General features: G+C 69.1%; 52 protein-coding genes and 2 pseudogenes (2 of these 54 running past the window's edge). 26 read left to right on the top strand and 28 right to left on the bottom strand.

Annotation, left to right across the window (positions count from 1 at the left end; translation table 11 throughout):
* The 6 genes from yidC to BLT97_RS26225 form a co-directional block, all read left to right on the top strand.
* Window positions 1-900, top strand: the 3' portion of a protein-coding gene (yidC, locus tag BLT97_RS26250; RefSeq protein WP_093614402.1) for a membrane protein insertase YidC. 393 nt of this gene lie to the left of the window's left edge; only the last 900 of its 1,293 coding nucleotides appear in the window; its start codon lies beyond the left edge, outside the window; its stop codon occupies window positions 898-900.
* 14 nt (window positions 901-914) lie between these two features.
* On the top strand, window positions 915-1,430 hold the full coding sequence (locus BLT97_RS26245) for a Jag family protein (protein WP_093614400.1): 516 nt from the start codon (window positions 915-917) through the stop codon (window positions 1,428-1,430).
* 126 nt (window positions 1,431-1,556) lie between these two features.
* Window positions 1,557-2,294 carry a 16S rRNA (guanine(527)-N(7))-methyltransferase RsmG gene (rsmG, locus tag BLT97_RS26240; RefSeq protein WP_093614398.1) on the top strand — a complete coding sequence of 246 codons (738 nt, stop codon included), beginning with the start codon at window positions 1,557-1,559 and terminating at the stop codon, window positions 2,292-2,294.
* Between the two features lie 319 nt (window positions 2,295-2,613).
* On the top strand, window positions 2,614-3,702 hold the full coding sequence (locus BLT97_RS26235) for an AAA family ATPase (protein WP_093614484.1): 1,089 nt from the start codon (window positions 2,614-2,616) through the stop codon (window positions 3,700-3,702).
* Complete coding sequence (locus tag BLT97_RS26230) at window positions 3,699-4,787, top strand: ParB/RepB/Spo0J family partition protein (protein WP_093614396.1); 1,089 nt, start codon at window positions 3,699-3,701, stop codon at window positions 4,785-4,787. The genes BLT97_RS26235 and BLT97_RS26230 overlap by 4 nt, the downstream gene beginning before the upstream one ends.
* Window positions 4,788-5,170: 383 nt before the next feature.
* Complete coding sequence (locus BLT97_RS26225) at window positions 5,171-5,788, top strand: GNAT family N-acetyltransferase (RefSeq protein ID WP_093614394.1); 618 nt, start codon at window positions 5,171-5,173, stop codon at window positions 5,786-5,788.
* 98 nt (window positions 5,789-5,886) lie between these two features.
* On the opposite strand, the gene trxA is transcribed toward BLT97_RS26225, so the two are convergent.
* The 8 genes and pseudogenes from trxA to BLT97_RS26190 form a co-directional block, all read right to left on the bottom strand.
* Window positions 5,887-6,219: a thioredoxin gene (trxA, locus tag BLT97_RS26220; protein WP_093614392.1), complete on the bottom strand. Its 333-nt coding sequence runs from the start codon at window positions 6,217-6,219 to the stop codon at window positions 5,887-5,889.
* A gap of 45 nt (window positions 6,220-6,264) precedes the next feature.
* Window positions 6,265-7,224 carry a thioredoxin-disulfide reductase gene (gene trxB / locus BLT97_RS26215; protein WP_093614390.1) on the bottom strand — a complete coding sequence of 320 codons (960 nt, stop codon included), beginning with the start codon at window positions 7,222-7,224 and terminating at the stop codon, window positions 6,265-6,267.
* A 220-nt stretch (window positions 7,225-7,444) separates the two neighbouring features.
* Window positions 7,445-7,921 (bottom strand): hypothetical protein, encoded by a 477-nt coding sequence (locus tag BLT97_RS38650; protein WP_245769558.1) that lies wholly within the window; start codon window positions 7,919-7,921, stop codon window positions 7,445-7,447.
* Window positions 7,922-8,251: 330 nt separating this feature from the next.
* A pseudogene (locus BLT97_RS38645) lies at window positions 8,252-8,368 on the bottom strand (zf-HC2 domain-containing protein); the annotation flags it as partial.
* Complete coding sequence (gene sigM, locus BLT97_RS26205; RefSeq protein WP_093614482.1) at window positions 8,365-9,111, bottom strand: RNA polymerase sigma factor SigM; 747 nt, start codon at window positions 9,109-9,111, stop codon at window positions 8,365-8,367. The pseudogene BLT97_RS38645 and the gene sigM, both read right to left, overlap by 4 nt.
* A 50-nt stretch (window positions 9,112-9,161) precedes the next feature.
* Window positions 9,162-10,871: a protein kinase family protein gene (locus tag BLT97_RS26200; RefSeq protein ID WP_093614386.1), complete on the bottom strand. Its 1,710-nt coding sequence runs from the start codon at window positions 10,869-10,871 to the stop codon at window positions 9,162-9,164.
* A gap of 130 nt (window positions 10,872-11,001) precedes the next feature.
* The gene (gene murJ, locus BLT97_RS26195; RefSeq protein ID WP_093614384.1) at window positions 11,002-13,299 is read right to left on the bottom strand and encodes a murein biosynthesis integral membrane protein MurJ; all 2,298 of its coding nucleotides are present in this window, start codon (window positions 13,297-13,299) and stop codon (window positions 11,002-11,004) included.
* A 47-nt stretch (window positions 13,300-13,346) separates the two neighbouring features.
* Entirely contained in the window at window positions 13,347-15,716 is a 2,370-nt protein-coding gene (locus BLT97_RS26190) for a DUF6049 family protein (RefSeq protein ID WP_093614382.1), read from the bottom strand.
* A gap of 252 nt (window positions 15,717-15,968) precedes the next feature.
* On the opposite strand from BLT97_RS26190, the gene BLT97_RS26185 reads away from it, so the two are divergent.
* Window positions 15,969-17,438 carry a CCA tRNA nucleotidyltransferase gene (locus BLT97_RS26185; protein ID WP_093614380.1) on the top strand — a complete coding sequence of 490 codons (1,470 nt, stop codon included), beginning with the start codon at window positions 15,969-15,971 and terminating at the stop codon, window positions 17,436-17,438.
* Window positions 17,439-17,554: 116 nt separating this feature from the next.
* Here BLT97_RS26185 and BLT97_RS26180 read toward each other — a convergent pair whose 3' ends face one another.
* The 4 genes from BLT97_RS26180 to BLT97_RS26165 all read right to left on the bottom strand — a co-directional run bounded on the left by BLT97_RS26180 (window position 17,555) and on the right by BLT97_RS26165 (window position 21,328).
* A complete protein-coding gene (locus tag BLT97_RS26180) occupies window positions 17,555-18,007 on the bottom strand; it encodes an LppU/SCO3897 family protein (RefSeq protein WP_093614378.1) in 453 nt (150 codons plus the stop codon).
* 114 nt (window positions 18,008-18,121) lie between these two features.
* Entirely contained in the window at window positions 18,122-19,384 is a 1,263-nt protein-coding gene (locus tag BLT97_RS26175; protein WP_093614376.1) for an MFS transporter, read from the bottom strand.
* 138 nt (window positions 19,385-19,522) lie between these two features.
* Window positions 19,523-20,605 carry an inositol-3-phosphate synthase gene (locus BLT97_RS26170; protein ID WP_093614374.1) on the bottom strand — a complete coding sequence of 361 codons (1,083 nt, stop codon included), beginning with the start codon at window positions 20,603-20,605 and terminating at the stop codon, window positions 19,523-19,525.
* 45 nt (window positions 20,606-20,650) lie between these two features.
* Window positions 20,651-21,328: a PadR family transcriptional regulator gene (locus BLT97_RS26165; RefSeq protein ID WP_093614372.1), complete on the bottom strand. Its 678-nt coding sequence runs from the start codon at window positions 21,326-21,328 to the stop codon at window positions 20,651-20,653.
* A gap of 393 nt (window positions 21,329-21,721) precedes the next feature.
* Between BLT97_RS26165 and BLT97_RS26160 the strand changes: the two genes are divergently transcribed.
* Window positions 21,722-24,391 (top strand): transglycosylase domain-containing protein, encoded by a 2,670-nt coding sequence (locus tag BLT97_RS26160; RefSeq protein ID WP_093614370.1) that lies wholly within the window; start codon window positions 21,722-21,724, stop codon window positions 24,389-24,391.
* A 122-nt stretch (window positions 24,392-24,513) separates the two neighbouring features.
* On the top strand, window positions 24,514-26,073 hold the full coding sequence (locus BLT97_RS26155; RefSeq protein WP_093614368.1) for a glycosyltransferase family 87 protein: 1,560 nt from the start codon (window positions 24,514-24,516) through the stop codon (window positions 26,071-26,073).
* 97 nt (window positions 26,074-26,170) lie between these two features.
* Here BLT97_RS26155 and BLT97_RS26150 read toward each other — a convergent pair whose 3' ends face one another.
* From BLT97_RS26150 to BLT97_RS26140, 3 genes are all read right to left on the bottom strand, one after another.
* On the bottom strand, window positions 26,171-27,202 hold the full coding sequence (locus BLT97_RS26150) for an alanine racemase (protein WP_093614366.1): 1,032 nt from the start codon (window positions 27,200-27,202) through the stop codon (window positions 26,171-26,173).
* A 132-nt stretch (window positions 27,203-27,334) separates the two neighbouring features.
* Window positions 27,335-28,456 carry a lipid II:glycine glycyltransferase FemX gene (locus tag BLT97_RS26145; RefSeq protein ID WP_093614364.1) on the bottom strand — a complete coding sequence of 374 codons (1,122 nt, stop codon included), beginning with the start codon at window positions 28,454-28,456 and terminating at the stop codon, window positions 27,335-27,337.
* 184 nt (window positions 28,457-28,640) lie between these two features.
* A complete protein-coding gene (locus BLT97_RS26140) occupies window positions 28,641-28,958 on the bottom strand; it encodes a hypothetical protein (RefSeq protein WP_093614362.1) in 318 nt (105 codons plus the stop codon).
* A gap of 280 nt (window positions 28,959-29,238) precedes the next feature.
* Between BLT97_RS26140 and rpsF the strand changes: the two genes are divergently transcribed.
* The 4 genes from rpsF to rplI all read left to right on the top strand — a co-directional run bounded on the left by rpsF (window position 29,239) and on the right by rplI (window position 30,955).
* Window positions 29,239-29,529: a 30S ribosomal protein S6 gene (gene rpsF / locus BLT97_RS26135; protein WP_004950685.1), complete on the top strand. Its 291-nt coding sequence runs from the start codon at window positions 29,239-29,241 to the stop codon at window positions 29,527-29,529.
* Window positions 29,530-29,602: 73 nt separating this feature from the next.
* Window positions 29,603-30,196 carry a single-stranded DNA-binding protein gene (locus BLT97_RS26130; RefSeq protein ID WP_093614360.1) on the top strand — a complete coding sequence of 198 codons (594 nt, stop codon included), beginning with the start codon at window positions 29,603-29,605 and terminating at the stop codon, window positions 30,194-30,196.
* A 57-nt stretch (window positions 30,197-30,253) separates the two neighbouring features.
* Window positions 30,254-30,490, top strand: coding sequence for a 30S ribosomal protein S18 (gene rpsR / locus BLT97_RS26125; RefSeq protein ID WP_006381652.1), 237 nt, complete (start codon window positions 30,254-30,256; stop codon window positions 30,488-30,490).
* An 18-nt stretch (window positions 30,491-30,508) separates the two neighbouring features.
* Window positions 30,509-30,955 carry a 50S ribosomal protein L9 gene (gene rplI / locus BLT97_RS26120; RefSeq protein WP_093614358.1) on the top strand — a complete coding sequence of 149 codons (447 nt, stop codon included), beginning with the start codon at window positions 30,509-30,511 and terminating at the stop codon, window positions 30,953-30,955.
* 192 nt (window positions 30,956-31,147) lie between these two features.
* Here the strand turns inward: rplI and BLT97_RS26115 are convergent, their stop codons facing one another.
* The gene (locus tag BLT97_RS26115) at window positions 31,148-32,485 is read right to left on the bottom strand and encodes an MATE family efflux transporter (protein WP_093614356.1); all 1,338 of its coding nucleotides are present in this window, start codon (window positions 32,483-32,485) and stop codon (window positions 31,148-31,150) included.
* Between the two features lie 480 nt (window positions 32,486-32,965).
* Here BLT97_RS26115 and dnaB point away from each other — a divergent pair, with 480 nt between their 5' ends.
* Window positions 32,966-34,441, top strand: a complete 1,476-nt coding sequence (gene dnaB, locus BLT97_RS26110) for a replicative DNA helicase (RefSeq protein WP_093614354.1) — start codon at window positions 32,966-32,968, stop codon at window positions 34,439-34,441.
* A 93-nt stretch (window positions 34,442-34,534) separates the two neighbouring features.
* A complete protein-coding gene (locus BLT97_RS26105) occupies window positions 34,535-35,950 on the top strand; it encodes a serine hydrolase domain-containing protein (protein WP_093614352.1) in 1,416 nt (471 codons plus the stop codon).
* A 71-nt stretch (window positions 35,951-36,021) separates the two neighbouring features.
* Here the strand turns inward: BLT97_RS26105 and BLT97_RS26100 are convergent, their stop codons facing one another.
* Both BLT97_RS26100 and BLT97_RS26095 read right to left on the bottom strand, forming a co-directional pair.
* The gene (locus tag BLT97_RS26100) at window positions 36,022-36,474 is read right to left on the bottom strand and encodes a GNAT family N-acetyltransferase (protein ID WP_093614350.1); all 453 of its coding nucleotides are present in this window, start codon (window positions 36,472-36,474) and stop codon (window positions 36,022-36,024) included.
* A 30-nt stretch (window positions 36,475-36,504) separates the two neighbouring features.
* Window positions 36,505-36,963: a MarR family winged helix-turn-helix transcriptional regulator gene (locus tag BLT97_RS26095; RefSeq protein ID WP_093614348.1), complete on the bottom strand. Its 459-nt coding sequence runs from the start codon at window positions 36,961-36,963 to the stop codon at window positions 36,505-36,507.
* Window positions 36,964-37,124: 161 nt separating this feature from the next.
* On the opposite strand from BLT97_RS26095, the gene BLT97_RS26090 reads away from it, so the two are divergent.
* The 3 genes from BLT97_RS26090 (at window position 37,125) to BLT97_RS26080 (ending at window position 39,535) form a co-directional block, all read left to right on the top strand.
* Window positions 37,125-38,339 carry an MFS transporter gene (locus BLT97_RS26090; protein WP_093614346.1) on the top strand — a complete coding sequence of 405 codons (1,215 nt, stop codon included), beginning with the start codon at window positions 37,125-37,127 and terminating at the stop codon, window positions 38,337-38,339.
* Between the two features lie 83 nt (window positions 38,340-38,422).
* A complete protein-coding gene (locus BLT97_RS26085; RefSeq protein WP_093614344.1) occupies window positions 38,423-38,845 on the top strand; it encodes a GlcG/HbpS family heme-binding protein in 423 nt (140 codons plus the stop codon).
* 78 nt (window positions 38,846-38,923) lie between these two features.
* On the top strand, window positions 38,924-39,535 hold the full coding sequence (locus BLT97_RS26080; RefSeq protein WP_093614342.1) for a hypothetical protein: 612 nt from the start codon (window positions 38,924-38,926) through the stop codon (window positions 39,533-39,535).
* Between the two features lie 22 nt (window positions 39,536-39,557).
* Here the strand turns inward: BLT97_RS26080 and BLT97_RS26075 are convergent, their stop codons facing one another.
* Both BLT97_RS26075 and BLT97_RS26070 read right to left on the bottom strand, forming a co-directional pair.
* Complete coding sequence (locus tag BLT97_RS26075) at window positions 39,558-40,439, bottom strand: GNAT family N-acetyltransferase (RefSeq protein ID WP_093614340.1); 882 nt, start codon at window positions 40,437-40,439, stop codon at window positions 39,558-39,560.
* Between the two features lie 131 nt (window positions 40,440-40,570).
* A pseudogene (locus BLT97_RS26070) lies at window positions 40,571-41,077 on the bottom strand (DUF2269 domain-containing protein); the annotation flags it as partial.
* A 77-nt stretch (window positions 41,078-41,154) separates the two neighbouring features.
* Between BLT97_RS26070 and BLT97_RS26065 the strand changes: the two are divergent.
* Window positions 41,155-41,787, top strand: coding sequence for an HAD family hydrolase (locus BLT97_RS26065; RefSeq protein ID WP_093614336.1), 633 nt, complete (start codon window positions 41,155-41,157; stop codon window positions 41,785-41,787).
* Window positions 41,788-42,174: 387 nt separating this feature from the next.
* Complete coding sequence (locus tag BLT97_RS26060; RefSeq protein WP_245769551.1) at window positions 42,175-43,614, top strand: globin domain-containing protein; 1,440 nt, start codon at window positions 42,175-42,177, stop codon at window positions 43,612-43,614.
* Window positions 43,615-43,650: 36 nt separating this feature from the next.
* Here the strand turns inward: BLT97_RS26060 and BLT97_RS26055 are convergent, their stop codons facing one another.
* The 5 genes from BLT97_RS26055 to BLT97_RS26035 form a co-directional block, all read right to left on the bottom strand.
* Window positions 43,651-44,133 (bottom strand): NUDIX domain-containing protein, encoded by a 483-nt coding sequence (locus BLT97_RS26055; RefSeq protein ID WP_093614332.1) that lies wholly within the window; start codon window positions 44,131-44,133, stop codon window positions 43,651-43,653.
* A 59-nt stretch (window positions 44,134-44,192) separates the two neighbouring features.
* A complete protein-coding gene (locus BLT97_RS26050; RefSeq protein ID WP_093614330.1) occupies window positions 44,193-45,098 on the bottom strand; it encodes a LysR family transcriptional regulator in 906 nt (301 codons plus the stop codon).
* Window positions 45,099-45,338: 240 nt separating this feature from the next.
* On the bottom strand, window positions 45,339-46,592 hold the full coding sequence (locus BLT97_RS26045) for a cystathionine gamma-lyase (RefSeq protein WP_245769550.1): 1,254 nt from the start codon (window positions 46,590-46,592) through the stop codon (window positions 45,339-45,341).
* 17 nt (window positions 46,593-46,609) lie between these two features.
* Window positions 46,610-47,116: a low molecular weight protein-tyrosine-phosphatase gene (locus tag BLT97_RS26040; protein WP_281251156.1), complete on the bottom strand. Its 507-nt coding sequence runs from the start codon at window positions 47,114-47,116 to the stop codon at window positions 46,610-46,612.
* Window positions 47,117-47,119: 3 nt separating this feature from the next.
* Complete coding sequence (locus BLT97_RS26035; RefSeq protein WP_093614328.1) at window positions 47,120-47,497, bottom strand: phage holin family protein; 378 nt, start codon at window positions 47,495-47,497, stop codon at window positions 47,120-47,122.
* Between the two features lie 71 nt (window positions 47,498-47,568).
* Here BLT97_RS26035 and BLT97_RS26030 point away from each other — a divergent pair, with 71 nt between their 5' ends.
* From BLT97_RS26030 to BLT97_RS26015, 4 genes are all read left to right on the top strand, one after another.
* Entirely contained in the window at window positions 47,569-47,886 is a 318-nt protein-coding gene (locus BLT97_RS26030; protein ID WP_093614326.1) for a cupin domain-containing protein, read from the top strand.
* Between the two features lie 204 nt (window positions 47,887-48,090).
* The gene (locus tag BLT97_RS26025; RefSeq protein WP_093614323.1) at window positions 48,091-48,306 is read left to right on the top strand and encodes a DUF5326 family protein; all 216 of its coding nucleotides are present in this window, start codon (window positions 48,091-48,093) and stop codon (window positions 48,304-48,306) included.
* A gap of 409 nt (window positions 48,307-48,715) precedes the next feature.
* Window positions 48,716-49,429 carry a helix-turn-helix domain-containing protein gene (locus tag BLT97_RS26020; RefSeq protein ID WP_176953901.1) on the top strand — a complete coding sequence of 238 codons (714 nt, stop codon included), beginning with the start codon at window positions 48,716-48,718 and terminating at the stop codon, window positions 49,427-49,429.
* Between the two features lie 256 nt (window positions 49,430-49,685).
* The gene (locus tag BLT97_RS26015; protein WP_093614321.1) at window positions 49,686-50,117 is read left to right on the top strand and encodes an SsgA family sporulation/cell division regulator; all 432 of its coding nucleotides are present in this window, start codon (window positions 49,686-49,688) and stop codon (window positions 50,115-50,117) included.
* Window positions 50,118-50,188: 71 nt separating this feature from the next.
* On the opposite strand, the gene BLT97_RS26010 is transcribed toward BLT97_RS26015, so the two are convergent.
* On the bottom strand, window positions 50,189-51,625 hold the full coding sequence (locus BLT97_RS26010; RefSeq protein WP_093614319.1) for a YibE/F family protein: 1,437 nt from the start codon (window positions 51,623-51,625) through the stop codon (window positions 50,189-50,191).
* 220 nt (window positions 51,626-51,845) lie between these two features.
* Between BLT97_RS26010 and thiC the strand changes: the two genes are divergently transcribed.
* Window positions 51,846-53,639: a phosphomethylpyrimidine synthase ThiC gene (gene thiC, locus BLT97_RS26005; RefSeq protein WP_093614317.1), complete on the top strand. Its 1,794-nt coding sequence runs from the start codon at window positions 51,846-51,848 to the stop codon at window positions 53,637-53,639.
* Between the two features lie 128 nt (window positions 53,640-53,767).
* Window positions 53,768-54,316: a hypothetical protein gene (locus BLT97_RS26000; RefSeq protein ID WP_245769548.1), complete on the top strand. Its 549-nt coding sequence runs from the start codon at window positions 53,768-53,770 to the stop codon at window positions 54,314-54,316.
* Window positions 54,317-54,349: 33 nt separating this feature from the next.
* On the opposite strand, the gene BLT97_RS25995 is transcribed toward BLT97_RS26000, so the two are convergent.
* Complete coding sequence (locus BLT97_RS25995; protein ID WP_093614315.1) at window positions 54,350-55,210, bottom strand: hypothetical protein; 861 nt, start codon at window positions 55,208-55,210, stop codon at window positions 54,350-54,352.
* A 184-nt stretch (window positions 55,211-55,394) separates the two neighbouring features.
* On the bottom strand, window positions 55,395-56,191 hold the 3' portion of the coding sequence (locus BLT97_RS25990) for a metallophosphoesterase family protein (RefSeq protein WP_245769547.1). The gene runs 343 nt beyond the window's last position; the window shows 797 of its 1,140 coding nt (coding positions 344-1,140); its start codon lies off the right edge, out of view; its stop codon occupies window positions 55,395-55,397.

Here is a 56,191-nt window from a genome sequence, read left to right as displayed (position 1 = left end):
AAGGTCGGCGTCATCGACCAGACGCTGCTCGACAGCGCGCGTGAGGCGCACATCTTCGGTGCCCCGCTGGCCGCCAAGTTCACGGACAGCGCGTCGAAGCTCGCCACCCTGGACGCGACGGTCATGGACGTCAAGATCGTGACCGCGGTCATGATCATCCTGATGTCGGCCTCGCAGTTCTTCACGCAGCGCCAGCTGATGACGAAGAACGTCGACATGAGCGTGAAGACGCCGTTCATGCAGCAGCAGAAGATGCTGATGTACGTCTTCCCCGTCATCTTCGCCGTCTTCGGTATCAACTTCCCCGTCGGTGTCCTCGTCTACTGGCTGACCACCAACGTGTGGACCATGGGCCAGCAGATGTACGTCATCCGCCAGAACCCGACCCCGGGCTCGAAGGCCCAGGCCGCGTTCCTGGAGCGCCTGCAGGCCAAGCTGGTCAAGAGCGACGGCGGCAAGCTCCGCCGCGGCGAGCGCAACATCATCAAGGCGATCGTCGCCAAGGGCCGCGACCGCAACGACAACGAGCGCAAGTTCATCAACGGTCTGGGCAAGGCCGGCCTGGTGGCCAACGCCGAGGGTGTCGTGTCGAAGAGCGACAGCGCCGTGGCGGTGCTCGACGGTGACGAGTCGGCCGGTGCGGCCGGCACGCCCAAGCGTCAGCAGCCCAAGCGGCAGTCCAAGTCGCAGCGCCAGTCCGGCGGTGCCCAGTCGGTGTCGAAGAGCGAGGAGACCAAGACCTCGCTGACGAAGTCCGACGAGCCCGAGGACGCCAAGCCCAAGACCCCGGCCAAGCCGGCCGCCGCCAAGCAGCAGCAGCCCGGCACGGGTGCCCGCAGCAAAGCCAAGTCCGGACAGCGCAAGGGCCAGCAGCGGCCCAAGCACCCGTCCAAGAAGTAAGAAGGAGTCCCTCCGTGACGGACGGCACCACCACCGCGCCCGCTGCCGAGGCCGGCGACACCCTCACCCGCCTCGAGCAGGAAGGTGAGATCGCGGCGGACTACCTCGAGGGCCTGCTCGACATCGCCGACCTCGACGGCGACATCGACATGGACGTCGAGGCCGACCGCGCCGCCGTGTCGATCATCAGCGACTCGGGCTCGCGCGACCTGCAGAAGCTGGTCGGCCGGGACGGCGAGGTCCTGGAGGCGCTCCAGGAGCTGACGCGCCTGGCCGTGCACCGTGAGACCGGCGACCGCAGCCGGCTCATGCTGGACATCGCCGGCTACCGGGCGCAGAAGCGCGCCGAGCTCTCCGAGATCGGCGCCAAGGCCGCGGCCGAGGCGAAGAGCTCCGGTGAGCCGGTGAAGCTGAAGCCGATGACGCCCTTCGAGCGCAAGGTCGTGCACGACGCGGTCAAGAGCGCCGGGCTGCGGAGCGAGTCCGAGGGCGAGGAGCCGCAGCGCTTCGTCGTCGTGCTGCCTGCCTGATCCTCCTGTGCTTTCCCCGGCCCCGTCTGTTCGCAGACGGGGCCGGTCTTTGTCAGCCTTGATAGTGAGCCCCTGAGCGCGGTCAGCGCGTCAGCACGGTATTGCGGTACGGAAGGACGGTTCCCCGTGACGGAGACGTCAGAGGTCCCCTCGTCGGAGCTCCCCCCGGCGCCCGAGCAGGCCCGCGCGGTTTTCGGTGAGCGCTTCGACGACGCCGTCCGGTACGCGGAGCTGCTCGCCGATGCCGGCGTGAAGCGCGGCCTGATCGGTCCGCGCGAGGTGCCCCGTCTGTGGGAGCGCCACATTCTCAACTGCGCCGTGCTCTCCGAGGTGGTGCCGGAAGGCGTCACCGTCTGCGATGTCGGCTCCGGTGCCGGCCTGCCCGGCATCCCTCTCGCTCTCGTACGCGAGGATCTCAAGATCACGCTCCTCGAACCGCTGCTGCGGCGTACGACGTTTCTCACCGAAGTCGTCGAGCTGCTCGGCCTCGACCACGTGACCGTCGTGCGCGGCCGTGCAGAGGAGGTCATGGGCAAGCTGCCCTCCGTCCATGTGGTCACGGCGCGTGCGGTGGCTCCGCTCGACCGTCTTGCGACCTGGGGCATTCCGCTGCTGCGTCCCTACGGAGAGATGCTGGCGCTCAAGGGCGACACCGCGGAGGAGGAGCTCCAGGGCGCGAAGACCGCGCTGGCCAAGCTCGGTGCCGAAGCGACCTCCGTCCTTCAGGTCGGTGAGGGCGTGGTGGATCCGCTCTCCACGGTCGTACGGGTCGAGGTGGGCGAGAGCCCGGGCGGTGTGCGCTTCGCGGCGAAGCGGGCCAAGGCTGCGCGTGTGGGGCGGTCGCGTCGGCGGCGCCGCGACTGATCCGGTTCTGCACAAAGGATCGTGGGGGACGGGAAGCGGTGCGAGGTTGACGTTTTGGCGCGCTGATCCGTCCTGATGACGAGTTATAGGCCACACAAGCTTCCAAACGTACGCACGTCGGAGTGTCGTGCGCTGACGTTCGCGGCGCCTCGGCATCGTGTTTCACGTGAAACGTCGCTCGCTCCTGCACGGGATCATCAGCCGCAGCCGTAGTGCCGCGCCTCGTGATCGCAAACCCCCCGTGAGGGGGACGGAGTTCTCCACAACGGAGGATTCATCCACAGAAGACCGGGCCTCGCTGGTTCACGACCCCGATGGCATGGGAGGCTCTGTTCATTGCGAGCCTGAAGTCGAGGAGAGTGAATCCTTGCGGTCCGACGCCAACATCGCGGGACCGATGACCGATCCGGTCCCCGGTCCCCGTACCGAGTCAGCGGGGGAGGACGTTTCACGTGATGTTTCACGTGAAACACCGCCCCCGATGGACGACACCCCGATTGGTCGTGCTGCCCAACTGGCGGTCGAGGCCCTGGGCCGAGCCGGCGAAGGGCTGCCACGCCCTGACCAGACACGTGTCATGGTCGTCGCCAACCAGAAGGGCGGCGTAGGCAAGACCACCACCACGGTCAACCTTGCTGCCTCGCTGGCCCTGCACGGCTCCCGTGTCCTGGTGATCGACCTGGACCCGCAGGGCAATGCCTCCACGGCGCTCGGGATCGACCACCACGCCGAAGTCCCCTCCATCTACGACGTGTTGGTGGAGAGCAAGCCGCTCTCCGAAGTCGTCCAGCCCGTCCCCGATGTCGAAGGCCTCTTCTGCGCCCCCGCCACGATCGATCTCGCCGGTGCGGAGATCGAGCTGGTGTCCCTTGTGGCGCGGGAGAGCCGGCTGCAGCGGGCCATCCAGGCCTACGAGCAGCCGCTGGACTATGTCCTCATCGACTGCCCGCCTTCGCTTGGTCTGCTCACGGTCAACGCGCTCGTGGCGGGCAACGAGGTGCTCATCCCGATCCAGTGCGAGTACTACGCCCTGGAAGGCCTCGGTCAGCTTCTGCGGAACGTGGACCTCGTGCGTGGGCACCTCAACCCCACGCTCCACGTCTCGACCATCCTCCTCACCATGTACGACGGCCGGACCCGCCTTGCCTCCCAGGTGGCGGAAGAGGTGCGGAACCACTTCGGTGACGAGGTGCTGCGGACGAGCATCCCGCGTTCGGTGCGTATCTCGGAGGCCCCGAGCTACGGGCAGACGGTCCTGACTTACGATCCGGGTTCGAGTGGTGCGCTCTCGTATCTCGAAGCTGCCAGGGAAATGGCCCTGCGCGGTGTGAGTGTCCAGCTGGACGGCCGGCACGGCCATGTGGGCGCACAGAACGGTCGGCAGAACATGGCGGAGGGGATCCAGTGAGCGAGCGACGTAGAGGACTGGGGCGCGGACTTGGCGCGCTGATTCCTGCTGCTCCTTCGCCGGAGAGCTCTCCGGCTGCGGGTGGCGCATCGACCTCCCCCTCTGGGGTGCCGGTGCTCACCGCGGAGCGCGGCGTGGCCGCGGCGAAGGTGGCGACGCTGCCGCAGGGCAATGTTTCACGTGAAACGGAGCCCCCGGTCGAGGCCGAGCCGGTCGTCCCCGAGGCACGTCCCGCCGGGGCGCACTTCGCCGAGGTGCCGCTGGACTCGATCACGCCCAACCCGCGCCAGCCGCGTGAGATCTTCGACGAGGACGCACTGGCCGAGCTGGTCACCTCCATCAAGGAGGTCGGTCTTCTCCAGCCGGTCGTCGTACGGCAGTTGGGGGCCGAGCGCTACGAGCTCATCATGGGTGAGCGCCGCTGGCGGGCCTCCCGTGAAGCCGGCCTGGACAAGATCCCCGCGATCGTGCGGGAGACGGAGGACGAGAAGCTCCTTCTCGACGCTCTGCTCGAGAACCTCCACCGGGCGCAGCTGAACCCGATCGAAGAGGCCAACGCCTACGAGCAGTTGCTGAAGGACTTCAACTGCACGCACGACCAGCTGGCCGACCGGATCGGTCGCTCGCGTCCCCAGGTCTCCAACACCCTGCGTCTGCTGAGGCTCTCGCCGGCCGTGCAGAAGCGGGTGGCGGCCGGGGTGCTCTCCGCCGGACACGCGCGTGCGCTGCTGTCCGTGGAGGACACCGAGGAGCAGGAGCGGCTCGCCTACCGGATCGTGGCCGAGGGTCTCTCGGTGCGTTCGGTCGAGGAGATCGTGCAGCTGATGAGCACGGATCCGAAGAAGGCGCCCAAGGCCAAGGGCCCGCGCGCCGGGGCCCGGGTCTCGCCGGCGCTCACGGCACTGGGGTCGCGTCTGTCGGACCGCTTCGAGACCCGGGTGAAGGTCGACCTGGGCCAGAAGAAGGGCAAGATCGTCGTCGAGTTCGCCTCGATGGATGATCTGCAGCGCATCCTCAGCACGATGGCGCCCGAGGAGGGCCCGGTGCTGGAGGGCGCCCTGCCCGAGGCTGACGACGAGAGCTGAGCGCGCTTACGCAGGAGCTGAGCCCGCACCACGCGGTACAGAGCGAGCCGTGTCCGGAGTGTCCGGAACACGGCTCGCTCTGCACCACGCGGTACAGAGCGAGCCGTGTCCGGAGTGTCCGGAACACGGCTCGCTCTTTGCTTTGTTGACGTTTCGCGGCAATCGCTGGGTGGATACGATGCGTTCGGGTATGGCGCATCCACCTGACAGCACCTCTGGGAGAGGGAGGCGGGGGCCATGCGTACGGTGAGCCGCACCGGGTTGGTGACTGCGGGCCTCGGTCTGGGCGCCGTCGGCGGATTCGTCGGCAGTCTGCTCAGGGAACGGAGCGCGCTGACAGCTGCGCGGGTGGCGGCAGGCGAAGGAAGTGAGGAACTGCCTTCATGGGGCGTCGGCTCGTACCGCTCACGCTGGACAACCTCCCGGACCTTCCCAAGCGCTGCCGAGCGTGCGTCTTCTGGGAACTGGATCCGGTCAGTGGCCAGGCCGCGGTAAGGGCGGGAACTCCGGAGCTGGAGAAAGAGGCCTGGATCTCGGCCGTGCTCCTGGAGTGGGGCTCCTGCGGCCGCGTGGTCTACGTCGACGAGGTCCCCGTGGGCTTCGTCCTCTACGCGCCGCCCGCCTACGTGCCGCGTTCCACAGCCTTCCCCACCAGTCCGGTGGCGCCCGACGCCGTCCAGCTGATGACGGGGTGGATCACGCCGGGCTATCAGGGGCAGGGCCTGGGCCGGGTCATGGTGCAGACCGTCGCCAAGGATCTGCTGAGACGAGGCTTCAAGGCGATCGAGGCCTTCGGCGACGCCCGCTGGAAGGAACCGGCGTGTGTGCTCCCGGCCGACCATCTGCTGGCGGTGGGCTTCAAGACTGTGCGCCCGCACCCGGTGCATCCGCGGCTGCGCCTGGAGCTGCGGACCACGCTCTCGTGGAAGGAAGACGTGGAGATGGCGCTCGACCGTCTCCTGGGCGCCGTGCAGAAGGAGCCAGCCCTGCGGCCGCTGTGACGGTGCCGCGCTTGTGACGGTGCCATGTTTCACGTGAAACGCCGAGGGGCGGGAGACCTGACCGGTCTCCCGCCCCTCGACGTTGTCCGCTCTGGGACTTACTCGACGATGAAGTCCGCGAGGTCGCGCTCGATCGCGGCCTTCGGCTTGGCACCGACGATGGTCTTCACGACCTCGCCGCCCTGGTACACGTTCAGGGTCGGGATCGACATCACGCCGTACTTCGCGGCTGTGCCGGGGTTCTCGTCGATGTTGAGCTTCACGATCTCGATCTTCTCGCCGTGCTCGGCGGCGATGGCCTCCAGCGACGGGGCGATCTGGCGGCAGGGACCGCACCAGGCGGCCCAGAAGTCCACCAGTACAGGCTTGTCGCTCTTGAGGACGTCCTCCTCGAAGGAAGCATCCGTCACGTTCTTGAGGGTGCCGGCCACGCTGGGCTCCTTAACTCGGTACTGCTGTGGGGAGAGAGGTGAGAATCAGACGGCAGCCGCGGCGGTCTCGTTGTCCGCGAGGGCAGCGAGGAAGCGCTCGGCGTCCAGGGCGGCGGAGCAGCCGGTGCCGGCTGCCGTGATCGCCTGACGGTAGGTGTGGTCGACGACATCGCCGGCGGCGAAGACGCCGGTGAGGTTCGTCCGCGTGGAGGGCGCGTCCACCTTCAGGTAGCCCTCCTCGTCCAGGTCGAGCTGGCCCTTGAAGAGCTCGGTGCGCGGGTCGTGGCCGACCGCGATGAACAGACCCGTGACGGGCAGTTCGGAGGTCTCGCCCGTCTTGGTGTTGCGCAGGGTCAGACCGGAGAGCTTCTGCTCGCCGTGGATCTCGGCGACCTCGCTGTCCCAGGCGAACTTCACCTTGGGGTCGGCGAAGGCGCGCTCCTGCATCGCCTTCGAGGCGCGCAGGCTGTCGCGGCGGTGCACGATCGTCACGGACTTGGCGAAGCGCGAGAGGAAGGTCGCCTCCTCCATCGCGGTGTCGCCGCCGCCGACCACGGCGATGTCCTGGTCCTTGAAGAAGAACCCGTCGCAGGTGGCGCACCACGAGACCCCGCGGCCGGACAGCGCGTCCTCGTTCGGTAGACCGAGCTTGCGGTGCTGGGAGCCGGTCGTGACGATCACGGCCTTCGCCTGGTGCACGGTCCCGGCGGTGTCCGTGACGGTCTTGATGTCACCCGTGAGGTCGACGGCCACGACGTCGTCCGGCACCAGCTCGGCGCCGAAGCGCTCGGCCTGGGCGCGCATGTTGTCCATGAGCTCCGGACCCATGATCCCGTCCTGGAAGCCCGGGAAGTTCTCCACCTCGGTGGTGTTCATCAGCGCACCACCGGCGGTGACGGCGCCCTCGAACACGAGCGGCTTCAGCGACGCGCGCGCGGTGTAGAGCGCCGCCGTGTAACCGGCGGGCCCGGAGCCGATGATGATCACGTTACGGACGTCGCTCACGGGTTGATTCCTCGTCTCTGCGGACTGACTGCCTACTGCCTCAGGGGAGCCCTACCGGGACTCTCACCCCACCCAACGGATCCTACGGGGCATGCATTCCCGCCAGGACCGCGTACCGGGTGTGTTCCCCAGGCGTCAGCTCCGCCGACCCGTCAGTCCCGCCGTGCGCTCAGACGGCGTGCATCGGTTCCGGGACCTGCATCAGATGCGAGGGGGTGCGTCAGTTCCTGGGAAAGGACGTCTCCAGCAGGACCTTCCCCGTCGCCGTGGACTGGTCCTCCTTCAGGCACCCGGCGTCCACCACATACGCCGAGACCCGAGTCGTCTCCGAGGCATGGGGCAGCACCACCAGATACGCCCGCACTCCCTTGTACGTCCCGTCCTCGGCCGCCAGGGGTTCCTCGTCCCGGGCGATCCCCCGCGCGATGCACTCCGGGATCCCCGGAAGGTCCTTGGTCCGCGGGCCGGTGCCCGATGTGGAGTTCGGTCCGACTGATGTGGACTCCGGGGCGCCGGTGGATTCGGTGGACGTCCGAGCGGCCACGAGGCTTTCCACCCGGGTCTTGAGGTCACCGCCCGAGAACTTCTCCGTCGCCTGGACCGTGCTCTGGTTCCCGTCGTCCTCCGGCATGAGGACCATCGTGCCGATCCCCACGGCCGCCACGACGACGAAGGCGCCGAGAGCACCGGCGGTCACACGGCGTCGACGCCTTGAGCTGCCACCGCGGCCAGGTCCGGTGGCCCCCCGGGGGTGTCCTGCGGGACGCTGGGTGGGCGATGTTTCACGTGAAACATCGCTCGTCCTGCCCTCCGCCGTCGGGGGCGCCTGTCCGCTCTCCGTTTCACGTGAAACATCGAGCGCCGCGTCCACTGGGGACGGCAACGCAGCCGCTGCCGTCAGCGTCTCCGCTGTCAGCGCCGCGCTGATACGGGCGGCGACATCGTCCGGCATCCGCATCTCTTCGGGCAGCGCGCCCAGTAGACCCTGGATCTCCTCCAGAGAGGCCTGGACTTCAGCGCAGTCCGCACACGTATCGAGATGCCGCCGTACGACAGCGGTCCGCGAGGGAGACAGCAGGCCTTCGGCGAGATCGGAGAGCTCCGAGACCTCCGGGTGCTCGGCCGTGCCGGTCGTCGATGTCACGCTCGCCCACCTCCGCCCTTCACGGCTGCTGAATCGTCGGTGCCCGTATCCCGTACTTCTGCTGCCGGTGGGACGGATGTCCCCTCGGTCCGGTTCCGTGCGGACCCCGGCTTCGCGGTGATTCTTTCGCCGCTGTCGATTGGAAGGCTTCCGTCCCGGTCGCTGCCGGAGGCGTTCCGGTCGCTGTCGGCGCCGTTGTTACGGAGGTGTCCGAGGAGCGGCAGGAGACGCGCTCTGCCCCGCGCACAGCGGCTCTTCACCGTGCCCGTGGGGACGTCGAGGATGCGCGCGGCCTCGGCGACGGGGTAGCCCTGCATGTCCACGAGGACGAGAGCGGCGCGCTGATCGGCGGGGAGGGTGCCCAGGGCCTCGATCAGCTCACGGTGGAGGTCCTGACGCTCGGCGGGCGCGGCAGCCGACTCATGCGGTTCGAGCAGCTGCTCCAGGCGCTCCGTGTCGTCGACCGGTGAGGTCTTGCGGGAGGCGGCCTTGCGCGCGCGGTCCAGACAAGCGTTGACCGTGATGCGGTGCAGCCAGGTGGTGACCGCGGACTGCCCGCGGAAGGTGTGCGCGGCACGGTAGGCGGAGACGAGCGCGTCCTGGACGGCGTCCGCAGCCTCCTCGCGGTCTCCCAGCGTCCGCAGCGCCACCGCCCACAGCCGGTCCCGATGCCGTACGACGATCTCGCCGAACGCCTCGTGGTCTCCGGCGACATGGCAGGCCAGGAGCTCCTGATCGCTCATGTCGCCGTACACGGCACCGTGCACGTGGAACCCCCTCCCCCCGGAGACGCTCAGCCGCTGAACTTCACGTCCGTGATGCCTTGCTTGTAGCCGGCGTTGCTGTACCCGTCCTGTGCGGCGTGCGGCAGCGCGGTCAGCCAGACGACCACGTACCGCGTCTTCACCGGCTTCTTGGCCGCCACCTTCACGGCGGTGTCCTGGGTCCTGGTCTCGGACCCGATGCGCTGCAGACCGTCGACCGAACCCGGAGACAGGGAGTCGGCGGCGTAGAGGGACAGGGTGGTGTGGTCCCCGCCGTAGCGGAGCTTTATCGAGGCGGCCGAGACGTCCTGCTCGGAGCCGAGGTCGTACACGATCCCGACACCGGGCTTTATCTTCATCTCCGGGCCGTCGAGGAAGGACTTGGTCCGCCAGTACGAGGAGCCGTCGGCGTCGTACGTCTTGCCGACCTCGCCAGGAGCCTGCGGATCGCCCGCGACGGAGAGCTCGGCGGCGTCCTTGATGCTCAGCGGCTTCGGCGCCCCCTGCTTGCCGTCCTCACCGTTCTGCTCGGACTGCTGGCTCGTGCCCGGGTCACTGGACCCACCGCGCTCCATCAGGGCGTCCGCCAGCTGCCAGCTGCCGAGCCCCAGAGCGGCGATCAGCAGGGCCGAGACGCCCCACTTCAGCGCCTTGCCCGTACGGCTCTGCAGCGGCGCCGGCGGGGTCGGGACCGGCTGCGTGACACCGGGCGGCGTCGGACGGCCGTAGTTGCCCTGCTGGTACGTCGTGCGCTGGTATTCGGGCGCTGCGGTGAAGGCGGGCTCCGGCGGCTTGATACGCGGCAGCTCGGACACCGCTTTGGCGAGCTCCTCCGGGGTGGTGCAGGGCTGCTCCAGGCGCGAGGCCGTGGCCCCGTCGTTCACCAGGGCGCGCATGGCGAGCTCCGAGAGACCCCGGTGGACGCCGGCCCGCACCTGGTCCGGGGCGATCTGCCCTGCGTCCTTCGGAAGCCCGCTCAGGCCGTACGCATCGACCTCGTAGGGCCAGCGCTGGGTGAGCGCCGCGTACAGCAGCGCACCGATCGCCTCGGTGTCGTCGCGCTGGGGGGTCTCGGAGGTGATGCCGCGCAGCGCGGCGTTCACGGCGAGGCCCCGGATGCGGTACTGGCCGGTGGAGCTGCGCAGCACGGCGCTCGGCGTCAGCCGCAGATGGGCGAGGCCTTCGCGGTGGGCGGCGGCCATGGCCTGGGACAGCTGGCTGACGAGCTGGTACGCGTCATGCGGCTCCAGCGGTCCGGCAGCGAGCAGGGCGGTCAGCTCGGTGGCGTCGGGCAGCCACTCGTGGACCACGTACACCAGGTCGTTCTCCTCGACGGCGTCGAGGACCTGGACGAAGCGCGGGTCGCCCAGCAGGGCTGCGGAACGCGCGGCCGAGAGCACGGAGCGGGCCCGCGGGTGGTCGGCGGGCAGAAGATGGACGCCGACGGCGCGGCGAAGTTTCTCGTCGACGGCACGCCAGCTGCTGAATCCGTCCAGACGAGTGACACATTCTTCGAGCCGATAGCGTCTGGCGAGCTTGTGGCCGCTGTGCAGTTCGGGGGTGCGGACCTGGGGCCCGGTCTGCTCGGCCGTCTGATCCGCCTGCATGCCACCCTCGTCGGCAGCCGTCTGCTGGTGCTGCTCCGTCTCGTCGGCCGTGGCCTGGCCCGCCTGTGTGGTCAGCGGTTGGTCCCCGCCGCCTGCTGCCACGTCGACGGCAGCCGTGCTCCGTTCCGCCACCGTCGTTCCTGCCTCCCCATCCGTTGCACGCTGTCCGACGTCAAGCCCAATTGTGCCCACACTCCGACGCTATGCACGACACACGGGCCCCACCGAGGGTTGCCCCTCAGTGGTCCGGTTCATCGAATGTTCAGCGGCCGAGACGTCCCCGGACCATTCCGACCATCGCGTTCATCTCCTCGATCCGCATCCGGCGTGCGGCCACGAAGAACACCCCGAGCAGTACGGCGAAGCCGACGATCAGCGCGGTGAGCGAGCCGAGGGCACCGTTGCCCAAGGCCTTCATGATCGCGTACCCAGCAGCGCCGCCGAGAATCGCAGCGGGCACGGATGCGATGGCGAGACGCGCGTACGTCCGCAGCACATGCGAGCCGTCGAGGTCCCCGCCGAGCTTCGCGCGCAGCCGCTTCCAGGCGACCCCGACGCCGATCGCGTAGGCCAGGCCGTACGAGGCAGCCATGCCGGTCACGGCCCAGCGGTCGGGCAGCAGGAAGTAGCAGGCGGTCGACGCCGCCGCGTTGACGGCGGCCACGATCACGGTGTTGTAGAAGGGCGTCCGCGTGTCCTCGTACGCATAGAAAGCACGCAGAACGACGTACTGCACGGAGTACGGAATCAGGCCGAGGCCGAAGGCCATCAGCATGTAGCCCATGGACGTGGCCGCGTTGCCGCCGGCCGAGCCGAACATCAGGGTGCACATCGGCACGCCCAGCGCGACGAAGGCGAAGGAGATCGGCACGATCGCGACCGCCGTGGTGCGCAGGCCCTGCGAGATGTCGTCGCGGACCGCGCCCGTGTCGTTCTCGTGCGCCGAACGGGAGATGCGCGGCAGGAGTGCGGCCATCAGCGAGACCGTGATGATCGCCTGCGGCAGGCCCCAGATCAGCTGGGCGTTGGCGTAGGCGGCGAAACCCGTGCCGTCCTTGTCGCTGCCCGCGGCGGTGGAGAGCTGCGTGACGACGATCGCGCCGGCCTGGTTGGCGAGGACGAAGAGGAAGGTCCACTTGGCGAGCTTGGCGGCCTTGCCGAGCCCGTGGCCCTTCCAGTCGAAGCGCGGGCGCAGCTTGAAGCCGGCCTCGCGCAGATACGGGACCATCGCCAGCGCCTGGACGACCAGGCCCAGCAGCACACCTACGCCGAGCAGCCGGACGGCCTCCGGCGGGATGGTGTTGACCGTCATCTTGCTGAACTCGGCCGTTCCGTAGACCCACAGGAACATGCCGAGCGTGGCGATGATGATCACGTTGTTGAGGACCGGGGTCCACATCATCGCGCCGAACCTGCCGCGCGCGTTGAGGATCTGGCCCATCACGACGTGCACGCCCATGAAGAAGATCGAGGGCAGGAAGAAGCGGAGCAGCGTGACGGCGACGTCGTTGGCCGCGGGGTTGTTCGCCACCTCGACGGACAGCGCGCGGATCAGCAGCGGCGCGGCGAACATTCCGGCCGCGGTGAGGACGCCGAGCGCCACCATCACGAGCGTGAGGAGGCGGTTGGCGTACGCCTGCCCGCCGTCCTCGTCGTCCTTCATGGCGCGCACGAGCTGCGGCACGAAGACCGAGTTCAGACCGCCGCCGATGGTGAGGATGTAGATCATCGTCGGCAGCTGGTACGCGACCTGGAAGGTGTCGGCGAGCAGGCCGAGGCCGAGCGCCGAGGCGATCAGGATCGAGCGGACGAAGCCCGTCAGACGCGAGACGAGGGTGCCCGCGGCCATCACCGCGCTGGACTTGAGGAGCCCCGAGGCCCGGCCGCCCTTGCGCGCCGCGGGAGCGGCCGGCGGAGGGGTCGGCGGCGTGGCGGGAGCCGGAATCATGGGATCGGGGCCCGGGCGGCCGGGGACGCCGCTCTGCGGTGCACCGTACTGGTGCTGCTGAGGGTGCTGCTGATGCTGCTCGCCGCCGTGGTAGCCGTACTGGTCCCCGCCTGCGGCCTGCTGGTCGCGGTAGAGCCCGCCGGTCCCCTGCTGGTCCCGGTACAGGTGCGCGAAGGCGTCCGGAGCGGACCGCTCCTCGCCCGCCTGCGTCACCAGGTCGTCGACGCCCACGAACTGCGTCGTCCGGGCATCGTCGCCGTACGGCAGCTGCCGGGACAGGCCGTCCGGTTCCGGCGCAGGGGTCTGGGCCCACAGGCGCGGGTCGGGGGCGTGCTGTGCGGCCGGCGGCTGGGCGTAGAGCTGCTGCGGGTCGGGATAGGTGCCCGGAGGCGGCGGAGGGTGGGAGGCCCGGTCGTAGAGCGCCTCGGCCACCGGATCCTGCGCGGCGAGGTCCTGCGCGCGGTACGGATCCTGGTCGTAGGCGTCCTGCACGTACAGGTCCGGTGGCGGCTGCTGCATGTCCGGGGTGGGCTGCTGCGGCGGGTACGGCCCGCCGGTCGGATCGCCGCCGCCCGCGCCCTGGCCGCGGTCACCGTCGTACGGCGCGTTCATGCTTACCCCACCTCATCGGTCCCACGGCCCACCGGCCACATCATCGCTCAACGGTCCACTCTCTCACCCGTGCCGGACGGGTCGGTGCTTTCCGTGGCGGTGTCCGGTGTCGGGTCACTCGGCTGCTCCGGTTCGGGGCCCCCGGAATCCGGGCCGCTGCCGCCCTCGGGCCCGTCCGTGGTGCCGCCGCCCTGCTCCTCGGCCCGGAGCGCGGCGATGCGCTTGCGCCGCTGGTACATCCGGAATCCGGCGAGGACCAGAAGCAGGAAACCGCCGGCGATCACCGCGAGGACCGTGGGCGGCACCTCGGTGACCTTCACGCTGAACGTGATCTTCTTGCCGTACGGCTGGCCATCCGGCGTCACGAGCTGGGCGACCACATCGACCGGGCCGCTGGCGTTGGCCGAGGTGGAGAACTTGAACGACTGGGAGTGGCCGCCGGCGACCTCCACCTGCTGCTCGGCATAGCGCTCGCCGTCGATCTTCAGACGGTTGGGCTTGGTCGAGGTCAGACGGAGCCGGAGGTTCTCCACGCCCTGGGCGAGGTTGTTCTGGACTGTGACGGGGATCGTCGCGCTGCGGCCGGAGAGCTTGGCGTCGGACTTCTCGATGAGCATGATCTGCTCGGTGAGTTTCTGGAGATAGTCCTCGACGCTCTTCCGGTAGGCGAGGGCCTCCCTCGGCTGTCCGCGCCACGACGTCGACAGCGCCCGGTCGATGGCCCTGCCGAACGGGACGACGACCCGCTGCGGGTTCGTCAGGACGACCTTGAACTCGTCGAGCCCCTTCTGGATGCGCTCAATGTCCTCGAAGCCTGACTGGGGCATCTCCTGCTTGCGCAGGGCCGCCGGATACGCCCCGGCCGACGGCACGTCCGTCGTGGCGCCCGGATCCGGCTTCTCCTTCGCCGCCGCGGTCAGGTTCTGCGCCTGGGACCAGGAATCGGACTGCTGGGCCCGGATGGCCGTGGCCATCGTCATGACCTGGGCGGTGGTGGGCATTCGCTGCGGCGCCACCACGATGCTGCGCTGCTTCTCCGGGTCCTGGAGGTTGATCATGAGGCTCTGGGCCAGGAACTGCTGCACGGCGAGCGTGGAGCGCTCGGCGCTCGTCATATCGCCCTGGAAGGCCTTGGACAGGCGGGCGTCCGCCACGACGGCCGTGGTGCCGTCGCCGATCGGCCGCGCCGCAGTCGGCGTGTAGGGCAGGGTGCCCGTCTCGCGGAAGCTGTCATTGCGCGCGATCACGTTGTTCGCGCCCGCGGAGGTGGCTACGTCGACGATCGAAGGATCCAGTGCCCCCTCGGCCGGCCACGCGAAGTCGGTGTTTGAGGAGATATGGAGAACGGTCCGCAGCGTCGACTCGGCCGCGTCGGTGGCGTCCTTCAGGTGGCTGAGCGTCCCCTGCACGGCTTTGCCTCCATGCGCCATGGACGCGAGGTCGGGATCACCGAACGGGAGGGCGACGACCTTCTCGCCCTTCACTGCCTGGATCAGTGCATTCAGCCAGTCCTGGGCGATCTCCTGGTTGTCCTCGTCGCCGGGGACAGGCTTACCGTCCGGCCCTTCCACGTTGTACGGGCGTGCCATCAGATCCACCGAGGCGACGAGATCCGGGTCGATCACCCAGGTGACGGGGAGCGTGCTGCCCTCCGTGACCATCCGCTCGAGCCGTCCGCCCGGCGAGATCTCCTTGATCAGGTCCTCGTCCTTGAAGACGGGAGTCTGGTTCTCGTCGGAGTCCGACTGCGCGGTCAGATGTGTGCGGGAGATCAGCGGCCACATGTAGCTGATCTCCGTGCGCTGCTCTGCCGCCTCGGGCTGCCAGGGCAGGAAGGTCCGTTCGATGCCGAGGATCTGGTCGAACTGCTGGGACTGGGTGCGCCCTGTCAGGGTGACCGCGACTTGGTAGACGCCCTCGGATCCGAGGTCGAGGTCTTTCACGGGGATGTTGAGCGCGAAGTCCTGGGTGGCCCCGGGAGCGATGTTCTTGAACTTCTGCGCGTAGTCCTCGCCGCCGGCCTGCTCGCCCTCGGTGCCCGTCACCGTGCTGCCGGCCTCGGCAGCAGAGTCGATCTGGCTACGGCTGCCCAGTGACTGACCGACGCGCAGCGCCATGGCGCCTTCGGTGATCGTCCGGGAGCTCTCGTTGGTGACCTTGCCGCGGATCGTCAGGGTGGAGCTCTCGGACGGGATCTGGGGCGTGAAGGAGTTGATCGAGACCGACGCGGTGCGCGGACCGGTGGGCTCGGCCTTCACCGCCGCCGACGGTCCGGGCGCCGCGTGCGCGACCGTGCTGCCCGGCTGCACCAGCAGCCCGGCCAGCACGGGCAGACCCACCACGGAGGCCACAGTGCGCCGCAGCCACCGGCGGGCAGGTGAGGGACTCATCCCCTGGAAGTCTGCCGCCTCGGCCACGCGCTCGCCCGTCCCTCGTCGTCGTCAGTGGTCGTCCTTTGCGTCCCCGCATGGTAACGATGCGGGCTGTGGCCGAGTGCCGGGGACTGCTCCACCTGATCGGGACGCAGGTCACGGGGGATCGGTTCTCCTCCCGGGACACCCGCCCCGGCGCCTCCTCGATACCGATGTTCCACGTGAAACAACGAGGAGGCCTGCGGGCCCCGGAAACCGGGAAGCTCCGGCCCGCGCGGGCACGTACCCTTTTCTGTTGTGCCGAACGCCAATGAAGACAACCTCAATGCACTGAGCCAGGTGCAGCGCCGCGCGGTGAGTGAACTGCTGCGGGTGTCCCCTGTCGCGGACGATCTCGCCCGCCGTTTCCAGGAGGCCGGGTTCACGCTCGCCCTGGTCGGCGGGTCGGTGCGTGATGCGTTGCTCGGCCGGCTCGGCAACGATCTGGACTTCACCACCGACGCCCGCCCGCACGACGTGCTGAAGATCGTCCGCCCCTGGGCGGACGCCGTCTGGGAGGTCGGAATCGCCTTCGGCACCGTCGGGTGCCAGAAGAAGGGGAAGGCCGGCAACGTCGAGCAGGACTTCCAGATCGAGATCACCACGTACCGTTCCGAGGCGTACGACCGGACCTCGCGCAAGCCCGAGGTCTCCTACGGGGACTCGATCGAGCAGGACCTCGTGCGCCGGGACTTCACCGTCAACGCGATGGCCGTGCAGCTTCCCGCGAAAGAGTTCGTCGACCCGCACCACGGGCTCGAGGACCTTGCCGCGCGCGTGCTGCGCACGCCGAGCACGCCTGAGGAATCCTTCTCGGACGACCCGCTGCGGATGATGCGGGCAGCGCGCTTCGCCGCGCAGCTCGACTTCGAGGTGGCACCTGAGGTCGTCTCCGCGATGAAGGCGATGGCGGAACGCATCGAGATCGTCTCCGCCGAGCGCGTACGGGACGAGTTGAACAAGCTCATCCTCTCCGCCCACCCGCGCAAGGGTCTGACGCTGCTCGTCGAGACCGGGCTCGCTGACCGTGTGCTGCCCGAGCTGCCGGCGCTGCGCCTGGAGCGCGATGAGCACCACCGGCACAAGGACGTCTACGAGCACTCGTTGACGGTGCTCGAGCAGGCGATCGACCTCGAAGAGGACGGCCCCGACCTCACGCTGCGACTGGCGGCGCTGCTGCATGACATCGGCAAGCCGAAGACGCGCCGCTTCGAGAGCGACGGCCGGGTCTCCTTCCACCACCACGAGGTGGTCGGCGCGAAGATGACGAAGAAGCGGATGACCGCGCTGAAGTACTCCAACGAGCTGGTGAAGGACGTCACCCGGCTCGTGGAGCTGCATCTGCGCTTCCACGGCTACGGCACGGGCGAGTGGACGGATTCCGCGGTACGCCGCTACGTACGCGACGCCGGCCCGCTTCTCTCCCGACTGCACAAGCTGACCCGCTCGGACTGCACGACACGCAACAAGCGGAAGGCCGCGGCGCTCTCGCGGGCGTACGGCGGTTTGGAGGAGCGGATCGCGCGGCTTCAGGAGCAGGAGGAGCTGGACTCGATCCGACCGGACTTGAACGGCAACGAGATCCAGGAAGTCCTCGACATCGGCCCGGGGCCGGTGATCGGCCAGGCGTACAAGTTCCTGTTGGAGCTGCGCCTGGAGAACGGGCCGATGGAGCGGGAGGCGGCGGTCGCGGCACTCAAGGAGTGGTGGGCGGCTCAGGAGGCGTAAGGCGGAGGCCGACGGAAACGGGGGCATGTTTCACGTGAAACATGCCCCCGTTCCTCATGCGGGAGGGGCGATGTTTCACGTGAAACATCGCCCCTCCCGCATGGAGTGCGCGCGTGTTACTTGAGCGGCGTGAGGCAGAGGGTGAAGGACTCACCGTCGCCCGACTCGTTGTACTGCGCGTACTTGGTGCGATCGCAGCTGCCGCTGCCGTCCTTCTTCTCGGCAACCTTGTACTTGGCCTTGGAGTCGCCGCAGTCGACGACCTCGAGGTCCACGTTGGTGGCGCTGTCCTCGTTGCTGATGCTCATGCAGTCGCCGACCGCCGCCGTGTTGGCGTCGTCACGGCTGGCTATGTAGCCGCCGCCGATGACCGCGACGGCGATGACGCCGATCGCGATGTTCTTGTAGAGCTTGAACTTGGAGCGCGCCGGAGCCGGCGGCGGAACCGGGGCGCCACCCTGGTTGATGTACGGAGACTGCTGCTGCGGGACCCCCTGCGGAGCCGGCTGCTGACCGTAGGGGTTCTGGCCCTGGGCGAACGGGTTCTGGCCCTGCGGCGGAGTGGTCACGTGGGGGTCCCCCTCGAACGAATGCCTGTTGGCGTGGAATTGACTCCCGAGAAGCTATCCGGAACCTGTGGGGAGACTGAAGCCCAGAGTGACTTCGTGGCATTGATGTGACACTTACTGGCGCCCAAATCTGTACATAGCGGCTGTAGTTGCCGCGTAGATCAGGGCCACTGTGACAACCAAGTGGACGGATCTGCCGTCCACGGGCAGGACCAGGGCTGCCACCGCGGCCGCTCCCACGAAGGCGACGTTGAACAGCACGTCGTAGACCGAGAAGATCCGGCCACGATAGGCGTCGTCCACGACGGCCTGCACGGTCGTGTCCGTGGCGATCTTCGCGCCCTGGGTGACGAGTCCGAGGACGAACGCGGCGATCAGTATCGGTACGGGGGCGAACGGCAGCCCAAGTGCGGGTTCCAGTACGGCCGCCGCTCCCGCGCAGGTCACGATCCAGCCGACCGGGCCGAGCCGCCCCACCGCCCACGGCGTCACCACCGCCGCGACGAAGAAGCCCGCTCCCGAGACGGCGACGGCCACGCCGAGCAGCGCGAGCCCTTCGGACTCGCGTGAGGTCCATGCGTAGCGGCAGAGCATAAGGACCATGACGGAGAGCGCGCCGTAGCAGAAGCGCATCGCGGTCATGGCCGCCAACGCCCTTGCGGCCGGCCTCCGTTCGGGGGCCAGCAGGTGCCGCACGCCGGCCGCCAGACCGCGCGCTGTGGAGGCGACGGCTGCGCCCAGATGGGGCTGCACCAGTGCCGGATCGGGTCCCAGGAGGTCCCGTGCGAACCGTACGGCCACGAGAGCGGAGCAGAGGTAGAGAAGCGCGCCGAGCAGCACCACCGCGGCATCGGAATCGGCGACGAGCAGCCGTACGACGAAGGCGAGTCCGCCGCCCGCCGTGGCCGCGAGGGTGCCGGCCGTGGGGGAAAGGGAGTTGGCGATCACCAGGCGCTCGCCGTCGACGACGCGTGGCAGGGCGGCCGACAGTCCGGCCAGGACGAAGCGGTTGACGGCCGTGACGCAGAGGGCCGAGGCGTAGAAGAGCCAGTCCGGGACGCTCAGCAGGATCAGCGCCCCGGTGACGCACGCGAGAGCGGCCCGCAGGAGGTTGCCGTAGACGAAGACCTGGCGGCGCGGCCAGCGGTCGAGGAGGACGCCCGCGAACGGACCGATGAACGAGTACGGCAGGAGCAGGACCGCCATCGCGGAGGCGATGGCCGCAGCAGAGGTCTGTTTCTCCGGAGAGAAGACCACGTACGTGGCGAGCGCGACCTGGTACACGCCGTCGGCGCCCTGGGAGAGCAGTCGTACGGCGAGCAGACGGCGGAAGTCCCGGAAGCGCAGCAGCATGCGCAGGTCACGTACGACGGCCATGGGCACAGCCTCACACAAGGGATCTCGGAGACGGGAAAGGCCCCCGGTCGCACATGTGGTGCGGCCGGGGGCCTCAACAGCCCTCAGAGGGTGGAGGTTTCACGATGTTTCACGTGAAACGCGCGCGGAGGAGCGAGCTCAGCGCTCGACCTCGCCCTTGATGAACTTCTCGACGTTCTCGAAGGCCTCGTCGTCGAAGTACTGCACCGGCGGGGACTTCATGAAGTACGAGGAGGCCGACAGGATCGGGCCGCCGATGCCGCGGTCCTTGGCGATCTTCGCGGCGCGCAGAGCGTCGATGATGACACCCGCGGAGTTCGGGGAGTCCCAGACCTCGAGCTTGTACTCCAGGTTCAGCGGGACGTCGCCGAACGCGCGGCCCTCGAGGCGGACGTAGGCCCACTTGCGGTCGTCGAGCCACGCGACGTAGTCGGACGGGCCGATGTGGACGTTCTTCTCGCCGAGCTCACGGTCGGGGATCTGCGAGGTGACGGCCTGGGTCTTCGAGATCTTCTTCGACTCGAGGCGGTCGCGCTCGAGCATGTTCTTGAAGTCCATGTTGCCGCCGACGTTGAGCTGCATGGTGCGCTCAAGGCGGACGCCGCGGTCCTCGAAGAGCTTCGCCATCACGCGGTGCGTGATGGTAGCGCCCACCTGGGACTTGATGTCGTCACCGACGATCGGCACGCCGGCCTCGGTGAACTTGTCCGCCCACTCCTTCGTACCGGCGATGAAGACCGGCAGAGCGTTGACGAACGCGACCTTGGCGTCGATGGCGCACTGGGCGTAGAACTTCGCCGCGTCCTCGGAGCCGACCGGCAGGTAGCAGACGAGGACGTCGACCTGGCGGTCCTTGAGGATCTGCACCACGTCGACCGGGGCCTCGGCGGACTCCTCGATGGTCTGGCGGTAGTACTTGCCGAGACCGTCGAGCGTGTGGCCGCGCTGCACCTGGACGCCGGTGGAGGGCACGTCGCAGATCTTGATCGTGTTGTTCTCGGAGGCGCCGATGGCGTCCGCCAGGTCGAGGCCGACCTTCTTGGCGTCCACGTCGAACGCGGCGACGAACTCCACGTCACCGACGTGGTAGTCGCCGAACTGCACGTGCATCAGACCCGGGACCTTGGTGTCCTTGTCGGCGTCCTTGTAGTACTCGACGCCCTGCACCAGCGAGGCGGCGCAGTTGCCCACGCCGACGATGGCTACGCGAACCGAACCCATTCCGGTTGCTCCCTGTGTGTACGAGGTGAGGCCCACTCACGGGCCTCACTTGGTGGTGTCGTCGGACGGATCCGGCCGGGTACTGCCCCCGTGCCGGGGCAGACCGCCCGTCTCTCCTGATGTGTCCTGCTGAGCGTCGCTCGCGGGTGCGGACCTGCGGTCCCGTCCTGCTCGCTCGCTCTCGATGAGCTCGTTCAGCCAGCGCACTTCGCGCTCCACGGACTCCATGCCGTGCCGCTGCAGCTCAAGGGTGTAGTCGTCCAGGCGCTCGCGGGTGCGGGCGAACGAGGCGCGCATCTTCTCCAGGCGCTCCTCGAGCCGGCTGCGGCGCCCTTCCAGGACGCGCATGCGTACGTCCCGTTCCGTCTGTCCGAAGAAGGCGAAGCGGGCGGCGAAGGTCTCGTCTTCGTACGCATCCGGGCCGGTCTGCGAGAGCAGTTCCTCGAAGCGCTCCTTGCCGTCCGCCGTCAGCCGGTAAACGATCTTGGCTCGGCGGCCGGTCAGGGACGCCGCGAGAGCGTCCTCCGGCGTATTGCCCGGTTCCTCGATCAACCAGCCGTTGGCGACCAGCGTCTTGAGGCAGGGGTACAGCGTCCCGTAGCTGAAAGCACGGAAGACCCCGAGGGAAGTGTTGAGTCGCTTGCGCAGCTCATAGCCGTGCATCGGGGATTCACGGAGCAGTCCGAGGATGGCGAACTCGAGGATGCCGGAGCGCCTGCTCATACCTCGCCACCTCCGTACATTCCGGGTCCCCGCGGACTCTTTATGCCGTGCTGATGTATCGAGCCGATACATCACGACGATAGAACGACCCTCCGGATGCGACAAGAGGGGGGTGGGTGAACGGCGTCACATCACCGATTCACAGCAGGCAAGTTGCCTGATTTGGGGTGAAGTTCAGGTCCTGGCGGGTTTTGACGGTGCGTAGTCTGTGCGCCATGCATTTCACCGAGAGCCACGAGACCTGCGGGGGTCGGGGGACGCCTGAGGGCGTCGTGGCGCCGGATGCTGTGCGGATGAGCCCGGGGAGGGGCCTGTCCGTACTCAAGGGGGACTGGAACTCACCTGCCGCCTTCAGGTGTGGGGTACCACGCCTGCCCGAGGAGTAGTCGTTCGATGAGCGAGCACCGTCGCAAGCCTCCGCAGTCGCACGGTGGTGGACGCGCAGCGGCACGGCGCGGCCTGACAGGGTCGTCCGGCCGCCGCGCAGCGCCCAGGGGTTCCTCTGGGGCTTCTTCTTACGAGGCTTCGGCCTCGTCGGGTACGTCGGGCACGGAGGACCGCCCCTGGGGCGGCCGAGCCGAGGCGCGACGTGCCGCACAGCGTTCGGCGGGCGTGGGCGGCGGCGGTCGTCGCAGGGCGCCCGAGGGTGGTGGCCGTGGCGGCCACGGCAGCGGTGGCGGCCGCCGCGGTGCGTCCGGTGAGGCCGGCGGGCCGGGACGCGGCCGGGGCCGTTACCAGCCGGCCAAGAAGCGGTGGATCGACTACCCGCGCTCGGACCGGGACGGCCTGCAGCGGTTCGTGCCGTCCTGGAAGCAGGTGACGGGCTGTTTCATCGGCTTCTTCGGGATGCTCGTCGCGGCGGCGGGTATTGCCTACGCGATGGTGGAGATCCCTGCGGTCGACAAGATCAAGGACAACGAGAGCAACGTCTTCTACTGGGACGACGGCAAGACTCAGATGGCCTCGACCGGCGGCAAGGAGAACCGCCAGATCGTCTCCATCGACAAGATTCCCGACCACATGCAGGACGCGGTGATCGCCGCGGAGAACGCCAGCTTCGAGACCGACAGCGGCGTGGACCCGATGGGTATCGCGCGTGCCGCGTTCAACATGGCCACGGGCGGCGAGACGCAGGGTGGTTCGACCATCACCCAGCAGTTCGTGAAGAACACCTACCTCGACCAGAGCCAGACGCTCTCGCGCAAGGCCAAGGAGCTCTTCATCTCCATAAAGGTCGGCGCGCAGATGGACAAGGACGAGATCCTCGCCGGCTATCTCAACGCCGCGTACTACGGCCGCAACGCCTACGGCATCCAGGCTGCCTCCCAGGCCTACTTCGGCAAGGACTCCCTCGAGCTGAGTCTGAGTGAGAGCGCGTTCCTGGCATCGGTCCTCAAGGGCCCGAACCTCTACAACCCCGACGGTGGTGTGGGGCCCAACGCGGAGCCGAAGGACAACCGGAAGCGCGTCGAGGCGCGCTGGGAGTGGACCCTCAACCGGATGGTGGAGGTCGACCGCCTGTCCGCGAGCGAGCGGGCCAAGGTCAAGCAGTTCCCGAAGCTGGTGGACCGGAAGTCGCCGCTGTCGGGCCAGACCGGCTATCTCATCGACATCGCGAAGCAGGAAGCCGCGAAGAAGATGAAGATCTCCATCGAGGACCTCGACAAGGGCGGCTACAAGATCTACACGACCTTCAACGAGAAGAAGGTCAAGGCCCTGGAGAAGGCGGTCGCCAAGACCCGCAAGGAACAGGGCAAGCGCATGGACAAGCTCGTCCAGTTCGGCGGCGCCTCCGTGGACCCGAACAGCGGGCAGATCAAGGCGGTCTACGGCGGCGCTGGTTACGACAAGGGTTACTACGTCAACAACGCGCGTACCCAGGGTGTGCCCGTGGGGTCGACGTGGAAGCCGTTCGTCCTGGCTTCGGCGATGGAGAACGGGACGTACAAGACCGGCGGCAAGGGCATCTCGCCGATGAGCCGCTACAACGGCGATGACAACAGCATCATCTACGACCAGAACGGTGACCCGATCCCGGACGGCAAGGGCGGGAACTTCCGGCAGCAGAACGAGGAAGACGGCAAGAAGTACGGATCCGTCACGCTGCATTTCGCGATGGAGAAGTCCATCAACGTTCCGTTCGCGCAGCTCGGTATCGATGTCGGTCTCGACACGACGCGTGAGACGGCCATGGCGATGGGCATCCCGGAGCGCAGCTTCGACACGGGCAACATGAACAACGTGTCGTTCTCGCTGGGCACCTCCACGCCGGACGCCATCTCGCTGTCGAGCGCGTACGCGACGCTCGCTGCTTCCGGTGAGCACTACGAGCCGTACTCCGTGACCAAGGTCGTGAAGGACGACGCGGAGCGGGAGGGCTTCCAGAAGCCCTCGGCGAAGCAGGCCTTGGAACCGGATGTCGCCGACGGCGTGACCGAGGTCCTGGAGAACGTGGTCCAGAAGGGTACGGCCAAGCGCATCGCCGACATCGGCTTTCCGGCCGCGGGCAAGACCGGCACCACCGACGACAACCTCTCCGCCTGGTACGCGGGCTACACGCCCGAACTCTCCACGGCGATCGGTGTGTTCCGCTCCGACCCGGAGGAGGGCAAGCTGCTTCGCATCACGGGCGACGCCGGTGACTCGATCCACGGTGGTGAAGTGCCGGCGCAGGTCTGGAAGGACTACATGCTCGAGGGCACCAAGGGCGAGGAGCACTCGGACTTCCCGGACGCGGTCGACACGGGTGAAGTGGTCGGCAAGCCCACCCCGTCCCCCACCCCCACGCCCAGCGAAGAGCCCGAGCCCGACCCGACGCCGTCGCACGAGATCCCGGAGCCGTCGCTGCCGGTCGAGCCGTCCGAATCCTGCAACCAGTGGGACCCGGCCTGCTGGGGCAACGGCGGCAACAACAACGGTGGTACCGACGTCGGCGGTACGGATTCCGGAGGGGCCACCGGCGGCGAGTCCTCACCGCCACCGACGACCGATCCGGTCACCGGCGGAAACGGCAATGGCAACGGTGGAAACGGGAACGGCGGTTGGCTCGGAGGAACCGACTAGCGCGCCCAGGACGGTGTGTTTCACGTGAAACACACCAAGGCCGACCGTTTCACGTGAAACACAGGGCCGCCGCACCTCACGGTGCGGCGGCCCTCGCCGTATCCACGGCCTCGTACGGCAGGATGACCCCCATGACTTACCCGCGCACGAGTCCGCGCACGGACCCCGGAGACGAGACCGTGGCGCCGACCCGGCAGGACGAGATCGCCGCCGCCGGCAGTGAGCTGATCGGTGGCCCGCTCGGCCGCAGAGCCCTGCTCGGGACCCACTGGTGGACCCCCGTGCGCATCATCGCGCTGGTCGCCATCGGGATGTTCGCGCTCGGCATGGTGCAGAAGCTGCCCTGCTACAACGGCGGTTGGTTCTTCGGTGCGGGCGCGCAGTACACCCACGCCTGCTACTCCGACATCCCGCATCTGTTCCAGGGACGCGGCTTCGCCGAGGGCCTGGTGCCGTACTTCGACCGGATCCCGAACGACATCTCGGGCGGCATGGAGTACCTCGAATACCCCGTTCTGACCGGGGTGTTCATGGAGGTCGCCAAGTGGATCACGGGCGTGCCGACCGACGGCACGGACAGCCTGCAGTACCGCGAGCAGGTCTACTGGCTGGTCAACGCCGGCATGCTGATGGTCTGCGCGGTCGTCATCGCCGTCTGCGTCGCCCGTACGCACCGTCGCCGGCCCTGGGACGGGCTGCTGGTCGCGCTGGCTCCCGCGGGTGCGCTCACCGCGACCATCAACTGGGACCTGCTCGCGATCGCCCTGACCGCCGCCGCCATGCTGATGTGGTCGCGCTCGCGGCCGCTCGCCTTCGGCGTGCTGATCGGCCTGGCGACCGCCGCCAAGCTCTACCCCGTGTTCCTGCTCGGGCCGCTTCTGCTGCTCTGCTGGCGGGCGGGCCGCTGGCGGGAGTTCGGGATCGCGTTCGCGGGCGCGGGCGCCGCGTGGCTGGCGGTGAACCTGCCCGTGATGATCGGGGCGTTCGACGGCTGGTCGAAGTTCTACACGTTCAGCCAGGAGCGCGGCACGGACTTCGGATCGTTCTGGTTGATCCTGCAGCAGCGGATGGACACCCCGCTGAGCACGGAGACGGTCAACACCCTGGCCACGCTTCTCATGCTGGCCTGCTGTGGTCTGATCGCCGCGCTCACGCTCACCGCACCGCGCAGACCGCGCTTCGCGCAGCTGGCATTCCTGGTGGTGGCGGCGTTCATCCTCACCAACAAGGTCTATTCACCGCAGTACGTGCTCTGGCTGATCCCGCTGGCCGCGCTCGCCCGGCCCCGCTGGCGCGACTTCCTGATCTGGCAGGCCTGCGAGGTCATGTACTTCTTCGGGATCTGGATGTACCTCGCGTACACGACCAGCGGTGACAAGCACCAGGGACTGCCCCAGGAGGGCTACCAGCTGGCCATCCTGGTCCATCTCCTCGGCACGCTGTACCTCTGCGCCGTCATCGTCCGGGACATCCTGATGCCCGAGCGGGACGTCGTACGCAAGGACGGTTCGGACGATCCCTCGGGCGGCCCGCTGGACCGGGCCGAGGACGTCTTCACCCTCGGCCGAGCCGCGCATCCCCCGCGCCACGCGGGTCATCCTGCCGAAGGCCCGTATGTGCGCTGGGGCGTGGAGCCCGTCAAGCCACCGCTGGGCGGGCCCGCCCCGGAGGGTTCGCCCTGAGCGAACGTACAGGACTCCCCTTACGCCGAAGGGGCGGCCGCAACTGATGTTGCAGGCCGCCCCTTCGGCGTAGGACGAGAAAAAGATCCAGCTGGGCTCAGCGGTCCACGATGCGGTCGAACTGCGTGGTGGTGTGCCGCAGATGGGCCACCAACTCCTCGCCCACCCTGGGCTCCTGGGAGTCGCCCGGCACGAACAAGATCGAGACCTGCATGTGCGGCGGCTCGGCGAACCAGCGCTGCTTGCCGGCCCAGACGAACGGGGACAGGTTCCGGTTCACGGTCGCGAGACCCGCGCGGGCCACGCCCTTGGCGCGCGGCATCACACCGTGCAGCGCCTTGGGCGCCTCGAGGCCGACGCCGTGCGACGTACCGCCGGCGACCACCGCGAGCCAGCCGTCGTTCGGGGCCTTCTGCTGGCGGTAGCCGAAGCGGTCGCCCTTGGAGACGCGCGTGACGTCGAGGACCGCGCCGCGGTACTCGGTCGCCTCGTGGTCGCCGAGCCACAGGCGGGTGCCGATCCGGGCGCGGAACCGGGTCTGCGGGAACTGCTGTTGCAGCCGGGCGAGTTCCTGAGCGGACAGGTGGCTCACGAACATCGTGTGCAGCGGGAGGCGGGCCGCTCGCAGGCGGTCCATCCAGCCGATGACCTCCTCGACGGCGTCGGAGCCGTCGGTGCGGTCGAGCGGCAGGTGGATGCCGAAGCCCTCCAGGCGTACGTCCTCGATGGCGGAGGTGAGCTGGGCGAGGTCCTGCTCGCTGACGCCGTGCCGCTTCATCGAGCTCATGACCTCGATGACGACGCGCGCGCCCACCAGGCCGTGTACGCCCTCGACCGAGGACACGGAGCGGATGACGCGGTCCGGCAGCGGCACCGGCTCCTCGCCGCGGCGGAACGGGGTCAGGACGAGCAGGTCGCCGCTGAACCAGTCCTTGATGCGGGCAGCTTCGTACGTGGTGCCGACGGCGAGCATGTCGGCGCCGAGCCGGGTGGCCTCCTCGGCCAGCCGCTCGTGGCCGAAGCCGTAGCCGTTGCCCTTGCAGACGGGGATGAGACCCGGGAACTGATCGAGCACCTGCTTGTGGTGCGCACGCCAGCGCGCGGTGTCGACATAAAGCGTGAGCGCCATGGCCGTTACCCGGAACCTTTCTCGCGTCTGCGGTGTATCAGAGGTATGGAAGGCAATTGTGCTCGGTCGGCCGCTGTGCCGATGCGATACGGGAAATCGGCGGCGCGGCCTGCGAAGTGCCCGGCTGCCCGGTCAGCGGCGCGACATGTAGATGTCGAGCGCCTTGTGCAGCAGCTTGTTGAGCGGGAAGTCCCACTCGCCGACGTACTCGACGGCCTCGCCGCCCGTGCCGACCTTGAACTGGATCAGGCCGAAGAGGTGGTCGGTCTCGTCGAGCGAGTCGGAGATGCCGCGCAGGTCGTAGACGCTCGCGCCCAGCGCGTAGGCGTCGCGGAGCATCCGCCACTGCATCGCGTTCGAGGGCCGGACCTCGCGGCCGATGTTGTCGGAGGCGCCGTAGGAGTACCAGACGTGGCCGCCGACCACGAGCATCGTCGCGGCCGCGAGGTTCACCCCGTTGTGCCGGGCGAAGTACAGCCGCATGCGGTTCGGGTCCTCGGAGTTGAGGGCGCGCCACTGCTGCTGGAAGTAACTGAGCGGGCGGGGGCGGAACTTGTCGCGGATCGCCGTGATCTCGTACAGGCGCTGCCACTCGGCGAGGTCCTCGTAGCCGCCCTGGACGACCTCGACGCCGGCCTTGTCGGCCTTCTTGATGTTGCGCCGCCACAGCTGGTTGAAGCCCTTCTGGACCTCTTCGAGCGAGCGGCCGGCGAGGGGCACCTGGAAGACATAGCGGGGCTGCACGTCGCCGAAGCCGGCGCCGCCGTCCTCGCCCTGTTGCCAGCCCATACGGCGCAGCTTGTCCGAGACCTCGAAGGCACGCGGCTCGATGTGCGTGGCCTCGATGTCGCGCAGGCGCTTGACGTCCGGGTTCTGGATCCCGGCCTTGATCGCCGGAGCGTCCCACTTCCGGATCACGACGGGCGGGCCCATCTTCACGGAGAAGGCGCCCTGCTGCTTGAGGTGGGCGAGCATCGGCTTGAGCCACTCGTCCAGGTTGGGGGCATACCAGTTGATGACCGGCCCCTCGGGCAGATATGCGAGGTAGCGCTTGACCTTGGGGAGCTGGCGGTAGAGGACCAGGCCCGCGCCGACGAGCTGGCCGGTCTTGTCGTCGAACCAGCCGAGGTTCTCCGAGCGCCACTCGCTCTTCACATCAGCCCACGCCGGGACCTGGCAGTGGCTCGCCGAGGGCAGGCTCTGGATGTACGCCAGATGCTGCTCGCGGCTGATGGTCCTCAGGGTCAGGCTCATGCGGGGCGCTCCTCGGTCGGTGTGTCCCCAGGGGCAGGGGTTCCGGCTCTCGCGCCGAAGCCTACTGCGCCACCGGTCCGCCCCGAATGGGCGCATGCGGACTCGGCCCGTCCGGGGTGGGATCCGGAGGGCCGAGCCCAGGGAGGAGCGGGCTGAGGCGGCCGACGATCACGCCGTCGGCGGGTCAGCCCCCGATCACGCCGCCGAACAGACCGCCGTGGGCCATACCGAGGAAGAAGCCGACCGCGGCGGCACCGAGCCCGATGATCATCAGAGTCCGCTCGCGGGTCGTCTCCGAGATGAACTGCCCGTAGGCACCCGTGAGGATCCCGATGAGCCCCGTCCAGGAGCTCAGCAGATGGAGGTTGTGGAACATCGCGCTGACGAACGCCGTGATGCCGAGCACCAGCGTGATCGCGAGCAGCGTGTCCTGGAGCGGATGGGGCTTGCCGTCCGTCGCGAAGAGCGAGGTCGAGGTATTGGGTCGCATTGCCTGTGCCATCGGGGGCACCTCCTGGCATAGAGCGGCGCATCGTAGCGCTGTGGACACCCGATGTGTACAGATTGCGGCTCTTTACCACCGGATTTCAACCGGAAGGCAAGCGGCAGGTACTCTGTAACGTCTGCAGCGGTGTCTGCCCAGGTCTCCTGGGATCCCACGACCAGCTTCCCGCCCTCGCGGGGCCTGATTGTCAGTGGCGACCGATACCGTTGCGTACGCATCACAACCCTCCTGCCACGGAACGACCGTGGCCGCTGAGTCCAAAGGAGGTGGGTTACACATGCGTCACTACGAGGTGATGGTCATCCTCGACCCCGATCTCGAAGAGCGTGCTGTCTCGCCGCTGATCGAGAACTTCCTCTCCGTCGTCCGTGAGGGCAACGGAAAGGTCGAGAAGGTCGACACCTGGGGCCGTCGTCGTCTCGCGTACGAGATCAAGAAGAAGCCCGAGGGCATCTACTCGGTCATCGACCTGCAGGCCGAGCCTGCGGTCGTCAAGGAGCTCGACCGCCAGATGAACCTGAACGAGTCGGTCCTCCGGACCAAGGTCCTCCGCCCCGAGACCCACTGAACCTCGCGTTCAGCGGTATCGGGATCTGAGTAGCAGCAAGCAGCCAGCAGCAACCCGCCGAGAGGTATCCCCCATGGCAGGCGAGACCGTCATCACGGTCATCGGCAATCTCGTCGATGACCCCGAGCTGCGCTTCACCCCCTCCGGTGCGGCGGTCGCGAAGTTCCGTGTCGCGTCCACTCCCCGCACCTTCGACCGTCAGACGAACGAGTGGAAGGACGGCGAGAGCCTGTTCCTGACCTGCTCGGTCTGGCGTCAGGCGGCGGAGAACGTCGCGGAGTCGCTCCAGCGAGGCATGCGCGTCATCGTGCAGGGCCGGCTGAAGCAGCGGTCCTACGAGGACCGTGAGGGCGTCAAGCGCACGGTCTACGAGCTGGACGTCGACGAGGTCGGCGCCAGCCTGCGCAATGCCACCGCCAAGGTCACCAAGACCAGCGGCGGCGCCCGTCAGGGCGGTGGCGGCTTCGGCGGCGGTGGCGGTCAGCAGGGCGGCGGCAACTGGGGCGGTGGCCCTGGTGGCGGTCAGCAGGGCGGCGGAGCTCCCTCCGACGACCCCTGGGCGACCGGTGCGCCGGCCGGTGGCGGCCAGCAGGGCGGCGGCGGTGGCGGCTGGGGCGGAAGCTCCGGCGGCTCCGGTGGCGGCTACTCGGACGAGCCCCCCTTCTAGGCCTCGCGGCCGAGGGTTGGGCTTACCCAAACTTCTTGATCACACAGGAGAAACACCATGGCGAAGCCGCCTGTGCGCAAGCCTAAGAAGAAGGTCTGCGCTTTCTGCAAGGACAAGGTCCAGTACGTGGACTACAAGGACACGAACATGCTGCGGAAGTTCATTTCCGACCGCGGCAAGATCCGTGCCCGCCGCGTGACCGGCAACTGCACGCAGCACCAGCGTGACGTCGCCACGGCCGTCAAGAACAGCCGTGAGATGGCGCTGCTGCCCTACACGTCCACCGCGCGATAAGGGAAGGGTGACCGAACAATGAAGATCATCCTCACCCACGAGGTCTCCGGCCTCGGCGCTGCCGGCGACGTCGTCGACGTCAAGGACGGCTACGCTCGCAACTACCTGATCCCGCGGAAGTTCGCTATCCGCTGGACCAAGGGTGGCGAGAAGGACGTCGAGCAGATCCGTCGTGCTCGCAAGATCCACGAGATCCAGACCATCGAGCAGGCCAACCAGGTCAAGGGCCAGCTCGAGGCCGTCAAGGTTCGCCTTGCCGTCCGCTCCGGCGACGCCGGTCGTCTCTTCGGCTCCGTCACCCCGGCCGACGTCGCTTCGGCGATCAAGGCTTCCGGTGGCCCCGAGGTCGACAAGCGCCGCATCGAGCTGGGCGCGCCGATCAAGACGCTCGGCGCTCACGAGACGTCCGTGCGTCTGCACCCCGAGGTTGCCGCCAAGGTGACCGTCGAGGTCGTCGCCGCGTAAGCGTCTGCGCTGGCTTATTGCGCATCGAAGGGGCCGCATCCGTCAGGGTGCGGCCCCTTCTGCTGTCTCTGTGGGGAGGGTTGGGCTCACCATGGGTGTGCGGCCGAACCCGCCTCGGCTCGGCGCTGTTTCACGTGAAACGTGGCCCGGCGCCCGACACCCGGCTCGGTGAGCTGCCGCCCTCGGAGGCACTCAGCGGGTGGCCCCTGTGACGATCCACCTGCCCGAGCGGGTACGGAGCCACAGGGTCAGCAGGCGGACCGTCATCATGAGCGTCATCGCCAGCCACAGTGCTGTGAGGCCGCCGCCGAGTGTCGGGACGAGCAGCGCGACCGGGGCGAAGACCGCCAGCGTGAGGAGCATGGCCCAGGCGAGATACGGACCGTCGCCGGCGCCCATCAGGACTCCGTCCAGGACGAACACGACCCCGGAGACCGGTACGGACACGGCCACCACGATCAGGGCGGGCAGCGCCACGTCCTGGACGGCGGAGTCACTGGTGAACAGCGGCAGGAACAGCGGACTGGTGGCCACGACGAGGACTCCGAGCACCACCCCGGACGCGATGCCCCACTGCACCATCCGACGGCAGGCGCCGCGGGCCCCCTGCTCGTCGCCTGCTCCCAGGTAGCGTCCGATGATGGCCTGGCCTGCGATGGCGATGGCGTCCAGGGCGAAGGCCAGCAGGTTCCACAGGGAGATGATGATCTGGTGCGCGGCGATGTCCGCGTCGCCGAGCCGAGCGGCCACGGCGGTGGCGATCATCAGGATCGCGCGCAGCGAGAGCGTGCGGACCAGGAGCGGCGCACCGGCCTGGGCGCAGGCGCGGATCCCGGCGGCATCGGGCCGCAGCGAGGCGTGGTGCCTGCGCGCACCGCGGACCACGACGACGAGATACGCGACAGCCATCGCCCACTGGGCGAGGACGGTGCCCCAGGCGGAGCCCGCGATGCCGAGGCCGGCGCCGTAGACCAGGCCCGCGTTGAGCGCGGCATTGGCCGCGAAGCCTCCGATGGCCACGTACAGCGGGGTCTTCGTGTCCTGGAGGCCGCGCAGGACGCCGGTCGCTGCGAGGACGATGAGCATCGCGGGGATGCCGAGGGCCGAGATCCGCAGATATGTGATCGCGTACGGAGCCGCCGTGTCGGATGCGCCGAGGAGGTCGACGATCGCGGGGGCGGTGGGAATCACGGCGGCGAGGGTGACCGCGCCGAGGAGTATCGCCAGCCAGATGCCGTCCATGCCCTGACGGATCGCGGACTGGAGGTCGCCGGCACCGACCCGGCGGGCGACGGCCGCCGTGGTGGCGTACGCGAGGAAGACGAAGATGCTGACGGCGGTGAGCAGCAGGCTGGAGGCGACTGCCAGGCCGGCGAGTTGGGCGGTCCCCAGATGCCCCACGATGGCGCTGTCCACCATCACGAAGAGCGGCTCGGCGACGAGTGCGCCGAAGGCCGGGACGGCGAGCGCGATGATCTCGCGGTCATGTGCCCGGCGGACGGCCTTGGGGGTCGGGGGAGCCTGTGTCATGGGCACCAATCTAATCTTCCACAGGTAATGGATGCAAGCGCCTAGTGACTATTACTCAGGTCTCCTGAGGGCGGATCTGGGCGCACCGTTTGTCGCGATCTTGGTCCGACTGGGGAAGTTTTTCTCGTGCACAGCGGGTGGACAAGGAAACTGCAGCTCAGAGGGTGTTTGTGGAGAAGCCTGAGGGCTTGTTCACAGCACTGTCCACCGGGCCGTGCACAGGATTGGCGGGGTTCTCCACAGCATCAGGCCCGCTATCCACAGAGCCTGTGGATAACCAGATTGGCTGACGGTGCCGAGGGCCCTAACGTGGTCCGGCGCCCGCGTCTGTTCTCCTGCTCCGAACCTCGTGGATTCCTCTTCTGGAAACCCTGTGGATTCGCCGCGTCAGAAGCGGAGTCGGGCCTCTTATTTGTCAGTGTCGTGCCGTAGGAATGAGGCATGGCGAGGTCCGCTCGGCGGACGGGAGGAGGTGGCCCGGTGAGTATCTCCGAGCCCTTGGACGACCCGTGGGCCGACAGCGGTCCGGGTGATCGTCTGCCCGCCTCCCGCCAGCGCGCCAACGGCGGCCGTGGTCGCGACGAGCAGCATGAGCGGGGGCGTGACGGCAGTTCCTGGGACGGCGGTTCGGCCTTCGAGCGTGTGCCGCCGCAGGACCTCGATGCCGAGCAGTCGGTGCTGGGCGGCATGCTCCTGTCCAAGGACGCGATCGCCGATGTCGTCGAGGTCATCAAGGGCCACGACTTCTACCGGCCCGCGCACGAGACGATCTTCCAGGCGATCCTCGACCTCTACGCCAAGGGCGAGCCGGCCGACCCGATCACGGTCGCGGCCGAGCTGGTCAAGCGTGGCGAGATCACGAAGGTCGGCGGAGCGCCGTATCTGCACACGCTCGTGCAGACCGTGCCCACCGCGGCCAATGCCGAGTACTACGCGGAGATCGTCCACGAGCGGGCGGTCCTGCGCCGCCTGGTCGAGGCCGGCACCAAGATCACGCAGATGGGATACGCGGCCGACGGCGACGTCGACGAGATCGTCAACAGCGCACAGGCCGAGATCTACGCCGTCACCGAGCAGCGCACCAGTGAGGACTATCTGCCGCTCGGCGACATCATGGAGGGCGCGCTCGACGAGATCGAGGCGATCGGCTCCCGCAGCGGCGAGATGACCGGTGTGCCCACCGGCTTCTCCGACTTCGACTCGCTCACCAACGGCCTGCACCCGGGCCAGATGATCGTCATCGCGGCCCGTCCCGCCATGGGTAAGTCCACGCTGGCGCTGGACTTCGCGCGCGCGGCCTCGATCAAGAACAACCTGCCGAGCGTCATCTTCTCCCTCGAAATGGGGCGCAACGAGATCGCGATGCGTCTCCTCTCCGCGGAGGCGCGCGTCGCGCTGCACCACATGCGTTCCGGCACGATGACCGACGAGGACTGGACGCGTCTCGCGCGCCGTATGCCCGAGGTCTCCGCGGCCCCGCTCTACATCGACGACTCGCCGAACCTGTCGATGATGGAGATCCGCGCCAAGTGCCGCCGCCTCAAGCAGCGCAACGACATCCGGCTCGTGATCATCGACTATCTGCAGCTGATGCAGTCCGGCGGCTCGAAGCGCGCCGAGTCCCGGCAGCAGGAAGTCTCCGACATGTCCCGTAACTTGAAGCTGCTCGCCAAGGAGCTCGAGGTCCCGGTGATCGCGCTCTCGCAGCTGAACCGTGGCCCGGAGCAGCGTACGGACAAGAAGCCGATGGTCTCCGACCTGCGTGAATCCGGCTCGATCGAGCAGGACGCGGACATGGTCATCCTGCTGCACCGCGAGGACGCCTACGAGAAGGAGTCCCCGCGCGCGGGTGAGGCGGACATCATCGTGGGCAAGCACCGTAACGGTCCGACCGCGACGATCACGGTGGCCTTCCAGGGCCACTACTCGCGGTTCGTGGACATGGCGCAGACCTGATTCACGACCGCTGAGCGAGCGGAAACGCCGCCCGCTCAGCGTTCGGTGAAATGGGCTCGACCGCGCATCGGTTCTCGCGATGGACTGGCCCGTATGACCTCTCCCGGAATCAGTGCAGACCCCCGGGCCTCCTGGCAGGCCCTTCTCCCCTCGACCAGCCGGGCGCTGGACCATCGTGTGGCCCTCGCCCAGGCGCAGGGGCGGGCGCCGTCCGTGGTGGCCGCTGTCGTGCGGGACGGCGAGATCGTGTGGGAAGGGGCGGCCACATCGGTGGACGGGCACGGGCCCGACGGTGACGTGCAGTACCGGGTCGGGTCGATCACCAAGACGTTCACCGCTGTGCTCGTGATGCGGCTGCGGGACGAAGGGCTGCTCGGCCTGGGGGACCCGGTCGAGAAGCATCTGCCGGGGACGGGGCTCGGCGAGGTGACCGTGGGCCAACTGCTCGCCCACACCGGCGGGTTGGCGGCTGAGACGCCGGGTGCCTGGTGGGAGCGGACGCCGGGGAGCGAGCGGCCGACGCTTGCGCATGTGCTCGGCGAGGAGCCTTTCCTGCACCCTGTGGGGCGTCGGCACCACTACTCCAACCCCGGCTATACGGTGCTCGGCGCGCTTGTCGAGAAGCTGCGCGGCGCCCCCTGGGAGGACGTGCTGCGCCGCGAGGTGCTCGAGCCGCTCGGCCTCACCCGTACGTCGGCCCAGCCGCAGCCGCCGGCCGCCGGTGGCTGGGCGGTGCATCCCTGGGCCGACGTGATGATGCCGGAGCAGGTCGAGGACCTGGGGCTGATGGCACCGGCCGGTCAACTGTGGTCCACGACAAGGGACCTGGCGCGGTTTGCCGTGTTCCTCGCGCAGGGCGACGACCGCGTGCTGAGCGCCGCCACCGTACGGGAGATGCGTGCCCCGGCCGCTCCGGCGGAGGACGGGGACTGGGAAGGCGGTTACGGGCTCGGGGTGCAGCTGTTCCGGCGGGGCGGACGGACGCTCGCCGGGCATTCCGGGTCGCTGCCCGGGTTCCTTGCCTGCATGGTGTTCAGCGTGGACGAAGGGCTCGCCGCCATCGCCCTCGCCAACTGCACCTCCGGACCGCAGATCGGCGGTCTTGCTGCGGAGCTGGTCGGCATCGTCGCGGACGCGGAGCCGCGCTTTCCGGAGCCCTGGCGACCGATGGATGAAGTCGACGCGCAGGTACTGGAGTTGGCCGGCCCCTGGTACTGGGGCACGGCCGGTTTCGGGCTGCGGGTGCTCGCCGACGGGATCGAGCTGGCGCCGCTGCAGGGCAAGGGGCGTTCGGCGCGGTTCCGGGCCGAGGACGACGGGACGTGGACCGGACTCGGCGGGTACTACGCGGGCGAGACGCTTCGGGCGGTGCGGCGGCCGGACGGCACGGTGAGCCATCTCGATCTCGGGTCATTCGTCTTCACGCGGGAGCCGTACGACGTGTCGGCGCCGGTTCCGGGCGGGGTGCACCCGGAGGGCTGGCGCGGTCTGAAGCAGCTGGGCGAGTAAGGCCGTTCGCTCCGGTGGGGTCGTGTTTCACGTGAAACACGACCCCACCGGCTTTTCGCTCAGGCGGTGGTTCAGAGCGGGAGCTTGAAGCCCACATGGGAGGGCTCGAAACCGAGCCGCTCGTAGAAACGGTGGGCGTCGGTGCGAGTGGCGTCGGAGGTCAGCTGCACCAACTGGCAGCCCTGACGGCGGGATTCGTCCACCGCCCACTCGATGAGCCGCGTGCCGAGCCCGCTGCCACGCTCGTCGGAGTGGATCCGTACGCCTTCGATGACCGAACGGGTGGCGCCACGGCGCGAGAGGCCCGGGATCACTGTCAGCTGCAGGGTGCCGACCACCTGCTCCCCGCGGACCGCGACCATCAGGTGCTGGTTCGGGTCGGAAGCCAGGCGGTCGAACGCGCTGCGGTACGGGGTGAGGTCGTCGGGGGACTCGCGTCGGGCGCCCAGGGGGTCGTCGGCAAGCATGGCGACGATGGCCGGGATGTCCTCCGCGGACGCGGGACGGATCTCGAGATCACTCATGGGGCGACCTTACGCAGCCGCTCCGGACGGTTACGCCGGGACCTTGAGTTCCTCGACCGCGCGGACCAGCGGGGCCAGCTCCGGGTTGCGGGACGCCTCGTCGAGGGCCTCGCGCAGGGCGGCGTCGTTGGTCGGGCGCGCGGCGGTCAGGAGCGCCCGGCCCTCCTCGGTGACGTCGGTGTAGATGCCCCGCCGGTCGGTGTCGCAGATATAGCGGGTGAGCAGGCCGCGGTCCTCGAGCCGGGCCACCAGGCGCGTGGTCGCGCTCTGGCTGAGCACCACCGCGTCGGCGACCTGCTTCATCTGAAGGTGTCCGCCGGGACCGCTGTGCTGGCGGCTCAGGACGTCGAGCAGGGAGTACTCGCGGGCGCTCAGATCGTGCCCGCTCTGCAGGGCCTTCTCGATGCGGGACTCGATCTGGCCGTGGAGCAGCGAGAGCGCGCACCAGCTCTGCGCGAGTGCGGTCATCGCGGGGTCGGTCGCGGTCATGGCTCTCTCCCTTCGGTCACGTGCCGGCACGTGCTGTTCACCAGGATAGAACACAGACGCAATAGCCCGCGTTTGCAATTAGCCAGCGTCTGCAACTATTGTGGACGCTCGTAAGGCGCTGAAGCAATCGTACGGCGCACCCTGCCTGGAAGGTGAACCCCATGCCTCTCGCACTCCTGGCCCTGGCGATCGGGGCCTTCGGGATCGGGACCACCGAATTCGTGATCATGGGGCTGCTCCCCGAGGTCGCCGCCGATTTCGATGTGTCCATCCCGCTCGCCGGCTACCTCGTCACCGGCTACGCCCTCGGTGTCGTCCTCGGCGCCCCGCTGATGACCGCGCTGGGCACCAAGATCTCGCGCAAGCGGATGCTGATGCTCCTGATGGGCCTGTTCATCGTGGGCAACGTGCTGTCTGCGCTCGCCCCCGCCTTCGGCGTGATGCTCGTCGGCCGCATCGTGGCCTCGCTCGCCCACGGCGCCTTCTTCGGCATCGGCTCCGTGGTCGCGGCCGAACTGGTCGCACCGGAGAAGAAGGCCGGAGCGATCGCGATGATGTTCACCGGTCTGACCGTGGCCAATGTGGTGGGTGTCCCGCTCGGCACACTCGTCGGGCAGAGCCTCGGCTGGCGGGTGACCTTCGGGATCGTCGCCGCGCTCGGTGTGGTCGGGCTGCTCGGCGTGGCCAAGCTGGTGCCGGATCTGCCCAAGCCCGAGGGCGTACGGCTGCGCCATGAGCTCGCCGCGTTCCGCAACGTCCAGGTGCTGCTCGCCATGGCGATGACGGTGCTCGGCTTCGGCGGTGTCTTCGCCGCGATCACCTACATCACGCCGATGATGACCGACGTCGCCGGCTACGCCGACTCCTCCGTGACCTGGCTGCTCGTCCTGTTCGGCCTGGGCATGGTGGGCGGCAACCTCGTCGGCGGCAAGTTCGCCGACCGGGCGCTGATGCCGATGCTGTACGTCTCCCTGGGCGCCCTCGCCGTGGTGCTCGGCCTGTTCACCGTCACCGCGCACAACAAGATCGCGGCCGCCGTGACCATCGCGCTGGTCGGTGCGCTCGGCTTCGCGACCGTGCCGCCGCTCCAGAAGCGCGTGCTCGACCAGGCCGCGGGCGCCCCGACGCTCGCCTCCGCCGTGAACATCGGCGCCTTCAACCTCGGCAACGCGCTCGCCGCCTGGCTGGGCGGCGTGGTCATCGCGGCCGGCCTCGGCTACACCGCTCCCAACTGGGTCGGTGCGCTGCTCGCCGCCTCCGCGCTGGTCCTGGCCTTCGTCTCGGCCGGCCTCGAGCGGCGCTCGGTGTCGCAGGGCCGGGTCGTCGCGAGCAGCGCCACGGCGCCGTCGGCCAAGGTGGCTGCGGGTCGGCGCTGACTCGGCCCCGTATCCCCTGAACCACACGAACTTCCCCTCGAACCACCCGCACAACTCGCAATCCCTGCAAGGAGAAACCCCTCATGAGCACCACCCTCGCCCCCGCCCCGCTGGCCACGGCCGACGCGCAGCTTCTCGTGGACGCCGCGCACGAGGCCGCTGCGGCTGCCGACGTGCCGGTGAGCGTCACCGTCCTGGACGCCGGCGGTCACCTGCTGGCCTTCCGCCGGGACGACCGCGCGGTCCTGATCGCCGGTGAGACCAGCACGCGCAAGGCGTACACCGCACTGCAGCTGAACGCGCCCACGGCCGACCTCGTCGAGGCCGTGCAGCCCGGTGCGCCGTTCCACACGCTGCCGACCGCCCTCGACCGGCCGCTGCTCTTCATCGCCGGCGGCATACCGGTCCGCCGTGACGGCCGGCTGATCGGCGCGATCGGCGTCGGCGGCGGCGCCCCCGAGCAGGACCACGGCTTCGCCACGCAGGCGCTGGCCAAGCTGGGCTGAGGCGCTGACCACGCTGGGCTGACGCAGGCCACGTAAACCATTGGTGTCCGTTCCCAAGTGCCCGGAGAATCCCGGGACATGGGGACGGACATCAACGGGTTCATCGAGTGCAAGCCGCACTGGTCCGACACGTGGACGGCGGCGATCGACATCGAAGTGCTCGTGGGCGGCCGGGACTATGACGGGTTCGGCTGCCTTTTCGGCGTACGCAACTACGCGGGGTTCCGGCCCGTCGCCGCCGGGCGCGGACTGCCCGGGGATGTCACGGAGGCCGTACGGCAGGAGTGCGACTCCTGGGGCGGTGAGTCGCCCAGCTGGATCGGCTGGGACGAGGTCTTGGCCATCGACTGGGATGAGCCCGCCGAGCGTCCGGACGCCCGTATCCATGAGTTCCGGCGAGGGCCCGATGGTGACTGGCGCTTTGTGGGCAAGGCGTCGTGGAGCCGCGAGTTCGCCCGGATCGCCGGTCTGCCCGAGGAACCCGAACCCGGCTACGGCGGGCGCGTCTGGCGGGAGGGCACCGAGTGGACCGGCGGGAGCGGTGACGTCCTCTACCGCGCTGTACGGATGACCCGGCGCGAAGCGGTGCGCGAGCGCGGGGACTGGGGACGCCTCTGGCAGGTGATGGAGGCCTTGGCCTCGCTGCACGGAGAGGGGAACGTCCGGCTCGTCGTCTGGTTCGACAACTGAGCCGGACGCCCGACGGGGTGGCTCAGCCCGCCGCCACCGTCAGCGGTGCGAAGCGGCGGGTCCAGTCGCCCGGGAGATCCGGGATGCCGTATGTCATCACCGCGTTGAACGCGATGGACTCCACGCCCTGGGACTTGATCCAGGTGAGCAGTTCCTCGTGGCGTACGTCGATGTCCGTGCGCAGCGGGCGGTCCGAGTGGGCGGCCAGGGAGGCCACCAGGGACTTGGCCGTCTCCGTGTCGCGGGCGATCAGCGGGCCGATGACATGGGTGTCCATGTTGGGCCAGGCCGCCGCGTAGCCGATGATCTCGCCGTCCGGGGTCTCCGCGACCCTCAACTGGTCGGCGAACGCGGGCAGTCGGGTCACCATGTGGGTGCGGTCGGGGCCGAAGACCTCGGCGTCCAGGCGGAGCAGGGCCGGCAGGTCCTCCGCCGTGGCCGCGCGCGTGGGGACGGTGAGTGCGGGGCCCGTGGCACGGAAGCGGCCGCGCACCATCTCGGCGCGGCCGATTGTCTTGAAACCGAGCTCCTCGTAGAGGGGGCGCCCGTTGGGCGTCGCGTGCAGCGTGATCGGCGCGCCCTCCAGGAGCGCCAGCACCTCCCGCATCAGACGACGGCCCACTCCCTTGCGGGCGTGCCGCTCGGCCACCAACACCATGCCGATCGCGGCCAGTTCGGGCTGCTCCTGAGCGCCGAAGGACGTGCCGTACGAGGTGACCGTGCAGGCCGCCACCAGACCGCCCTCGGGATCGTCGATGCCGTAGCCCTGTCCAGCGGAGAGCAGCAGGCCCCATTTGTGTTCTTCGCGGGGCCAGCCACGGTCCTCGGAGAGGTCCGCGCAGAGCGTCAGATCGCGCGGGGTGAGACGGCGTACGGGCAGGTCAGCAAGGGAAGGTGTCGGCACGCAGGTCAGGCTGGCGGACGGACGACGCTCGCGTCCAGTGCTTTCTGTGAGGTGGTGCGGTGCTTTCGGCCACTCTGCTCCCTGTTCCGTCCGCCACTCTGCTCCTGCAGACGACGGCCGGTCTCTCGCTTGGGGCGTCGGCCGGTCTGCTCCTTGAGACGGCGGCCGCGCTTCGTCAGTCCCCAGGGCTTGAGGACGGAGATCACGGTCATGAAGACATACGCGGAGAGCGAGACGACCGGGCCCATGATCAGGTCCGTGGGGTCGGGGAGCGCTCCGCCGGCGGCCACGACCTCGGCGTTGTGTGTCACCCCGGGGCGCAGCGCGAACGTGGAGGCGGCCGTGGTGGCCAGGGTCAGCCAGAACTTCACGAAGACCCAGCGGTGCCGGGCCAGCCCCCAGGGCGTGCCGAGGGCGAGCAGCAGCCCGCTGAGCAGAGTGAGCAGCGCCAGCGGGAGGACCAGCCAGTCCGCGAAGAGCTGCATCGAACGGACCGATGCCTCCGTGACGGCGGCCGATTCGGTGGTGATCGCCGCGGCGGCCAGTGCGAGCAGCCCGAGCGTGAGCCCGAGCCAGCCGGCGGCGGCGGTGACATGGACGACGAGGGTGGCCCGGCGTACGGGGCGGCTTAGTTTCACGTGAAACACGGTGCCTGCGCGGCCCCTGCCGGGTCGTCTGACGGCGGGAGTAACCCCGCGTACTAGCGTCGGCGTACATGTCACGCCTTCACCTCTTCGACCTGGACGGAACGCTGCTGGTCGGCAGTGCGGCGCCCGTGGAGATCTCGCGGCAGCTGGGCCTGGTGGCCGAGATCGCCGAGATCGAGCGGGAGTTTGTGGCGGGCCGGCTGCGCCCGGTGGAGTACGCGGAGCGGGTGCGTGTGCTCTGGGCCGCGCTGACTGTGGCGGATGTGACGGCGGCCTTCGAGGGCGCGCCGTGGATGGCCGGGATCAGGGAGGCGTGGGCCGCTATCCGGGCGCGCGGCGAGTACGTGGCGGTGGTCTCGCTGTCGCCCTCCTTCTTCGTGGAGCGGCTGCTCGGCTGGGGCGCGCACACCGCGCACGGTTCGGTCTTCCCGAGTGTGCCCTTCGCCTCACCGATCGATCCCGCGGGCATTCTCGATGCGGGAGGAAAAGTGAAGATCGCGGACTCCCTGTGTGAATCATTCGGGCTGACCAGAACCGATTGCATCGCTTACGGCGACTCCCTGTCGGATGCGGAGCTGTTCGCCGCGGTGCCCGTCTCGGTGGCCGTGAATGCGGATCATCACGTTTCTCAGCTGGCCAGTCACACCTATACGGGGCGGGATCTGCGGGAGGCCTGCGAAATCGTGAGGGCCGCTCCGTAACGGAAATTACCGGGCAGTTGCAGCGGAATTCCGCGAGCGGGGGGACGGGGTTGTGCGGGGGAGCGCGGCCGGTATGGTCGACTCCGGTTCGTGCCCGGACCGTTGCGGTTCCGGCACGCAGGACACTGCAGCCTAACGTCATGGAGGGATCGGTAACCCGGACTTCCCGCTATTTGTCCGATGTCAACACGGCCTGTGCGACGCTGCGTTGGCCGGACTGCGACCCTTATCACTTTCTCCCCGGCGTGCCGGCATTGGCAGTGGGTACGGGGCTGAATTGGGGCGCATTGCTGCCGAGCAACTTGTGATGCAGAGCGGGGAATATCGAGCAGCTTCCGACAGGGAAGTGCACAGACCGACCGAAAGATGTTCGAGGCGAGGCACAACATGGACGCTCCGACCACCAAGTCGGCCGACAACGGCATTTCCGGCGAGGGCGGCGGTTGGTTCACTCCCCACAAGCCGGTCCGCTCGGAGGACGGCCGGACCGCCCCTGGCGGCGGGCTCCCGTCCGAGGAGCACATACCCGAGCAGCGGCCGGCACCCGAGGCACGCCCGGCACCTGAAGCGCGCCCGGCGCCCGGCGCACGCTCTGCGCCCGGCCCGCAGCCCTCCGCCCAGGAGGCGCCCGCTCCGCCCGCGTCCGGTGGCGCTTCGCCCTCGTCTCCCGCGTCGCCTCCGTCGCATGCTGCGCCGTCGCCGGACGCCCAGCTGATCCAGCGCACCATGGCCGAGATCGCGCCCGTCGCGGACAAGGTGACCTCGTACTTCTACGCGCTGCTCTTCGTGAACCATCCGCACCTGCGCGGCCTGTTCCCCGCCTCGATGGACACTCAGCGGGACCGCCTCCTGAAGGCGCTGCTCACCGCCGCCGAGCACATCGACAACAAGCAGGTGCTCGTCGAGTATCTGCAGCACCTCGGCCGCGGCCACCGCAAGTACGGCACGCAGGCCGACCACTACCCGGCCGTCGGCGAGGCCCTGCTCGGTGCCCTGAGCCACTACGCGACCGACAGCTGGAGCGCGGAGACCGAGGCCGCCTGGGTGCGCGCGTACACGACGATCTCCCAGGTGATGATCGACGCCGCGGCCGAGGACGAGAGGAAAGCGCCGCCGTGGTGGTTCGCGGAGGTGGTCTCGCACGACCAGCGCACCCCCGACATCGCGGTGGTCACCGTGCGCCCCGACCAGCCGTACCCCTTCCTCGCCGGGCAGTACACCGCTCTGGAGACGCCCTGGTGGCCGCGGATCTGGCGGCACTACTCCTTCGCCTCCGCGCCGCGCTCCGACGGCCTGCTCTCCTTCCACGTGAAGGCCGTCCCGGCCGGCTGGGTCTCCAACGCCCTGGTGCATCGCGCCCGCCCGGGCGACACCCTGCGGCTCGGCCCGCCCGCCGGCACGATGACGGTCGACCACTCCACCGACAACGGGCTGCTCTGCCTCGGCGGCGGCACCGGTATCGCACCCATCAAGGCGCTGATCGAGGACGTCGCGGAGCACGGTGAGCGGCGGCCCGTCGAGGTCTTCTACGGGGCCCGTACCGACTACGACCTGTACGACATCGACACCATGCTGCGGCTCCAGCAGGCGCACCCGTGGCTCGACGTGCGCCCTGTCATCGACGCCCCCGGCCACCGCCAGGCACGGCAGATCCAACTGCCGGACGCGGTACGGGAGTACGGGCCGTGGAACGAGTACGACGCCTACCTGTCCGGGCCGCCCGGCATGATCCGCAAGGGCATCGACGCGCTGCTCGGTGCGGGGGTGCCGTCGGAGCGGATACGGCATGACGAGTTCGAGGAACTGATCGCCTCGGCGTCCCGCTGAGCTGCTGGAGCGAAACTCAGGCCGAACGTGTGGCGCTCAGCCCAGATCGGGCGCGTGCATCGCCCGTACGCCCTCGATGTTGCCGTCCAGGTAGTGCCGCAGCGACAGCGGTACGAGATGGACCGAAGCGATCCCGACGCGGGTGAAGGGGATCCGGACGATCTCGTACTCGCCGATGCCCTCCTCCATCTCCGGGCCGTGCCGCAGCGAGGGGTCCATGGACTCCAGGCGGCAGACGAAGAAGTGCTGCACCTTCACACCGGTCGCGCCGCCGTCGGCACCGATGTGCTCGACGGTGTCCACGAAGCAGGGCACAACATCGGTGATCTTGGCGCCGAGCTCCTCGTACACCTCCCGGTGGAGGGCGTCGACGACGGTCGCGTCCCCCGCCTCGACTCCCCCGCCGGGTGTGACCCAGTAGGGATCGATACCGGGCTTGGTGCGTTTGATCAGGATCAGGTTGCCGCCGTCGAGCAGGACGGCTCGTGCGGTGCGCTTGACCACGGGTCGGACGGTCATGGTGGAAATGTGGCCCGTTACGTTTCACGTGAAACACAACGGGAGTCCTGAGCCGGAGCTCAGCACCAGTCGGCCCCGGCGTTCAGCAGCCACTCGTGCGCCCGCGCGATATGCGGCATGGCGAGGGTGCCGGTGCGCACCACGAGGAAGTACGTGCGCAGCGGGGGCACCGGCGGCTCCAGGAGGGCCACCACATCGCGGCGCTCCAGGGCGCTCTCGCACAGATAGCGCGGCAGCACCGCGAACCCCGCCCCCGCGGTCGCGCAGGCGAGCACCGCCCGGAGATCCGGGACGACCACCGCGCCCGAGGCGGCCGGCCGTGAGTCGAAGACGGACGCCCAGTAGCGGGAGACCAGCGGCAGCGACTCATGCACCTCGACGACCGGCAGCCCTTCCAGGGCGAGTGCGCCGTGCCGCCGTACGGCCGTGGCGCCGATCTTCCGCTGCCAGGACGGGGACGCGACCAGGACGTGCTCCTCATCGCAGAGGGCGGTCGCGGTGAGCAGCCCGCCGCGGGGCCGGGCCGCCGAGATGGCGAGATCGTGATGGCCGGCCGCCAGGCCTTCCAGGGTCTCCTCCGCCGTGCCGAAGGAGGCGCGCAGGGTGAAGCCCTGGCCGTCCGCGCCGGTCAGTTCGGTGAGGGCGGGCAGCGCGCGCTCGGCGGTGAACTCGGGGGGCCCGGCCAGATGCAGTGTGCGCGCCGAGGACTCCTCGGCGATGCCGCTCTCGGCTATCTCGACCAACGCGTCCAGATGTGGGGCGGCCTTGTGCGCGAGTTCGTCGCCGATCGTCGTGGGCGTCACGCCCCGCGCCTGCCGCAGGAAGAGCGGGCGCCCCAACTGGCGCTCCAGCGTGCGGATCTGCGAGGTGACTGCCGGCTGCGACAGCCCGAGGAGCGCCGCGGCGCGCGTGAACGAACCGGCCCGGTGCACCGTGACGAACGTCCGCAGCAGGGCCAGATCCATCCGTCCCCCTCCCTCTCCGCCCAGGCGCCCGCCTTCCCCACGCTCGCGCCCGAACCCGCCCAACTATAAATAAGTCGATAGGTCGCTGTCGCTACCGTGATTGGACACTGACACAGAGTCAACTAGCCTTGTTTCCGGCGGTTCTTGGCGCGTAGAACCGGAACGGTCCGAGCCACGAGGGGGGAGGCTCGGGCCGTTCGTTGTGCGTAGGCGCCGTACCCCGTCGCGTTGAGGTGCGTACTAGGTGTTCGTCCGGCGTGACGCGTTCAGCGCGCGGAGCACGTCCGTCACCAGGTCCTGCGGGTCCTCGGCGCCCACCGAGAAGCGGATGAAGCCCTCCGGTACCGCGTCGCCACCCCAGCGTCCACGGCGTTCGGCGGTGGAGCGTACGCCTCCGAAGCTCGTGGCCTCGTCGACCAGCCGCAGCGCGGCCAGGAAGCGCTCGGCGCGGGCGCGGGATGCGAGCGTGAAGGAGACCACGCTGCCCGGGCGGCGCATCTGGCGGGTCGCGAGCTCGTGCGAGGGGTCGCCGGGCAGGCCGGGGTGGCGCAGGCCGGTCACGTCGGGGTGGATGCTCAGCGCCTCGGCCAGGGCGAGGGCGTTCGCGCACTGCCGCGCGTGCCGCAGTTCCAGAGTGGCCAGCGAGCGGTGGGCGAGCCAGGCCTCCATGGGGCCCGCGACGGCACCCACCAGCTTCCGCCAGCGCCGTACGGGCGCGAGCAGCTCCGGATCGCGGGCGGTCACATAGCCGAGCAGCAGGTCCCCGTGTCCCGTCAGGCCCTTGGTGGCGGCGGCCACGGAGAAGTCCGCGCCGAGGTCCAGGGGCCGCTGGCCCAGCGGCGTCGCAAGGGTGTTGTCCACGGCGACCAGCGCGCCTCGCTCGTGCGCGGCGGCGGCGAGGGCGCGGATGTCGCACACGTCGAGCCCCGGGTTGGACGGCGTCTCCAGCCACAGCAGGCGGGCGCCGTCGAGCAGTGCGCGCTGGGCGTCGCCGCCGGTGGGTGCGGTGCGGGTCTCGATGCCGTACGCGGTGAGCTGCTCCCGTACAAGAGGCAGGGCCTGATAGCCGTCCGACGGCAGGACCACCGCGTCGCCGGAGCGCAGGTGGGAGAAGAGGACGGCGGAGACCGCGGCCATGCCCGAGGCGAAGACCAGCGCCTCGGCCTCCGGGTGGCCCGGTGATTCCAGCTCCGCTATCGCCTGTTCGAGCAGGCTCCACGTGGGGTTCTCGTCACGGCCGTAGGTGTACGGGCCCGCGGGGTCGCCGGCCAGGTGGTAGTGCGAGGTGAACACCGGCCCCGGGAAAGGCGGTTGGAACTGGACGGGCTCGGGGAGGCCGGCGCGCAGTGCGCGGGTGCTCTCCCCGAGCCCGTCGGGTGTCTCGCTCAGGTCCACGTGTGTGGCGTCATGTACGTCGTCGCGTATGCCCTCGCGTCCGTCGTTACCTATGCCGTACGGATCCGTATCGCTCATGCCGCCCTCAGAACCGCTCATGCCGCCCTCCGGACCGCTCATGCCGCTCCCCGCTCCCCGAGCGCGCCCTGCACGGCCGTCAGCAGGCCGGGACAGGCCGCCTCGACCAGCGTGAGGCACTCGTCGAAGCCGTCCCGTCCGCCGTAGTACGGGTCGGGCACGTCCAAGTCGCCCTGTGCGTCCGGGTCGTACGACCTGAGAAGGCGGACCTTCTCCGCGTCCGCCGGCGTCGGGGCGAGCCGGCGCAGCGCGCGCAGATGGGTCTCGTCCAGGGCGATCACGAGATCGAGCCGGCCGAACCAGTCGGCGCGGAACTGACGGGCGGTGTGCTCGCTGCCGTAACCGTTCTCCTCGAGGACCGCGACCGTCCGTGGATCGGCGCCGTCGCCCTCGTGCCAGCCGCCCGTGCCCGCGCTGTCCACCTCGACCGTCCCGTCGAGACCGGCCTCCGCGACGAAGGCGCGGAAGACGTGTTCGGCCATCGGGGAGCGGCAGATGTTGCCGGTGCAGACGAAGCAGACGCGGAAGCGGGTCGTACCGGCCACCGGTCAGTCCTTGTCCGGCAGGACCATGTGCATCGCCCAGGACACGATGCTGATGATCAGGCCGCCGACGACCGCCGTCCAGAAGCCCTCGACGTGGAAGCTGAGGTCCAGCTTGTCGGCGAGCCACGAGGTGAGCAGCAGCATCAGCGCGTTGACCACCAGGGTGATCAGGCCGAGCGTGAGGATGAAGAGCGGCAGCGTGAGCAGCTTCACGATCGGCTTGACCAGGAAGTTGACCAGGCCGAAGACCAGCGCGACCAGGATCAGCGTGAGCACCTTGCGGGGCGTGCTGTTGCCGGTGAGCGTGATGTCGTGGATGAGCCAGATGGCCACGGCGAGCGCGGCCGAATTGGCGATCGTCTTGACTACGAAATTCTTCATGTGTCTGATCGTGGCAGACGTGATCGCCGCCGGGCAGCGGCGTGCGGCAGCAGGAGAGGAAACGGCAGCTTATGAAGGCGTTCCGACTGGATGAGCTCGATGTCGAGCGGGCCGCCAACGACGGGGCGTATCTCCAGTTCCTGCGCGAGCGGAACATGTCCGTCGGCCTTTACGCGCTGGACGCCGGGCAGACCGATCCCCAGCAGCCGCACCGGCAGGACGAGGTGTACCTCGTGGTCAGCGGGCGGGCCTCGCTCACGGTCGGCATGGAGACGACGACCGTGGGGCGCGGCAGCGTCGTGTACGTGCCGGCCGGGGTGCCGCACAAGTTCCATCACATCACCGAGGACCTGCGGGTTCTCGTGGTGTTCTCGCCGCCGGAGGGCTGAGCCGCGGGGCACGGACCCCGGGTGTCGCCGGGGCCTGCGTCCCCGGGATCCCTAAGGGTCGGGTCAGGGAAGGACAAGGGCTGCGAGGCCCCCGCGGGACCCACCTGTCCGCCTAGCATCGAGGGCAGGAGCTCACAGGGAGGTCCAGAGACTCGGGAACACCGACCGGCCAAGGGATCGGCCGGGACAGAAAGGCAGGACGCCATGAAGGAGATACTCGCGGGGATGCCGTGGTGGGTGAAGTGGATCGCGATCCCGGTGATCGCCCTCGTGGTGTTCGGCAGCGTGCTGTGGACGCTCGTCAGCTTCGTCGTCGGGCTGCTCTTCAAGGTCCTGGTCTTCGCGGCGCTGGTCGGTGGACTGATATATCTCGTACGGAAGTTCAAGGACGACGGGGCCTCTTCGCGCAGCGAGTGGTGAGCTGCGCCTCGGCTGCGAAGCGCTCGAAAACCTCGGGCCGCGAGCACCTCGCCGCCGTGGGCCGTGTGTTGACGGCCCGGCGGTTCCGCTCCACCCGCCCGTTGACCCCCGTCGCCTAGCGATCGCCGGTGCTCAAGTGCGGTGAACCGGCTTCCGGTTCGCTCGCCCGAGGGAAGTTTCCGGCCAGAGACTGCGTGTCCGCTCGGCGGCGGTTAAAGTCCGGAAACCGCGGGGTGTCAGACCTGACCCCGCGTGATCGGACCACCCACCCCCGCACCCCCACCAGGGCGGGGGTTCCCTCGCGCCTGGGGAGTGCATCGTGGCCTCGGCAGATTCCGTCACCGCCTCGTCCCCCGCCGCCTCGGCCACTGCGCCCGCGCCGACCCTGATCGGGTCCGTGCAGCGGGCGATGCGGCTGCTCGAGGCGGTCGCCGCACATGCCGGCGGTGCCCCGGCCAAGCAGCTGGCCCGCGAGGCCGGGCTGCCTCTGCCCACCGCGTACCACCTGCTGCGCACGCTCACCCACGAGGGCTATCTGCGCCGCGAGAAGGGCGTCTTCGTCTTCGGCGACGCGGCCGAGCGGCTGGCGAGCAGCGGGGCCAAGGAGAAACGTCGCTCCATGATCGGTGAGGTCATGGAGCACTGGCGCGATGTGATCGGTGTCCCCACGTACTTCGCCGTCTACCGCGACGGCGAGGTCGAAGTCGAGGCGGTGGCGGACAGCCCGGGAGTACGGGCCGTCGAGGAGTGGGCCGACTTCCGCCAGACCGCGCACGCGCACGCGATCGGCCAGTGCCTGCTCTCCCAGCTCGACGACGACGCGCGCCGGGACCATCTCGCCCGCCACCGGGTGCATCCGATCACCCCGTACACCGTGCGCGACGAGCGCACGCTGCTGCGCCGGCTCGCGGCGGTCGGGCGGATGCAGCCGGTGGTCGAACGGCAGGAGTACGCGCTCGGGCAGGTCTGCGCCGCCATTCCGATCACCGCGGGCTCGACCGCGGCGACGATGGCGATCTCCCTGCCGGCCCACCAGGCGGCCCGACTGCTGCCCGCGGCACGGCAGTTGCAGGCGGAGATCGGGCGCAAGCTGGGGACCCTGGCGTTCTCGATCAGCTTGTGAGGGCGGGGCCGAGGTGGCGGGTTGCCTCGGCGTCACCCTCCGAAGTGCCGTGGCGAGTGCTTGTACGGGCGCGCCACGTGCTCTATCAGTATCTGAAAACTCACTCCTTGTGATCCGATGAGCACGTTCAGCAAACTGCCAGGAGTATCGGGAACATAGTTCCTGAACTGGGTTTCAAACACGGTCAGCGGGAACAAGGCCCTCGCCGAAGGTCCTGGCCCACACACTCAACACGCGGCAGACGACGGGGTAGGCGATGCGCGAGTCCGTACACGCAGAGGTCATGATGAGCTTTCTCGTCTCCGAGGAGCTCTCCTTCCGCATCCCGGTGGAGCTCCGGTACGAGACGCGTGACCCCTATGCCGTGCGCCTGACTTTCCATCTGCCCGGAGACGCCCCGGTGACCTGGGCCTTCAGCCGCGAGCTGCTGGTCGACGGGGTCAACGGGCCGTGCGGCGAAGGCGATGTGCACATCTCCCCGCACGGCAGCGACCCGCTGAGCGACGCCCTGATCCGTCTCCAAGTGGGCACGGACACCGCCCTGTTCAAGGTCTCCATCGCGCCGTTGATCGCCTTCCTCGACCGTACGGACCGGCTCGTCCCGCTCGGCCAGGAGCGCGCGCTCGCCGACTTCGACAGCCACTTGGACGAGGCGCTGGGGCGGATCCTGGCGGACAGCACGGGCTGAGGCGCACGGGCTGAGGCCGCGCGCTCGGGCCGAGCGGCGGGGACCGCGCCGGTACGGCTGCCAGGCGCGCGTCAGCGCTTGCGCCGCCGCCCGCTGCCCCCGCCCAGCTTGACCGCCCTCATGCGCCCCGTGGACGTCATCGCCTCGGGGTCGGCAGAACCGGGCCCCGCGGCGGGCCTGCGGCCCCGGCCGCCCGCCGCGCCGGGGCCCTTGTCCCGCGCCACGACCAGCGCCGCCAGGGCCGTCGTCACCGGGACCGACGCCACCAGGCCGATCGAGCCGACCAGCGTCCGCACGATCTCTTCGGCGACCAGCTCGCTGTTGGCCACCGTGCCCACACCGGCCTGCGCGATCGAGAAGAGCAGCAGCAGCGGCAGGGCCGCGCCCGCGTACGCGAGGACCAGGGTGTTGACCACCGACGCGATGTGGTCGCGGCCGATCCGGATGCCCGCGCGGTACAACTGCCGTGCGCTCATGGACGGATCGGCCTGGTGCAGCTCCCAGACCGCGGAGGTCTGGGTGACCGTCACGTCGTCGAGTACGCCGAGCGAACCGATGATGACGCCCGCGAGCAGCAGGCCGCTCATGTCGATATCGGGGTAAAGACCGTGGATCAGGCCGGTGTTGTCGTCGGTGTTGCCGGTCAGCGAGGCCCAGCCGATGAACAGCGAGCCGAGCAGGCCGATGAGCAGCAGCGAGATCAGCGTGCCGAGCACCGCCACCGACGTACGGGCGGTCAGACCGTGGCACATGTACAGCGCGAGCAGCATGATCGCGCTGGCCCCGACCACGGCCACCACCAGCGGATTCGAGCCCTGCAGGATGGCCGGCAGGATGAACAGCGTGAGCACCGCGAAGCTCACCGCGAGCGCGACCAGGGCCATCACGCCGCGCATGCGGCCCACCACGACCACGGCGAGCGCGAAGATCGCGGCAAGCAGCCACATCGGCGTCCCGCGGTTCACATCCGTCACCGAGTACTGCAGTTCCTTCGGTGCGTCGGGGGCGTAGGCGACCACCACCTCCTGCCCCTCGTGCAACTGCCGTGGCGCGTCCGGCTGGACGACCTCGGTGAAGGTGCGGCCCTTGTCCGGACCTGCGGTCACCTCGATCGTCGCCTTGCCGCAGTCCCCGGTCGCCTGCTGCTGCGCCGAACTGCCCTCCGCCGTGGAGGTGTCGCCGGTCGGCGGCACCTGGGATGCGTTGACGTCCTTGCAGTCGACCTTCTGCACCTCGACGACCTTCGCCGCGAACATCTGCCGGTCGAAGCCGACTCCGGTCCGCTTGTGGTCGGGGGTGCTGCCCGGCCAGAGCACGACGAGTCCCGCGAGCACGGCCACCGCGAACGGGATCAGGACGGCCGCGATCACCTTGCGCAGATGCGTGGAGACGGGGGCGGCCGGACCGTGGCTGTGCGCGTGGCTGTGTCCGTGGGCGTGCTCGTGCCCATGTCCCTGCCCGGAGGGGGGACGAGGCGGTTCCTGGGGTGGCTGAGGCGTGGTGGTCACCGACCGATCATCGCAAGAACGACAGGGGCCCTCTGTTCAGCGTGGCCGACAGGACGCTAGCGTGGGGGCACCTTTGCACACGCGGGAGCTCGGAGCACCGGGCTGAGAGGGCGCTGACCTCCGTACCGAGACGTGTTTCACGTGAAACACGCGGGACGGAAACGGCTGCGTCGACCGCCGAACCTGTTACCGGGTAATGCCGGCGTAGGGAGTAGGTCTCATGACCACACAGGACATACGCACGCCTGCCTCCAGCAGCTCCGCTTCCACGGAGACCGCCGAGGCCGGGAAGTCCATCGGCTGGCACAAGGCATACGTCCAGGGCTCGCGCCCTGACATGCAGGTGCCGGTGCGCCAGGTGCACCTCACCAACGGCAAGTCGGTCACGCTGTACGACACTTCGGGCCCGTACACCGACCCGAACGCCGAGACCGACGTCCGACGGGGCCTCGCGCCGCTGCGGGAGAACTGGATCATCGCCCGCGGCGACACCGAGGAGTATGCGGGCCGGCCGGTCCGCCCCGAGGACGACGGGATCAAGCACACCTCGCCGCGCGGCGGGAATCTCCGCAACCTCGACGCGGTCTTCCCGGGCCGGCCCCGGCTGCCGCGCCGTGGCCGCGCGGGCCAGGCGGTGACGCAGCTCGCGTACGCGCGGCGCGGGGAGATCACGCCGGAGATGGAGTACGTGGCCATCCGCGAGAACGTCGCGCCCGAGGTGGTGCGCGACGAGATCGCGGCGGGCCGGGCCGTGCTCCCCGCGAACGTCAACCACCCTGAAATCGAACCGATGATCATCGGCAAGCGGTTCCTGGTGAAGGTCAACGCCAACATCGGCAACTCGGCCGTGACCTCCTCCATCGAGGAGGAGGTCGAGAAGATGACCTGGGCCACCAAGTGGGGCGCCGACACGGTCATGGACCTCTCGACCGGCCGCAACATCCACACCACGCGCGAGTGGGTGCTGCGCAACTCCCCGGTCCCGATCGGCACGGTGCCGCTCTACCAGGCGCTGGAGAAGGTCGACGGCAAGGCCGAGGAACTGACCTGGGAGATCTACAAGGACACGGTCATCGAGCAGGCCGAGCAGGGCGTGGACTACATGACGGTCCACGCCGGCGTCCGCCTCCCGTATGTGCCGCTGACCGCCAACCGCAAGACCGGCATCGTCTCGCGCGGCGGCTCGATCATGGCCGCGTGGTGCCTCGCGCACCACAAGGAGTCCTTCCTCTACGAGCACTTCGAGGAGCTCTGCGAGATCCTCGCGACGTACGACGTCACGTACTCGCTCGGCGACGGCCTGCGCCCCGGCTCGATCGCGGACGCCAACGACCGTGCGCAGTTCGCGGAGTTGGAGACGCTCGGCGAGCTGAACAAGATCGCGAAGGCGCACAACGTGCAGACGATGATCGAGGGCCCGGGCCACGTCCCGATGCACAAGATCAAGGAGAACATCGACCTTCAGCAGGAGATCTGCGAGGAGGCGCCGTTCTACACGCTCGGCCCGCTGACCACGGACATCGCACCCGCCTACGACCACATCACGTCGGGCATCGGTGCGGCGATGATCGGCTGGTGGGGCACGGCGATGCTCTGCTACGTCACGCCCAAGGAGCACCTGGGCCTGCCGAACAAGGACGACGTGAAGACGGGCGTGATCACGTACAAGATCGCGGCCCACGCGGCGGACCTGGCCAAGGGGCACCCGGGCGCGCAGGACTGGGACGACGCGCTCTCGGACGCGCGCTTCGAGTTCCGCTGGGAGGACCAGTTCAATCTGGCCCTGGACCCGGACACGGCGCGCGAGTTCCACGACGAGACGCTGCCGGCGGAGCCCGCCAAGACGGCGCACTTCTGCTCGATGTGCGGGCCGAAGTTCTGCTCGATGAAGATCTCCCAGGACATCCGTCGCGAGCACGGGGGTACGCAGGCGGAGGTCGAGGCTGGGATGGCGGAGAAGTCGAAGGAGTTCGCGGCGGCGGGGAGTCGGGTGTATTTGCCGATCGCCGACTGATCCGGTCGACGAAGTGGCGCCCCCTGTGTGCCGGGGCGCCACTTCACCGTGGCGGCAGGGGGAACTGGTGGTCCGCGCGCTCAGGCCGTGGCACCGTGGCCCTCAACTGCCGTGTGTGGAGGGGGATCATGGCTCTGGGGGATCAGCTGCCGGCGCTCATGGGTGTGGTGGTCGGTGCTGTCGGCTCGTATGTGGCTGCGAGCCTCACGGAGCGGAGCCGGTGGCGCCGTGCACGTGCCGAGCGATGGGACGAGAAGCGGTTCACCACGTACGTGACCTACGCGAACGTGCTGAAGACCCAGCTCCGTATCGCCCAACGCGTCGGCGCCGCCAGGGGCTTCGAGAACGTGACCGACCCCTTGGACATCGAGGACGGGCTCGTCCAGCTCGCGGAGGCCGAGACCCGGCGGGCCTCCGAGTGGGAGGCCGTGCTGCTGGTCGGTGACCACGCGACCATCGGCGCCGCCCGCACCTGGCACGAGGCCGTATGGAACCTCGAGCTGTACGCGAAGGGAATCCGGAGCGACCCCGCGGGGTGGTCCGAGACGGAGCGCAGGGTCAGCGCGGCCCGGGACGAGTTCTATGCGTGCGCGCGGCGGGACCTCGGGATCAGCGGGCCTCCGCCGCCGCCCGGGAGCTGGCCGCGGGCCTGGCAGCACCACGAGCTGAACCGGTGAACGATTGAGCCGGTGCTGCCGCACCCATGGGCCCTAGTCCGGCTGATGCTCCGGCCCCCCGAAGTCCGGGCTCGTGAAGTCCGGGCTGGAGAAGCTGGGCTTCGGGCCCGCCGGGGGGCCGCCGTCCGGGCTGCTGAAGCCGGGGTGGCTGTAGCCGAGTGGGGGCATGCGGCTCGGGGGTGCGGTCGGGGCCGGGCGTGCGGGCGACGTGCCGGGGTCTGCCAGAGCTTCGCGGAGGAAGGGGATCAGGCCGCGCTCCAGGAGCGCGGTGCGCCAGGCTTCCCTGGCCCGCGCCACCTCCTCGCTCAGCTCCCCGCCGCTCCCCGCCTCCAGCGCACTCGCCCCGTTGCGCAGCGCTGTGAGCAGCAGGCCGACCGCCGCGACCAGGATGCCCGCGGCGGTGAGGGCGCCGAAGAACCAGCCCGCCGTCAACAGCGTGTCGGCGAAGGCGGGTTCGGGGTTCAGCATCTTCAGGATGTAGCCGATGAGCAGGAAGATCGCCGCTGCCGTACCGGCGAGCACCGGGGCCAGGACCGCGACCACCGCGACGAGGCCCGCGCCCGCGCTCTCCGCGACCTCGCCCATGCTCGCGGCGAGGCCGATCGAACCCGAGGAGGACTCGGCACCGCCCGACTCCGAGACGGAGGTCTTCGGGCGGGCCGGCTCGCGGAGCTCCTCGCGGACCTTGACGTAGTGGTCGTACTCGGCGGCGGCCGCGGCGGTGATCAGCGCGGTCGCGTTCAGGGCCATCGTGCGCAGCTGTTCGGGGTTCAGACGTTCACCGACGGCTGCCAGATCAGGGCGGTGCGGTGCGGAGCGCAGCGCTTCATCGAGGATCCGCTCGTAATCCTGACGGTCCTCGTTCAGCAGGTGCGGAGCGCTGTTCATGTGCATCCCCCGATGCTCCGTAGGGCCTGGACTCCCGCTCGGCTACGGGCAGTTGGGGCGGAAACGGAGGAGAGCCTGCTACGGATAAGCCGATGGTAGAGCGGCTCAGGCACGCGGTGACAGGGGGTTTCCGGAAATTGGCCCGCTGGCCAGCGAAGGAGTGGGTGCTGTGCGCCTGCCCCGCGGCGGCTCAGTTATCCAGGGGGAGGCGGCGGACCAGAAGCTTTCCGGCCATGGTCACTCCGCCGTCCATCGCGACGGCGAGCCCGTCCGCGTACACGTGCGGGCCCTCGACCTGCGGTCCGCTGCCGTCCTCGCCGTCCTCGGAGCCCACTTCGCCCAGGAGATACGGGATCGGGCTGTGGCCGTGGACCACCCTGCTGCCGCCGTACGCGGCGAGCAGTTCCCGTACGGCCTCGGGGCCGCCCTGGTCGCGGAAGGCGAAGCGCTTGGTGAACTTGCGGAACAGGTCCCAGCACTCGTCCGCGTCGTTGCGCGTGAGCGCCTCGCGGATCGTGTCGTTGACCGAGGTGATCGAGTCGCCGTAGTCGAGATACGCCGTGGTGTCGGAGTGCATCAGGAGGTGGTCGTCCTCGAGCTCGATCGCGTCGAGCCGGGACATCCACTGCAAGTGGTGGTCCTGGAGGCGGTCCATGTCGGACTTCTGGCCGCCGTTGAGCAGCCAGGCCGCCTGGAAGGTGGCGGTGCCCGCACCGGAGTTGACCGGGGTGTCGCCGTAGCGCTTCGCGCCGATCAGGAGCAGCTCGTGGTTGCCCATGAGCGCCTTGCAGTAACCGCCGGCGGCCGCCGCCTCCGCGGACAGCCGCATCACCAGGTCGATGACGCCGATGCCGTCGGGGCCGCGGTCGGTGAAGTCGCCGAGGAACCACAGGCGTGCGTTGCCCGCGCACCAGGTGCCCTCGGCGTCGACGAGGCCCTGCTCGCGCAGTGCGGCGAGGAGTTCGTCGAGGTAGCCGTGCACGTCGC

The sequence above is a fragment of the Streptomyces indicus genome (assembly GCF_900100315.1).
Lineage (GTDB): Bacteria > Actinomycetota > Actinomycetes > Streptomycetales > Streptomycetaceae > Streptomyces > Streptomyces indicus.
This window is presented reverse-complemented; position numbering and strand designations above follow the sequence as displayed.

Excerpts from the sequence above, each read along its gene's own strand:
- BLT97_RS26115 (WP_093614356.1), bottom strand. The coding sequence starts at position 32,485 with ATGACACAGGCTCCCCCGACCCCCAAGGCCGTCCGCCGGGCACATGAC.
- rpsR (WP_006381652.1), top strand. The coding sequence starts at position 30,254 with ATGGCGAAGCCGCCTGTGCGCAAGCCTAAGAAGAAGGTCTGCGCTTTC.
- BLT97_RS26025 (WP_093614323.1), top strand. The coding sequence starts at position 48,091 with ATGAAGGAGATACTCGCGGGGATGCCGTGGTGGGTGAAGTGGATCGCG.
- BLT97_RS26100 (WP_093614350.1), bottom strand. The coding sequence starts at position 36,474 with ATGAGTGATCTCGAGATCCGTCCCGCGTCCGCGGAGGACATCCCGGCC.
- BLT97_RS26085 (WP_093614344.1), top strand. The coding sequence starts at position 38,423 with ATGAGCACCACCCTCGCCCCCGCCCCGCTGGCCACGGCCGACGCGCAG.
- BLT97_RS26175 (WP_093614376.1), bottom strand. The coding sequence starts at position 19,384 with ATGGCCGTCGTACGTGACCTGCGCATGCTGCTGCGCTTCCGGGACTTC.
- BLT97_RS26060 (WP_245769551.1), top strand. The coding sequence starts at position 42,175 with ATGGACGCTCCGACCACCAAGTCGGCCGACAACGGCATTTCCGGCGAG.
- BLT97_RS26165 (WP_093614372.1), bottom strand. The coding sequence starts at position 21,328 with ATGAGCAGGCGCTCCGGCATCCTCGAGTTCGCCATCCTCGGACTGCTC.
- rpsF (WP_004950685.1), top strand. The coding sequence starts at position 29,239 with ATGCGTCACTACGAGGTGATGGTCATCCTCGACCCCGATCTCGAAGAG.
- BLT97_RS26105 (WP_093614352.1), top strand. The coding sequence starts at position 34,535 with ATGACCTCTCCCGGAATCAGTGCAGACCCCCGGGCCTCCTGGCAGGCC.
- BLT97_RS26080 (WP_093614342.1), top strand. The coding sequence starts at position 38,924 with ATGGGGACGGACATCAACGGGTTCATCGAGTGCAAGCCGCACTGGTCC.
- BLT97_RS26235 (WP_093614484.1), top strand. The coding sequence starts at position 2,614 with ATGGGAGGCTCTGTTCATTGCGAGCCTGAAGTCGAGGAGAGTGAATCC.
- BLT97_RS26015 (WP_093614321.1), top strand. The coding sequence starts at position 49,686 with ATGCGCGAGTCCGTACACGCAGAGGTCATGATGAGCTTTCTCGTCTCC.
- BLT97_RS26155 (WP_093614368.1), top strand. The coding sequence starts at position 24,514 with ATGACCCCCATGACTTACCCGCGCACGAGTCCGCGCACGGACCCCGGA.
- rplI (WP_093614358.1), top strand. The coding sequence starts at position 30,509 with ATGAAGATCATCCTCACCCACGAGGTCTCCGGCCTCGGCGCTGCCGGC.
- BLT97_RS26050 (WP_093614330.1), bottom strand. The coding sequence starts at position 45,098 with ATGGATCTGGCCCTGCTGCGGACGTTCGTCACGGTGCACCGGGCCGGT.
- BLT97_RS26065 (WP_093614336.1), top strand. The coding sequence starts at position 41,155 with ATGTCACGCCTTCACCTCTTCGACCTGGACGGAACGCTGCTGGTCGGC.
- murJ (WP_093614384.1), bottom strand. The coding sequence starts at position 13,299 with ATGAACGCGCCGTACGACGGTGACCGCGGCCAGGGCGCGGGCGGCGGC.
- BLT97_RS26030 (WP_093614326.1), top strand. The coding sequence starts at position 47,569 with ATGAAGGCGTTCCGACTGGATGAGCTCGATGTCGAGCGGGCCGCCAAC.
- BLT97_RS26225 (WP_093614394.1), top strand. The coding sequence starts at position 5,171 with ATGGGGCGTCGGCTCGTACCGCTCACGCTGGACAACCTCCCGGACCTT.
- sigM (WP_093614482.1), bottom strand. The coding sequence starts at position 9,111 with ATGAGCGATCAGGAGCTCCTGGCCTGCCATGTCGCCGGAGACCACGAG.
- BLT97_RS26160 (WP_093614370.1), top strand. The coding sequence starts at position 21,722 with ATGAGCGAGCACCGTCGCAAGCCTCCGCAGTCGCACGGTGGTGGACGC.
- BLT97_RS26150 (WP_093614366.1), bottom strand. The coding sequence starts at position 27,202 with ATGGCGCTCACGCTTTATGTCGACACCGCGCGCTGGCGTGCGCACCAC.
- BLT97_RS26045 (WP_245769550.1), bottom strand. The coding sequence starts at position 46,592 with ATGAGCGGTTCTGAGGGCGGCATGAGCGATACGGATCCGTACGGCATA.
- BLT97_RS26000 (WP_245769548.1), top strand. The coding sequence starts at position 53,768 with ATGGCTCTGGGGGATCAGCTGCCGGCGCTCATGGGTGTGGTGGTCGGT.
- BLT97_RS26090 (WP_093614346.1), top strand. The coding sequence starts at position 37,125 with ATGCCTCTCGCACTCCTGGCCCTGGCGATCGGGGCCTTCGGGATCGGG.
- BLT97_RS26170 (WP_093614374.1), bottom strand. The coding sequence starts at position 20,605 with ATGGGTTCGGTTCGCGTAGCCATCGTCGGCGTGGGCAACTGCGCCGCC.
- BLT97_RS26140 (WP_093614362.1), bottom strand. The coding sequence starts at position 28,958 with ATGGCACAGGCAATGCGACCCAATACCTCGACCTCGCTCTTCGCGACG.
- BLT97_RS26130 (WP_093614360.1), top strand. The coding sequence starts at position 29,603 with ATGGCAGGCGAGACCGTCATCACGGTCATCGGCAATCTCGTCGATGAC.
- BLT97_RS26020 (WP_176953901.1), top strand. The coding sequence starts at position 48,716 with ATGCGGCTGCTCGAGGCGGTCGCCGCACATGCCGGCGGTGCCCCGGCC.
- BLT97_RS26055 (WP_093614332.1), bottom strand. The coding sequence starts at position 44,133 with ATGACCGTCCGACCCGTGGTCAAGCGCACCGCACGAGCCGTCCTGCTC.
- BLT97_RS26035 (WP_093614328.1), bottom strand. The coding sequence starts at position 47,497 with ATGAAGAATTTCGTAGTCAAGACGATCGCCAATTCGGCCGCGCTCGCC.
- BLT97_RS26145 (WP_093614364.1), bottom strand. The coding sequence starts at position 28,456 with ATGAGCCTGACCCTGAGGACCATCAGCCGCGAGCAGCATCTGGCGTAC.
- thiC (WP_093614317.1), top strand. The coding sequence starts at position 51,846 with ATGACCACACAGGACATACGCACGCCTGCCTCCAGCAGCTCCGCTTCC.
- BLT97_RS26095 (WP_093614348.1), bottom strand. The coding sequence starts at position 36,963 with ATGACCGCGACCGACCCCGCGATGACCGCACTCGCGCAGAGCTGGTGC.
- BLT97_RS25995 (WP_093614315.1), bottom strand. The coding sequence starts at position 55,210 with ATGCACATGAACAGCGCTCCGCACCTGCTGAACGAGGACCGTCAGGAT.